This window comes from Pedobacter ghigonis (assembly GCF_903166585.1).
Taxonomy (GTDB): Bacteria; Bacteroidota; Bacteroidia; order Sphingobacteriales; family Sphingobacteriaceae; genus Pedobacter; species Pedobacter ghigonis.
The window spans coordinates 57672-115342 of record NZ_CAESCM010000009.1; the positions used below are offsets into that span (position 1 = coordinate 57672).

Below are 57671 nucleotides of genomic sequence, written 5' to 3' on the forward strand. Positions count from 1 at the left end.
ACTGACGATATTAAAGCTCGTGTTAACCAGATTAAAGCGCAAATCGAAACTACTACTTCTGATTACGATAAAGAAAAATTACAAGAGCGTTTGGCTAAATTAGCTGGCGGTGTTGCAGTACTTTACGTTGGTGCAGCAAGTGAGGTTGAAATGAAAGAGAAAAAAGACCGTGTTGATGATGCTTTACATGCAACCCGTGCGGCTGTAGAAGAAGGTATTGTTGCTGGTGGTGGTGTTGCTTTCATCCGCGCTGTAGCTTCTATCGCTGATTTAAAAGGTGCTAACGAAGATGAAAACACTGGTATCCAGATCATCCGTCGTGCAATTGAAGAGCCATTACGTCAGATTTGCGAAAACGCAGGTATCGAAGGTTCTATCGTAGTACAAAAAGTTAAAGAAGGTACTGCTGATTTTGGTTACAATGCACGTACCGGTGCTTACGAAAACTTAATTGGTGCCGGTGTTATCGACCCAACTAAAGTAAGCCGTGTAGCTTTAGAAAACGCAGCATCTATTGCCGCAATGTTATTAACCACAGAAGTTGTTTTAGCAGATGAGCCTGAAGAAGGTGGTGCTCCAATGCCTCCAATGGGCGGCGGCGGTATGGGTGGTATGATGTAATACCCATCCATAACGAAACGATTTCGTGTAAAAATATGCCCTCAAGGAGATAAAGCCTTGGGGGTTTTTTATGCCCTTTCGCCGCGCAAAACCAGATTTAACAAGGGTTATAACCTGCTCATTTAGTTAATGTTGGTGTAAAATTTTGCGGATGTAATGCAAAAATTACGTTCTTTGCACCGAATATTTATTGACGCGTCTTACGTCTGAATCCAGCCCTGGAAACAGATTAAGCAAGTTACACAGCTATAACTTCCAGAACGCAATAAAATCATTCCCTAGTGTTAGAGATTTATGAAGATTCGTTGTAAAAGGAAATGGCATTTTTTTGTCCTATTTTTTGGGGCATTGTTTTCTACGTCAGTATGTTTTTCGCAGGTTAATATCGGTGTAGTAGATGCAGGCTCCTTTACTCCGGGCAGTACAATCGGTGTTCCGTTTAACATTACTTCTGGTTGTGCCACACAGGGGAACCAGTTTCAGCTTTATCTTTCTGATCAGAACGGAAGTTTTGCCGCCGAAACCCTGATTGGTACCTATAATGGTTTTTACAGTACTTACATCAATGGGGTGTTGCCAGCAGGGCTTACGCCGGGAACAGGCTATATGGTGCGGGTAAAATCAACCAGCCCAGCCTCTGCAAGTTCGCCATCAACTGCATTTGAAGTTAAAGCAGGCCCTGCTGTGGAGGCGAAGCTAACCTCAAACTATTTAAACGCAACCAATACCGAAACTTTTGGCACCTGCATTAGTAAACCTGATAATTCTTTTTTTATTAGAAACGAATCTACTGCAAGTAGCACAGTTACTGCAGCGATAACTGACGAGGTAAATGGTGGAAGCGCTACAGTAATCAATTTTCCAACGCCAATACAGAATTTTGTTGCCCAACAGGCACATTATACGATTATTGCCAAAGCGGTAATGCCAAATGGCACCATTGGCACCAAGGCCTATTTATTAATCAACAACAAAACCATAACAGCCTTCGGAACTTCAGGAAATAATGTGGTTTGTTTACCAATGGGCTATCTTGAATTTAATGTAGATATAACTTCGTCAGCCGGGATACAAAATAATTTCCCGGGCGATATTTATACCATTAACTGGGGAGACCAAACCACAACAACATATACTTTATGCGACATCAAAAGTCTTAGCGGAAAAGTACAGCATGCTTATACCAAATCTTCGTGCGGAAGTGTTTCTACCTCAAGTGCAGGAACGATTTTTAACGCATTCGATGTTTCGATCAATGTATCAAATGATTTCTGTGGAACAGTGGGTACTCCAGTTTCTTCATCAGCCAAGGTAGTAGTAAAACCCATCAACTCATTTACTTTTAATACACCAGGCTGTACCAATACTAATATTACTTTTGTTAATACTTCTGTTTTAGGCGAAAATCCAAATACCAGTACAATAGGCTGTACGCCTAATAATGTTACCTACAACTGGTATGTTGATGGCGTAATTCAGGAAGTTAATCAACCAAAATCTTTCAATTTTGTATACAAGTTCCTCACTCATGGCGAACATACTATCCGTTTAGAATCGAGCAGTTCAGGAGCCTGTAATGCCGATCCGGTTGAAATGAAAATCTGTATTCAGGATCCACCCAAACCAGATTTTACCCTACCCGCAACAACCATTTGCGCTCCAGGCATATTAAAATCTACTGATAATTCGGTTATAGATAACATTTGCAATGCCGCCAATACCTATTCGTGGTCGGTAACACCAGCCGTAACTTACGCCAACGGCACCGACGCAACGAGTAAAGAGCCTGAATTTAATTTCACCAATCCAGGTATCTACACCATCATCCTAAGCATTTCAACTCCATCGTGTGGCGTGGTTACCACCCCGGCGCAAACCGTAGTGGTAAATGCTACACCAGTGGCCATTCTTTCGCCCGATATTACCGTTTGTAACTTATCTACCTACGATTTTAACAATACCACAACCGGCCCAACCAAAACCACACTTTCGGGTACCGCAAAAGATCTGGCCGATACCTATACCTGGACGGTTAGTGCAGCCGGCAGAGGCACTTACAGCTTTGCAGGCGGTACAACTGCCAATTCTAAATATCCATCCATTAAATTCGATAGCTACGATACTTACACCGTAACGGTTACACACAAAAACAACTGCGGAACGGTAACCGACACGCAAATCCTGACATTCAGCACAGCACCAGTCGTTAATGCAGGTCCCGATCAAAGCATTTGTTTTAACGCCCCCAGCTTCACACTGGCAGGTGTAGTAACAGGCACCACTTCAAGTCAGGCCTGGGTTGGTGGCACAGGTACATTCAGCACAAACAGAAACGATTTAAACGCAGTTTATACACCATCCGCAGCTGAAAAAGCTGCCGGAACAGTAACTTTAAAATTGCGGGCAACAACCACTTTGCCTGCTCCCTGTAACCAGATAGACGATGATATTATTTTAACCATCAAACAAAACATCAGCGTTACTAGTGCAGCAACCAAAACCATTTGTACCGGAAAAAGCGTGGCTTATACGCCAACCTCGGCTGTAACCGGTGTTACCTACACCTGGACAGCCACCGGAACCGCAAATGCAACAGGCTATAGCGCCAGTGGAACCGGCGATATTAACGATATCATAGCCAATACAGATGCCAGCAACGATGCGGTAGTAACTTACGTGATTGTACCGCACAAAGATGGCTGCGATGGCACAGCTTTCAATCTTACCGTAACCGTAACACCCAACCCACTTGCTACTGCAACGCCGCAAAACACCAGCATTTGTAATGCAACTGCTGCCGGCATAACCCTTTCGGCAAACCTGGCAGGGGTAAATTATACTTATACCAGTACTATAACCGGTGCCATAACCGGCAATACCAACAAGCCTGTTGCCACAGCAGGGAATCAGATTAACGATATTTTAACCAATTCTGGCACTAGCCCCGGAACAGTAACGTACACGGTTACACCGGTATCTGCCAATGGCTGTCCCGGTACTACCGCCACAGTAACCATAACCGTATTACCCAGCGTAACACCGGCCAACGCAGGTTTGGATGAGGCCATCTGTAACCAAACTACTTATACCCTAAAAGGAAACATTCCGGTTGTGGGAACGGGTAAATGGACAATCACATCTGCCCCTACCGCCATAACCTTTGCCGATGACACCCAAAACAACACCCAGATTTCGGGCCTGTCGGCAGGCAATACCTATGTATTGCGGTGGACCATCAGCGACGCTGGCTGTTCAAGTTCTTTTGATGAAGTACAAATAACCGTTAACCGGCTGAGTGTAGGCGGTACTACTGCAGGCGATGCAAGTGTTTGCTCGGGTGCAAATGGAGGAAACATTACGCTAAGCGGACAGGTAGGCAACATTATCCGCTGGGAACGCTCGGTTGATAACGGAACAAACTGGTCGACCGTTACCGCTACAACCAACCCTTATGTATTTAGCAACCTTACCGTTACCACCCAATACCGCGCGGTAGTACAAAGCGGAAGCTGTGCCGAAGCCCTTTCTACCATAACCACCATTACCGTAAACCCGGGTACAGTTGCGGCCAATGCAGGCTCCGATCAAAGCTTATGCAGTGGCAACAGCATTACCTTAAGTGGGAATAACCCGGCACCCAACACAGGTACCTGGACACTAACCTCAGGCCAAACCGGGGTGGTATTTACCGACGCATCCTTATTTAATACTGCTGTTACCGGTGTTGTACCTGGCCAAACTTATACTTTCAGGTGGACCATTACCGGTTTTGGCGGCTGCCCTCCTTCTACCGATGATGTAACCATTACCTATTATCCGCCAGTTAGCAATACCATTAATGCATCGGCCGCACCTGTTTGCGCAGGCCAGAACATTACCGTAACCGGCGATACACCTACCGGAGGTACAGGTACCTATGCCTACCAGTGGCAAAGCAGCCCCGATGGCAGTACCTGGGCCAATATCCCTTCGGCCATTAATAAAGATTTAACCACCACGGCTACCACTTCTACCTATTTCAGGCGGCTGGTAAACAGCACCATCTGTACTTCGTTTAGCAACACGATACAGGTTAATGTGTTACCGGGCTTAACCAACAATACCATCAGCGCCGACCAAAACATTTGCGTGGGCTCGCCGGCAGCGCCGCTTACGGGTTCTACGCCTGCGGGTGGCAGTGGTACCTATACTTACCAATGGCAATCGAGTATAAACGGAACAGCCTGGAGCGATGTACTGGGCGCTACAAGCATCAGCTTTAACCCGCCAACACCAGCTGCAACCATCTACTACCGACGTGCAGTGGCCAGCGGAGCCTGCTCGGGTAATTTGAGTAACGAGATTAAGATAACGGTAAACCCACATGCAAAAGCCGAAATAACTTACACAACCAACACTGGCTGTGCTCCTTTTAGGCTCGATGCAACCAATGTTGCGGCTACATTATATCCCGACCGCAATGCAACCTACACCTGGTTTGCCAACAACATACAAATTGGAACCGGCCCTACCTTCCCTGGTTATACCATTACCAATGGCAATGAAAGTGTAACCATCAAGCTTGTGGTAACCAGCAGCCTCGGTTGTAATGCTGACGAAAAAAGTGAAGTATTTACCACCTTACCCATCGTTACACCGTCCTTTACACAAAGCGTAACCGAGGGTTGTGGTCCGCTCAGTGATGTTACCTTTACCAATACCACTACTCCGCTTAACGGCGCAACATACTCATGGAACTTCGGCAACGGGCAATCTTCTACCCTTGCCCAGCCTGCAGCAATAACCTTTCAGGCCGATCCAACGGGGAAAGACAAAACCTATAACATTACGCTAACAACAACCTCACCCTGTGGTCCGCCGGTGATAACAACCGCAACAGTTATTGTACATGCCAAACCTGTTGCCCTGTTTTCTCCTGATAAAACAACAGGTTGTGCTGATTTACTAGTAAACTTTACCAATACCGGACCAGAGAGCACCGGAACCACCTACACCTACAATTTTGGTGATGGTAGTGCCCCTGAAACTTACACCGACAGGCAAACTGTAAGTCACACTTTTACAACATTGGTGGTAAAAGATTTTACCGTAACCATGACTGCCAAAAATGGTTGTGGTGAAGTAAATGCCACTCCGGTTATCATCAGGGTTTCGCCAAACAACATCATTCCAGAGCTGGTGGTAAACGGAAACGAGAAGAGCGGTTGTGCACCCTTTACCGTAAACTTCATCAATAATACGAGTGGCGCAAGCAGCTTCATCTACACCTTTACCAATGAAGATACCGGTGAAATCAGCACGGCTTTTTCTACTACTACCGGCGTTTTTCCACACCTTTTCACCAAACCGGGTAGGTATACGATTAAGCTTGATGCAAAAAACGACTGCTCTACAAATTCGACAAGCGAAACCGTAACCATATTGCCACAACCAACTGTTGGCTTTATGGCCGATAAAACCATTGGCTGTACCAATCTTGTGGTAAAGTTTAAAAACACCAGTGTTGGCGCAGTTGGTTATGTATGGGATTTTGGTGATGGTTCTCCAACTTCTACAGACTTTGAGCCACAACATACCTACATCGGTTCTGGCGTAAATTATACTGTTAGCCTAACTACTACCAACAGCCTGGGCTGCACCAATACTTTAGCCCTGCCCGATTTCATCCAAATTGCAGCTCCACCGGTGGCTACTTTCACGGTGAATCCGGGTAACGAACTTTCCATTCCGAATTACAGCTTTGGCTTTAAAGATACCAGCACCGATGCCGTAAGCTGGGAATGGTCTTTTGACGATGGTGCTAAATCGACCCTGCAAAACCCCAACCATACTTATGCTAACGAAGGTACTTACACCGTAACCTTAAAAGTATTGAACAAGGAAGGTTGTACTGCCAGCACGTTCCAATCGGTTAGGATTATCGGCGTGCCGGGTTATTTAAATATTCCGAACTCCTTTATGCCGGCAAGTGCGAAAAACGAAATCAAGGTTTTTAAGGCAAAAGGCCGTGGCATAAAAGAATGGACCATGTCTATCTTCAATAAATGGGGGCAGTTGTTATGGGAAACGACCAAACTAGACGATGGTGCGCCTTTAGAGGGTTGGGATGGCACCTACAAAGGCCAGGATCAGCCACAGGGCGTTTACTACTGGAAAGTAGATATCAGGTTTATTAATGGCAGCGATTGGAAAGGGATGACCTACGATTCATCTCCTCCGAAAAAGACGGGCGTAATATATTTAATCAGATAGAGGATGGGGAGAAGGATAATCATATTTTTGCTTGCGTTGGCGCTACCGCTAATTTCACTGGCGCAAGACCATATTTACTCACAGTTTTACAATGCGCCCATTTATTTAAATCCGGCACTCACCGGACAGTTTGAAGGTGATATCCGATTTAATGCGCTATACCGCAACCAGTGGACCGGCCTGGCCAGCGATTTTTCGTACATGACTGCTTCGGGCGATATTAACCTGCGCAGACTGAACAGTGGTATTGGCCTGGTTTTTAACCGCAGCAGCGAAGGCACGGCCTATCTGGTTAAAAACAATATTGCTGTAAGTTATGCCTACATCATCGGCGGCGACGATTTTACGCTTTCGTTTGGCTTGCAGGCAGGCGTTACCAACCAGAAATTAAACTGGGATAAACTGGTTTTTGGCGATCAGATCGATATTAATACAGGCTATATCCCCGGCAGTATTTCAGGTGCCGAGCGCCCCAGCGTAGATAGCCGTTTTTATTTAGATGCCAATGCCGGTGCAAATCTGGTAGTCGGTAAATTTATGATGGGGCTTGCTACCCATCACCTTAACCGCCCCGACGAATCTCTTTCTGGCTTTCAAAGCAAATTACCACTTCGCGTTTCAGGTAATCTGAGCTATAAATTAACCCTCATCCCCGATCAGTACGACCGCGACGGGAGTTATCTCATCCCCTCAATTGTTGCCTATAAACAAACCAACGTTACTTCTTTCAGTGCGGGTATGCAATACAAATACGCAGGCATTAACGCCGGTATCTGGTACCGTAATGATGGCAATAGAAACGGAAACGATGCCATTGTTTTTTCGGTCATCTTCGATATTTTTAACAGGAGAACCAACGGCGAAAAATTCAGGTTGGGCATTAGCCACGATGCAACCACATCCAAAATTAACTACACCAATACCGGCGGTACATCCGAAATTGGGGTAGGTTACGAAAAATACTTTCCAAATAGTTCGAACGGAGGCCGTGCAAATGGCTTAAGATGTTACGATTTTTATTAATTTGCCTTTGTTAATTTAAGGCCATGAACGAAATTCTGGAAAATAACCATTTCATTACGCAGAGCGAGGTAAATAAATTTTTACTCGCCACCCTGCTATGTGGTATCATAGGTGCCGAACGCGAGTATAGGAGTAAATCGGCAGGTTTAAAAACCATGATGATGATTGGTTTAGGTGCTACCCTGTTCACCATACTATCCATCAACATTGGCGCAACCAGCCAGGACCGCATTGCATCGAACATTGTAACCGGAATTGGTTTTTTAGGCGCAGGCGTGATTTTTAAAGAAGAAAACCGCGTTAAAGGTTTAACTACGGCCTGTATCATCTGGATTGTGGCTGCCATTGGCATGGCCGTTGGATCCGGTTATTACGAACAGGCGATCGGTGTTACCATCGTGGTACTGCTGGCCCTGATTATTTTTCCTTTTTTAGAAGAAATTGGCGACCGCCGCTTTACCAAACGGGTGTACCGCATTGTTAAAAAACAGCATGTTCATGGCGATTTAGAAAGCTATGAAGAAGTTTTCAGGGAAAGTAAACTGAAGCCTCAGCGCGGCAAACACCAGCTGGTAAATAACATTATTACCGGAAACTGGACGGCTACCGGCACGCCACAAAACCACCAGAAGTTTGTGGAGCGGATGCTAAAAGATGATGATATTATAGAGTTTGATTTTTAACAGATTCAAACAAATCTGAGCGTTGTTTTTGCAATGCCAGTTTTTTCTCTTCTATCACAATTGTATCCGACCACCTATCGTGCCAGGGTTCGCAAGGACTTCCCAATGCACTAAGTTCATTAAAAGGAACTGCGCGTATGATGTTACGCAGAAAGGCTTTCGGAAAATCGATTTCTGTCCCGTCTGAATTTACTGCTTTTGTTCCTGTAATTAATTTACCGATTGATTTTCCACGTGAAACAGCTTCAATAAAACACATAAACAAGCTGTAAAAAACCATTGCGATTAAGCGGAACAAGAAACCGTTAATACCATACAAAAAACCTGGATAGATTATTTCTATTACTACTCCACCAACAAATACCGCAACATAGAACACGAGTACATCAATAACATGGTTAGCAAACCTTTTCTGCGTAGAGGCACGGCAGTAATCTAAATTTAAATCTCTATTAAACGGGTCAAATTGCATATTGAGGCATTATTTTAGTGCACAACAAAGTAAAACTTTTTCAGGTAACAGCAAAAAATTAATTTAGCTAAAAATCACAAAACAATCATAGCTTTGCATAACTAACTTTCGTGATGATTAAGGAACAGATTTCAGTTTTCGATATTTTTAAAATAGGCATCGGCCCGTCCAGCTCGCATACTTTAGGTCCATGGAGGGCAGCACAGCAGTTTACCGCTTCGCTGGCACAAAACCACCCGATTGATACCGTAGAAGGTATAAAAATATTGTTGTATGGCTCGCTTGCTAAAACAGGTAAGGGACACGGAACTGATGTTGCCATTTTATTAGGCTTAACAGGTGCCGATCCGGTAACTTTTGATGTAGATGCAGTAACACCTACTTTCGAAGCCATCCAAAAAGACAAAAAACTGAACCTGGCCAATCAACTTGTTATCGATTTCGATTACACCGACGATTTGCTTTTCCTGTTCTCCGAAAGCCTGCCCTTCCACCCTAACGCCGTTACTTTTCAGGCTTTTTTAAGCAATCGAAAAGCTTTTTCAGAAACCTACTATTCTATTGGTGGCGGTTTCGTGGTAAAAGAGGGTGAAGACAACAGCAAAAAACCACAGGTAGATTTGCCTTTTCCGGTCGAGAAAGCCAAAGATCTTTTACACTGGTGCCTGTCGACCGGCTTAAAAGTAAGCGAAATTGTATTGGAAAATGAGCTGGCCTGGCGACCTGAGGCAGAAACGAAAAAAGGCATTTTACAACATTTCGCTGTTATGCGCGATTGCATTTACCGTGGCTGCCACACTACCGGTTTTTTACCCGGAGGTTTAGAAGTTGCCCGTCGTGCTTTCCCGCTCAACAAAAGACTGATCGGCCAAAACGAATATACCAATTACGATACCTGGGTGGAGGCGATTAGAAACGGCGGAAATGGTTTCAATTATATTTTAGACTGGGTAAGTTGCTTTGCTCTGGCCGTTAATGAAGAAAATGCTTCATTTGGCCGCGTGGTTACCGCACCAACTAATGGCGCTGCTGGGGTAATACCAGCAGTACTCCAATATTTCATTACCTTCTGCAATGGCTATACCGAAGACAAAATCATTCAGTTTATTTCCTGCGCTTCAGAAATAGGCAGTATTTTCAAAAAAGGTGCTACCATATCAGCCGCTATGGGTGGTTGCCAGGCCGAAATTGGCGTTTCATCAGCCATGGCTGCAGCTGCGCTCACCGAATGCCTTGGAGGCTCACAAAGACAGGTATTAATGGCTGCCGAAATCGCCATGGAACATCACCTGGGCTTAACCTGCGATCCTATTGGCGGTTTGGTTCAAATCCCCTGCATTGAAAGAAATACCATGGGAGCCATAAAAGCCATTACAGCAAGTCAGCTGGCCTTACAAAGTAATCCGGATAAGGCAAAAGTGAGCTTAGATGCTGTGGTAAATACCATGTGGGAAACAGCCCTGGATATGAATGCGAAGTACAAAGAAACTTCCGATGGAGGCCTTGCAACAAATATTCCGATCAGCTTACCCGAATGCTAACTCAACATTGTTGCATTTAAATGACTGTTTTTATCGGTTTATCACAAACTTTCTGATGCTAAATCAGCAAGTATTTTTACATTCGCTCAATTTTATTAATTATTCATAAAAAAATGATCAACTACACCAAAATCAGTGTGATTGGTCTGGCTTTGTCGTTATCTACTTTAGTAACCTATGGTCAGGACAATCTCGTTAATTCTTTAAAAAACAACCAAAGCGAAAACAGTAAAGCCTCTTTTAAATTTACTGATGTGATTAATCTGGCCAACACGCCGGTTCAAAACCAGGGTTCATCAGGAACTTGCTGGAGCTACTCTACCAACTCTTTCCTGGAGTCGGAAATGATCAAAGCAGGTAAACAACCTGTTCAGTTATCGCAGATTTTCACGGCCCGTAATGCTTATGTAGAAAAAGGAATCAACTATGTGCGTATGCATGGTGCGGTTTCATTAGGCGACGGTGGTGCATTGCACGATGTAATCAACATGTACAGAAAATATGGTGCAGTGCCACAGGAAGTGTACACAGGCTTAAACTATGGTACAAAAACCAATAAAACTGCTGAGCTTGGCGACATTGAAAAAGGTGTTTTAGAAGCTGTGGTTAAAAATTCGAATGGCGAATTAACACCGAACTGGTTAAAAGCTTATACAGGTGTAATCGATGCCTATTTAGGTGCTGTTCCGGAGAACTTTACTTACAATGGCAAAAAATATACTCCTAAAACTTTCGCAAACGAAGTAGTAGGTATCAATCCTGATAATTATGTTGAGCTATCTTCTTTCAACGATCATCCTTTCTACAGCAAATTCACTTTATTGGTTCCCGATAACTGGTCGTTTGATCAGGTTTACAACGTTAAAGTAAACGAGATTACCGACATTATCGACAACGCTTTGAAAAACGGTTATACTGTGGCCTGGGCAACTGATGTAAGCGAGAAATCTTTCAGTTATAAAAACGGTGTTGCTTTCGTTCCTCAAACACCATTTAACGATATGACGGTAAAAGAGAAAGCCGATATGTTTAATGGTCCGCAGGCAGAAATGGAAATTACACAGGAAAACCGTCAGGCTGCTTTTGATAACTACCAGACTACCGACGACCACGGCATGCACATTGTTGGCGTATCGAAAGATCAGAATGGAAAAGAGTACTATATCGTTAAAAACTCATGGGGTGTTACCAACGATTACAAAGGTTATTTATACGTAACCAAAAACTACGTAAAATATAAAACTACAGCCTTTTTATTGAACAAAGCAGGTATTCCATCTGCTATTGCAAAGAAATTAGGCTTGTAAACAAGTTTAAATGATGGGGAGCCGCAGAAGAAATTTTGCGGCTTTTTTATTGGATTTAACCGCAAAGAACGGAGAGTTTTTCGCGAAGGGCGCTAAGTGTAGAGCGTTCGGCGAATGCCCCCGACTTACCATGGTAATCGTCATTTCAAGCGCAGCCGAGCAATCCACTTTCTCTATTAAATTTTACCACAGAGGTCACAGAGCTATGCACAGAGCGCCACAGAGCAATAATTTAAACTACAGAAAGATTAAAATATTCCGTGAAAATCCGTGCCTCCTTGGCTAAATTATTTACAGTTAAACCAAACCCGAATAAGTCAACACCAACCACCATAAACCCGTGGTAACGAAACACAGCACAATCCCGACACCTACCACCAAATTAGACAGTTTAGGGTTCAGGTTATACTGATCGGCTACTACCCCGGCCGTTACCAGGGTGGGCATGGCCATTTCAAAAATGGTTATCTGCGCAATTGTACCGCTTAAACCCAGTAGCACAGCTATGACCAAAACAGCTAGAGGGGCCAGTATTAGTTTATACATTAAAGCAGCGCTGATGTGCTTCAGTTCGCCAAACCAGCCACCAAACTTAAGTTGCAAACCAATCGAAAACAAGGCCAACGGCCCCACCGTTCCCGCTAGTTTTTCGAAAAGCGGTTCGAACGGAATAATATTGATAAAATGCGGAACCGTTAATGCCAAAATGCAGCCAATAAGCGGCGGAAAAGTAAGTACCTTTCTAAGCACCAGCTGCGCACTCAGTTTTTGGTTCTGCGACGAACGGATGGCCACAACAATACCGATGGTTGATAAGAGCATAAAGGTGGCCTGATCGCAGATAATGGCGATAGCCTGATCTTTTTCAGTAAAATAGGCTGCAATTAAAGGGAAGCCCAAAAACGAAGTATTGCTTAAAGAACTGGTTAATTTTAAGCCGCCAGTTGTTGCCCTGCTTAATTTTTGGCTCCTGCTGTATACCGTTACAAATAACCAGCCGAACAGCCAGACACAAACTGGTGCCAGCACCGGAAAAAGCAGGTCTTTTGTCCAAACAATGTGCGGCAAATATTTAAATGAAGCCGCAGGCAAGGCAATGTAAATAATCCAGGCATTAATGCCTTTGTGCGCATCTTTGGGTAGGGTTTTGCTTTTCCTGAAAAGGATGCCTGCCAGTATACACAGACCGATAATAATAAAATTTGCCATGGGGTGCTGTAAATATAGCCATAAAACAAAAACGCCAATAAGATTTTATCCTATTGGCGTTTAAAAAATGATATGATAAACTACTTTAAATGCGCTCTTAAAAACCAGGCCATTTCTTCGTGGGTTTCCATAAGTCCGGTAATGAAATCGCTGGTTCCGGCATCACCATAATCATTGGCAATCGGGTTAATGTTACCTCTGATAAATTCGATTACCGTTTCATGGTCGGCCAATAAATCTTTAATGTAACCCAAACTATCGTTGTGGCGCTCGCTGTATTCAGTTAAGTGTGTTAGTGCCAAAAAGTTTTTCAGGGTTGCAGGTGCATAGTGACCAATTTTACGGATACGCTCAGCAACGCTGTCGATAAATTCATCCAGTTGGTTATATTGCTCTTCGAAAAATTTATGCTTAGCCAGGAAGTCGATACCTTCTACATTCCAGTGTGCATTACGGGTTTTGGTATACAGAACATATTCGTCGGCCAATAATTTAGCCAATTGTTCTGAAACTGCTTGTCTATGTTCTGGGGTTATTCCAATTTTTGCGTCCATTTTGATTCTGTTTTTATAAAGCTAATTTACTCTTTATCGTTGTGAAAACCGAAAATGAATATCACCATATTGTTAAATAAACAACAAAAATCAGCTGGCTTTTTTCAAGGACAGCAAGACCATTAAAAATGGGCTTTGGTGTAAACAGGTTACAAAAAAGCCACAGATTTCCAGATTAAAAAATCTGTGAATCTGTGGCTGTTAAAGCGCCGTTTTGAATGAGAGAATAGGTGTCGTGCCAAAAAACATTCCATCGTTCAAAATTCAAATCATTTCTTTAGTATAATATCCTTAAAAGGCAATTACTGTTAGCTTGTTGGTTTAGGTTTTGGTTTCTTTTTATGCCAAACCCGTTTCTTACCATTGCCTTTATGCTGAGGGCGTTTTTCTTCCACGTGAGTAATTTCCATAGTGGCAATATGCTCGGGCAAAGGTATACGGGGCACCTGCTTTTCAATCAGTTTCTCGATGTTGTCGAATTTGCGTTTATCCCTCCCGTTAACCAGGGTAATGGCGGTTCCTTTTGTAGCAGCCCTCGCTGTACGGCCAATCCGGTGTACATAGTCTGCCGGGTCGCCCGGAACATCGTAATTGATAACCAGATCTATTCCTTCTACATCGATACCACGTGATAATACGTCGGTACCAATCAGTATCGGCAATCTTCTGTTTTTAAAGGCCAGCAAGATGTCTTCACGTTCTTTCTGCCCTAAATCTGAGTGAAAGGCCTCAGCTTTAATCCCCAGTCCTTTAAAAGCTTTATACAGGGCTTTTACTTTCTCTTTGGTTGAAGCAAAAATAATACTGCTTTTATATTTTTCGTCCTTAAAAATCTCGGTTAATAAGGCTTGTTTTTGCTGATCGTGGATATTATAGGCTTGCTGATCGATCCCCTCGGCAGGTTTAGCAATCGAGATGGTAATCTGTTTAGGCTCGTGCAAAATTTTGCCGGCCATATTCCTGATTTTCGGTGCCATGGTAGCCGAAAACAAAAGCGTTTGTCTTTTTTTAGGCAGGTAACTGATAATCCGGATGATATCATCGTAAAAACCCATATCCAGCATCCTGTCGGCTTCATCCAGAATTAAATGCTGCAAGTGCTCCAGCTTCAATACACCTGACGATAAGTGCGCCATTAAGCGGCCTGGCGTAGCAATAATAATATCCACACCTTCGCGCATCGAACGTTTTTGCTGTTCGTAGGCAATACCATCGCCCCCGCCGTAAACGGCTAATGAACTGATATTGGTAAAATAAGCCAATGCTTCTACCTGCAAATCGATTTGCTGGGCAAGCTCTCGGGTTGGTGCCAAAATCAAAGTATTGTTATGCCTGTCGGCAGCCCGGCTAATTTTATCCATTACCGGTAAAAGGTAGCTGGCCGTTTTTCCTGTACCCGTTTGGGCGCATGCAATCAGATCGTGATTATCTAAAATTACCGGAATGGCTTGTTCTTGTATCGGAGTAGCGCTTTTATACCCCATGGCCATTAAGCCTTCGTATAAATCGGGGTTAAAATTAAAGTCGTTAAAATTCAATCTGTTTGTTTTTGTCTTTTAGCAAAAGTACCTCAAATTAAGGCGAATAGCAAACGCATTTCAATATCAATACAGGATTGGCCATTTTAACCTGCATACTTCAGCCCTGAAATCCTTTTCCGGCTTCCAAATCTTTGAAAACCTGCTGCCCACAGTAACAGGAGATCAAAACCACTTTGAAAGCTTCCTGCTATGCGCAGCACCAAATCAAACATACTTTGAAAGCTTCCCACCCACGGCAGGAAGCTTTCAAAGTAACACTCCTATAAGTTGTACAGCCACAAAAGCCTTTAAACAAAAAATGCCCCGATCGTAACCGGAGCATTAGTGAAATTATAATAGACAAAACTTAGTCCACCAGGATATCTTTCTCTGGTGTGTTGGTTTCGGGGTTTTTAGGTAAGGTTACCTTTAAGATTCCATCTGCATAAGCTGCAGCAATCTGCTCGTTAAGTACTTTTCCGTTTAAAGCAAAAGCCCTTTCAAAAGCTCCATTGCTGTACTCCCTGCGACTAAATTTTTCAGTTGGCCCTTCTTCGGCCGGTTGGTATGAAATGGTTAAAATATCATCTTTGGTTACCACTTTCAGGTTTTCTTTAACCAATGCGGGCGCAAAGAGATGAATAATGAAACTATTTTCTGTTTCCTCGATATTTACGGGCACGCGCCTGAAACCGCGGTTAAACATTTCGTATCCCTGTTTAAAACGACCACCAAAGTGATGGCCAAATCTGCCGCCCCTGTGGCCGCAACCGTGATGCATTTTGCCTGTATGGCAGCTATGTTCGTTGTACATGTTTTTAAAATTTAATGGTTTGTAATTATTAATTCGCAAGCCCTGTTGCCTGCATTTTAACTGGTAACACCAAACTGTGTTTTAGGTATTCCCAATAGTTGGGTAATGATATTGGCATAAGGGTAGGCAGGAGAAAATACGGCATAATCGAACTTTAGCCCCCTGATCTGTCCTACAATATCATCGATAAATTTCATCGGTTCGAGCAATGCACTAATCAGACCCGATTTAGATTCGTCGCTTTTCTTTTGCTGAAAAATATCCAGGTCTGCATTGTAAGGTTTAAAATCAGCACCTATGCCTTCAACAGGCTCCTGAAACTCATCTGAGCTGAAGAATGTAACTTCCTGCCCTTTGCTGATCAGTTCGTTGGCAAGGCCTAAAATCGGACTTGCAGAACTGTCGTATGGATTGGATAAAAAAAGTACGCGCGACATATCAGTTTATTTTACGGGGATGATGTGTTGAGGGGCTTCTGGTTTAAAATCAAAAGCACCTGCTGTATTGTTACTGTGGTGGTTAAAAGCATGGCTTTTCTGTTCAGGCTTGCAATCGTGCTCGTGATAATGCCTGTTTCTAAAGTCCAGCCGGTCGCGGTATCCGTTCTGAACGGCCAATACGTTTAAGCTGTAAAAAGTTGCTCCGGCTGCTGCTAAGGCTAAAAAGATTCTAAATGCTCTCATGGCTAAATTAATTGATGTTTATACTGTTTGCTACTCCATTACCCTGAACGTTTGGGCGGTACCACTGACCATCAATTGGGGTAATCTGTTCAAAGTGATTGGGATAGTACCCATTAAAGCGCTGAGCAAAGTGCCTGCGGCGGTTGTAGGCAAAAATCCTGAACACCATTCCGATGAGCATGGCAATTAAAATAAATTTGAATATGAATGGAACGAAGAATACGGCTGCACCCAGTACAATTCCGAATCCTATGGCTTTTAATATTTTTTTCATGGTTAATTTCCTTGTTTGATTAGGTAGACGGCAGAGAAAAGATTTTACTTTAATTTTTTTGAAAATATTTTTTGAGGGGGGCCTAACCAGAGAATATGGATGGTTTAGTTGTTAGCAGCTGATTTTTAGTTACTCAACCATGGGGTATCTAAAGTCCTTCGACAGGCTCAGGATGACAGACCTTATAGAAGAATCGTCATTGCGAGGAGGAACGACGAAGCAATCTTACAACAATCGCTACTTAGCAGGCAGGCTTCGTACCTTGCAATGACGATCTTGGAGAGGCTGACTTTTACATACTCAGCTATGGAGCACCGAAAGACCTTCGACAGGCTCAGGGTGACAGCCCCCATAGAAGAATTGTCATTTCGAGGAGGAACGACAGCCTGTCCCGCTTAATCGGGAAAGCAATCTTACAACGATCGCTAGTTGAAACTGAGTAATGCTTTTTCCCACCTATAGTAGTAAGATTGCTTCGTACCTCGCAATGACGATCTACTATAAACAAAAAAAGCCAGCTAAGCTGGCTTCCAATTCTTCTTTATCGCTGATCATGGCGGCCCCAGCCACCACAACGTCTTTTATATTCTTCTTTAAACTTTGCTCTTTCTTCCTCGTTCATGCTGTGCCATTTTGCGCGCATGTTGTATGCTTTTTCGCGGAAACCACTGCCGCCGCCACCTTTATTAAAATTACCGAACAATATCCGGCATAGCACGAGCAGCCCAATGGCCTGCCAGAAATTAAGTCGCCCGGCATGGGCTACTTCAGGTAAAATCCAGTTCCACAAGTACATTACCACGAAACCCAAAGCGGTGGCAATTAATGCTACCACGGGTAAAAAGAAAATGAATTTCTTGCCTTTACTAAACTTTCTATTTCTCATCTCCTGCAAATTTAATAATTGATAAATTCCTGATATAAATTTTGTAAACGGTTGCGTAAATGCTTTACCGCATAACCTTTTCTTGATATTAAAGTTTTGATGTTTTCGCCGGTTTCATCGGCAAGCTCCTGAAAGGTACGTTCCTCGAGCTCATTCTGAACAAATACGTATCGCTGGTTTTCGGGCAACTCATCGAGCGCTAAAAAAAGCTGATCCCAAAAGAGTTTTTTTAAACTTTCTTCTTCGGGCGAATAGGATTCGGCCAGTAATATATCCCTAAAACTGATTTCGCCATCTTCCCCTTCAAAAGTAAAATCTTCCAGCCGTTCTTCTTTCTGTTTACGGTACTTATCGGTTATTTTATTCCGGGCTACACGATACAACCAGCCACTAATCTGTTCGATGGCACCTGCCTCGGGCTGGTTACTTAACTGAAACCAAACATCCTGCAAAATATCTTCTGCATCCTCGTCGGTATTCACCCGCCCACGGATGAAACTAAAGAGGCGTTTACCGTAACTGGCAACTGTAGAAATGATATTTTGAGGTTCGTTTTTTGGCACTATTTATCTTTTGTAAACCAGTAAACGGATGAAACCCAATATTACTTTAAATTTTCTTCATTTTTTTTCAGAAAAACATAATGCTTTGAAAATGAAGCATTACGTTGGTCAGGCGGCACTAGTTGATCAGAAAATGTTTTCCTGACCTCGTGAGCCGAGGATTTTTAATTCTCAAACAAAAATCATCTCACCACCAGGCCCGCATAAAAATGCGTGTAAGCTGGTGTTTCCAAACCATATTTGGCCGTTTTGTTGGTCAGGAAATGTTTTCCTGACCTTATGAGCTGAGGATTTTTAATCCTCAAATAAAAATCATCTCACCACCAGGCCCGCATAAAAATGCGTGTAAGCTGGTGTTTCCAAACCATATTTGGCCGCTTCGTGCACAATGTAACCCGTTAAGGATTCGACTTCAGTCTCAGGTTTCTGTGCCAGATAATCCCTGTGCATGGAAGAAGTGACCTCATATTTCATCGATTTCATGGTATTAAAGGTCTTCTCTTCAATATCGTCTCCGAGGGCAATTCCTTTGGCCAAAGCCAGGCTTTTTATTTCAGCAATCAGCAGCTTAACTTCACGACTATGGTGCAAGAGTACCTCGCCAATCGTTTTATTGTAAAAAGAGGTAGCCGTGGCGGTTGGCGATATAAAAATAAATTTCTCCCAAACCGCAGTGGAGATTTTATCAGTACAGTTTACCTCAATTCCGGCATCCCGGCATATTTCGTTAAGCAATAATACCGCTGGGGTTAAAAGCGCGTCTAATCCGAAAGATATTTTCTGTATCGCACCAGAGTTTTCAATTACACCTGCACTTTTCAGTCGCGAAATGATAAAAGCACAACCTTTTAACACCGTATTTTCGGGGAAACGCCGGTTAATGATATCATAGGCATCCACACCGTTTAACAAAGGTAACAGCACAGTATGCGGGGCAATGCAAGGTTTTAAACTGTCGAGCGTTTGGTTTAAACCATAGCTTTTGGTACAAATGATAATGTAATCGGCTATGCCTGCTTCATCAAAACGATCGGTTGCCAGATTGGGGCTTGCAATAAAAGTTTCATCGCCCCTTACCACCTTTAAGCCACTGGCATTAATCGCATTTAAGTGTTCGCCCCGGGCGATAAAAACGATTTCAACAGCTTCATTTCCGGCGTATTTTTTAGCCAGCAAGCCGCCGAAATAGCCGCCAACGCCGCCAATCCCAACGATTACTATTTTCACCTTTTTAGCCATATTGTTATTTTAAAGCCCCGGTTGGATTATTACCCTTATCTACCACAATTTTACTGTTTCTGCTTAAATCGCTAACATAAATTTTCGATTGGGTAAAGGGTTTTTCCATACCACTATAAAAGATCCTGTCGTCGGCAGTTACAAAAACGTAAGGTACATTTACACCCTTGGGTGAAAGCCTTTCGATTTTCTTACTGGCCAAATCCAAAATATAAACTGCTTCTGCAGGGCCGGTTAATCCATCCAGCACATCATTATTGCCGGCATTGAAAATCAACTTTTGGCCATCTTTGGTATAAAAGAAACGATTACTGCTGGCAATCGTTAAATCTTTCCCAATTAAACCCGCAATCAATTTGGTATCAATCACCTTGCCCGAAAGATCAAAAGTGTACAAATTGGTTAAATCCTGACCAATAATTTCCTTTTCATTTTTCCAGGTTGGGGCATAAACATTAATTTTAGATGCACTGTCGAGCATCACATAGCCCGAATTATCGGCTTTAATGATGCCTATTTTCCATAGATTTTGTTTGTTAAAAATGTTAAAAGCAATGGTATTGCCATCAGCCGACCATACCGCCTGGTAATAATTGTTGTTGTTTACCACCAGCTGCCCCTGACTTTTATTCTCCATATCGGCAATCCAAATGGAGCGGTGCCCGGCAGAATCGCTTAAAGTGTAAGCCAGTTTATTCCCATCAGGCGAAATGGCCGGATCGGTAGCACCACCAAACGAAATCTGCTTCATGGTATCGATACTGGTAGCCACAATCTTTTCGCCATCCTGATAGGCCAGGGCATAGTTTTTACTACTTAACGAAACGGTATCTAAAACCGCCTTCGAACCACCATCTGCAGATTGTTGATTGCTACAACCTGTGAGTACCGTGCCGGCTATCAAAACGCAGGCCAGCTGAATGTTAAATTTCGTCATATACAATTTTACAAATTGTTTTTAAACAAAAAGATTCAGGCCCCTTGCAGCACCTGAATCTCCCCTTTTTATGATTTTAATCAGACTTAACTTTTTTTCTTATCGGCGTAGCCAAACACTTTTTGCAATAAGGTAGAGCTTCTTGAACCCAGATTATCCCTTATTTTCAGTTCTTCTTTCGCTACTTCGATAAACAATCCATCAATTGCCTTTTGCGTAACGTATTCGGTTAAGTTGGTGTTAACCGGTTTTACCAATGGCAGCCTGTTGTACTGCGTGGTTAAATCGCTGTAGTATTTGGTGGCATTTACCTTACTTAAGCTGGTGGTTACAATCGGGCTAAATTTTTGCATTAGCTGAGCTGTAGTTACCCGCTTAAAGTATTCGGTAGCGGCATCTTTATTGCCCAAAAGAATATTGGTAGCATCGGTAAGCGTCATTTGTTTAATGGCCGAAATAAAAATCGGTTTGGCTTCTGTAGCGGCATCTTCGGCGGCGCGGTTTAAGCTAACAATTACGTTATCACACAGCTTGTTCAGCCCAATGCCACGTAATGTTTTTTCTACTTTTTGCGCTTCGGGCGGCATTAAAATTTTAACGGCCAGGTTACCTAAAAAACCATCTTTAACCGAAAGCCTGTCGGCACCAGCCGAAATACCTATTTGCAATGCTTCCTTAATACCCTGTCCTATTTCGAATGTTGAGGGTGTTCCGGTGGCACTGGTGGTGGTACCTTGTTTTTCGGTTACTTTTTTAAAAATATCGCTCAGTTTAATCTGGGCAGTAGCGTTAAAGGCTGCAAAGAGCAGTAAAGCCAGTGCGGTAGAAAAAGTGTTAATTTTTTTCATTTTGTGTGTGTTTAATCCTGTTAAGCAAAACAACGGCCAATTTTTTATCGGTGATCAAAGATAAGTGTTTCGGCAAAGCAGAAATGTTAAATTTTCCATTCCCTTCCGGCCTGATCAAATAAAATAGCTTTCGTGAGGTATAATTTAAACAGATTAGCCTAAAAAATTAGTTTATGTCTTATCACTCAGAAATATTTTTTATACTTGAAAGATAATTCGATATAGCTACCTGTTTTTTGAGATTTATAAAAAATACAGCTGGAAATAACCAGCAAGATGATGCTAAACTAATTGCCGAGTATAAAAACACGGGCAATTTAGATGCATTGGGTACGCTTTACAACAAATATATGCACCTGGTTTTCGGGGTTTGCCTCAACTATTTTAAGGATGAAGAGCAAAGCAAGGATGCTGTGATGCAGATTTTCGAAGAACTGGTCATCAAACTGAAAGTGCACGAGGTACAGAATTTTAAAAGCTGGCTCCATGTGCTTACGCGCAACCATTGCTTAATGGCATTGCGCAAATCGGCCAGGCAAAATAATGTTTCTATCGACGATACTTTTGTGGAAAACAGCGAGTTTGTGCATCTGGATATAGACAACACAAAAGAAACGCAGCTTACCATTATGGAAAAGTGTATGGAAACTTTGCCCGAAGAACAGCGAAAAAGCGTAGATTTATTTTATTTACAGGAAAAATGCTATAAAGAAGTGGCCGATATTACGGGCTACGACATGCTTAAGGTAAAAAGTTATATCCAAAACGGTAAGCGGAATTTAAAGATTTGTATAGAGAAAAATAGCGGTGAATAACGATTGGTTAGATATTGATGTGCTGGAAGATTACCTGGATGGTAAGCTTGATGCCAAAGCTATGCACTTTGTAGAAAGGCAGGCTTTGGAGGATCCTTTCGTTGCAGAAGCTTTAGAAGGCTTAAAACAATCGCCCAAACGCAAACAAACACTTTCTATTTTACAAAAACAACTGTACGACCGGGTTTCGGAAAGACCGGTAAAACGCAAGCTTTGGGGCATTACCACGCAAAGGCTCAGCATTGCTGCCACAGCCACAGTAGCTTTTATTGCGGTGAGCATTTTGTTCTTTATGCGCGAAACAAACCGCAGAAATGCCGAAACGGCTGCCCGTAAATCGAATGGTGTAATTGTAAACCTCGATACGACTACTGCTGTAGCCACTGTTAGCCCTAAGCCAGATACTTTGGCCAAAGTTTCCAAAGCAACCATAATTGATAAAGCCATTGCCGATGCCAAAACCAGCGATCTGGCAATCAATAAGAAAACAATACCAGCCGATTATAACGTGCAAAGAGAGATTGCTGAAAGCAAAGCTATTGAAGAACGTGCAAGCCTAAGTAAAGCTAAAGTGAATAATTTCGCCGCACGCAGAGCTGATTCTGTTAAGGCTAAATTTGATGAACCACTTGTAATAGCAGCAGCTCCACAATCATATGGATCTGATAAAATTGTTTTTAGTGGCAACGTAGTGGATCAGCGCGACGGAAAACCGGTTAGTGGTGCCGTAGTTAAACTTGCAGGATCAAAAAACTTGACGGCAACCGATACCAAGGGATATTTTGCTTTGCCAGCTGATAGCAGTGCCAAAGACAAAGATTTATTAATTAATGCCATTGGTTTTAAAGAAATTCCGGTGGTGGGTATGCAAGATCCAAATGCAATCAGGACAGCCATGAGCGGAGGCAAAACCCTCAACGAAATTGCGCTGATTACCGGATCTAACGGCCGTAAGAAAGAAAATATACCTGCACCTAAAATTACGCTTCGTGCAGAACAGAATCTTAACGGAAAATCGGCAGAGGAAATTACCAAACCGATTCCGGTTGCTACGATTAACTATCAGCAATACCTCGAAAACAACAATAAACTGTATAACCCGAAAGGCCCTGAACAGTTTGTGATTTTAAGCTTCAAAGTAAAAACCAACGGAAGGCCTTCAAACATTACAGTTATTAAATCGCTCAATAAAAAAGCCGATGCGGAAGCGAAACGACTGATTCAGGATGGTCCGGATTGGGTGCTGCCTAAAAAAGGTACCGATGTAGTTGAACTGAGCGTTAAGTTTTAGTGCAGATTTAACCGCAAAGGGCACGAAGTGAAGGCGCAAAGCACGCAAAGTAAATTATATTATATCCGAACGCTTCAGCAAAAGCTCCTCTTAGGGTAAACGCCTATCATTAAAGGTATCACTGCTGAGCATCCTGTCCTTTATCACCGCGGCTATCATAAGCGCAACACCATTCCACTTTACGTCATTCCCGTGAAAACGGGAATCTTAAAACTTCAAGTATGGATCATTAGCCTTTATTCTGTATTCAGATTACCATCCATCCGATAGCCATCATAAGCACAACACCATTCCACTTTACGTCATTCCGTGAAAACGGGAATCTTAAAGCTTCAAATATGAATCAATAGCCGTTATTCTGCATTCAGATTGACATCCGATAACTATTGGGTCAAGCTGTAAATGACGGTAGGACTAAAGAGATTGCAAATCACTTTGTGCCCTCTGCGAAAAGACTTCGCATGCTTTGCGGTAAATTGTCAACAAAAAAGACCAAAGCTTTTGGCCCTGGTCTTTCTGAGTATATTAAAGGATTTTGTTTTTTATTTTAAGTAATAGATCACCGCGTAAATAATAGCTGCCAGTGTAGCTGAAACCGGGATGGTTAAAATCCATGCCCATATCAGGTTAATGGTTACACCCCAACGTACAGCCGATACACTTTTAACTACCCCCACACCTACAATAGAACCCGTAATGGTGTGCGTAGTTGAAACCGGGATACCAAAGTGTTCGGTAATACCTAGCGTTACCGCACCAGCACCTTCGGCAGCAACACCTTCAAGTGCTGTTACCTTGGTAATTTTCGATCCCATGGTTTTCACAATTTTCCAGCCACCACTCATCGTGCCTAATGCTATGGCAGAGTAACAGGCAATTGGCACCCATGCAGGCATAGATTCGAAGTTAGGAATCACTTTTGATGCAATTAAGGCTGTTGCAATAATACCCATTACCTTTTGAGCATCGTTACCTCCGTGGAAGAAACTTAGCGCCGCAGATGACAAAAGCTGCAGACGTTTAAACCATTTTTCGGCTGTTGCCGGCTTGGCGTAACGGCACACGTTGATAATAATGAGTGTTAAAACCACTGATATTACCATACCGATTATCGGAGCCAATACAATAAAGGAAACAATTTTAATTACATAACCCATATTTACAGCATCAAGCGGACTTGCGCCTGTAAGCAAGGCATGTGTCATACCGGCACCTGCAAAACCACCAATTAAGGTGTGCGATGAGCTGGAAGGGATACCATACCACCAGGTTAACAGGTTCCAGATAATTGCAGCTACTAAACCTGCAAGAATAACCTCTAATGTAATGTAGTTTTCAATAACAGTTTTAGCCACTGTATTGGCCACTTTGTGGTCGGTAAAATAAAAGTAAGCAGCGAAATTGAATAACGCAGCCCATAAAACCGCCTGAAAAGGCGTAAGAACTTTTGTAGAAACAACTGTTGCAATCGAGTTAGCGGCATCGTGAAAACCGTTAATGTAATCGAAAGCAATAGCCAGAATTACAACAACAACCAGTAAGGTAGTTACCATGTTTGTTTTTTATTAAGCGTTTTTAACCAAGATAGTTTCAAGCACATTCGCTACATCCTCGCACTTATCTGTTGCTTTCTCTATCGTTTGTAAAACCTCTTTTTGTTTAATTAATTCAATTGCATTGGTTTCGTATTCGAATAAACGGGCTACCGCTAATGTAAATACATAATCAGCCTGGTTTTCGCCGCTGTTAATGCGGATACAAGCATCGGCAATAACACGGATATTTTTGAAATTGCGTAATTCTTTAATCGCTTTATCAATATCGGTACACATTTCTACCAAAAGCTCGGCAATTTTAACAATTGGCTCGTTAATGGCGTTCATGTTGTACATCTGCATGCGATTAGCAGTGCCATAAATGTAATCAGCAACATCATCAACAGCTGTAGCCAGTTGGTGAATGTCTTCGCGATCAAATGGAGTGATAAAGTTCCGGCTTAACTCAAGAAAGATTGAGTGGGTAATGTCATCACCTACGTGCTCAAGGCGTTCAATTTCTTTAAAAATGGCTTTTCTCTTTTCAGCGTCAGCTGTGCTCACCATTTCTAAAAGGGCTTCAGCAATTTTTAATGCATTGCTTCCTGCCTGCTCGAAAAGTGGGTGGAACTTTCTGTCTTGAGGCGTAAAGAACTTAAAAATATTGTTCATGTTAATTCTTAATATGTTGCAAAGCTACAAGCTCAATGTTAAGTTAATGTTAATTTCCTAATTATATTAACAAAAACTACATCAAAAATCATTTTACAATTAAGAATGTCAGGATTTTACGCCGTGAAGCACCTGCAGGCATGAACTAAATTTTAGATTGGGTTCCGAACAGTTAGAAACAGCGGGTACTTATCCTCCCTTTTGCAGGGTAAATGCAAAGGTTGTTCCGATGCCGGGCGTACTCCTTACCGATATGGTTTGCTGGTGGGCTTCTAAAATATGTTTTACGATGGCTAAGCCCAAACCTGTTCCGCCTACCTCGCGCGCGCGATGCGTATCGATGCGGTAAAACCGTTCGAACAATCTTGCCAAATGCTTTTCTTCAATCCCTATCCCGTTATCGGTAACTTCAATCAGCACCTGATCGTGCAATTCGAAAATCTTAATGGCCGTTTCACCTCCATCAATCCCGTACTTAATGCTGTTTACCATCAGGTTAATCAACACCTGGCGTATCTTTTCCCTATCTGCAGAAACGGGAGTTATGGCGGTATATTTATCTTTAAAGAAAAGTTTAATGTTTTTACTCTCTGCCCTGTCTTCCAGGTTTTCCATTACCTCTTTGGCCAGCTGTACAAAATCAAATTTCTGGTAATTAATCGGCGATTCGCCTGTTTCCAGCTTGGAAATTGCATCCAGGTCGTTAATCAGGTAGCTCAAACGCTCTACGTTGTTTTCGGCCTTTTTTAAGAACAATACTGCCTGATCGGGATCGTCTACCAAACAATCCTGCAAGGTTTCGATATAGCCCTGAATGGCAAAAAGCGGTGTTTTAAATTCGTGCGATACATTGGAAAGGAACTCCCGCCTAAACTGTTCCTGTTTTTTAAGCAAATCAATCTCTTTTTTCTTTGCGCCTGCCCACTCTTTCACTTCCTGTTCTACATCGTTAATGGGATCTGAACTTACGTATTCGCCAAGGGCATCTTTTAAATCTTTGCCTAATTTAAGGTTATGGATAAGCTTATAAATGAGTTTAATTTTGGTATAGATATATTTTTCGAGCAGATAATAAAAGACCAGGAAACTGCTTAGAAACGATACGCCAAAAGAGATAGCCAGATAATACCAGCTATGCTGAAAGTAAAAATTAACCATACCGATAGAAAGACCTACGGCAAGGGCAGTAAACAAAACCAGCACACTTAATTTCATGTGGCAATTTAAAGCTTTTATGTTAAATATGTGTTAACAGCTTTGCTTAAGTTCCCTGTCTGCTAACAAGCCGGTTTGGCAAGGGCGTAAACGCAAAAAGCTTTCCCTTTTTGGGGAAAGCTTTTCACATAAAATATTGTTGTTACTATTTTTTAGTAGAATCGGCTTTAGCAGGAGCTGGTGCAGCAGGTTTAGTGCTGTTTAAGTTTCCGCCAAGTGGTGATGGTGAAGGTGTTTTATCTAAACGCTCCTGAATAGCTGAATTTCCAACAGCTGCGCTACCACCGCTTGTCTTAGCAATTGTAGTAATTGATAAGGTTAAAACAACTATTGCCGTTAATAAAACCCACGATCCTTTTTCTAAAACATCGCCGGTACGTTGTACACCAAACATGTTACTAGTGCCACCGCCTGTTGCCAAACCACCGCCTTTAGGGTTTTGTACTAATACAAATAAGCCTAAAGCAATACATACAATAATTAATAAAATGATTAAAAAGGTTACCATGGTAATATTATTTTTAAAATTTCTTTTCTATAGATTGGATAAGGTCGGCAAAGTAACCACTTTTTTCTGGATATTTCAAACTTAATTTTTTATAAGTATCTATGGCTTTGTGGTAAAGCATTTGCTCGATGTAAATTTTGGCTAAAGTTTCCGAAACAAGGTCGTAATGATCTTCTGCACTTTTCTTGGCCTTATTTTCATTATCAATCAGTTCGGGTTTAGGCGGCTTAATGGTAGGGTCTTCTTTTAAGAACCGTTCGATAATTTCGGCACCTTTCACATCTTTCACTTCGGCAGCAGGATATTCGGCCAAATGGTCTGCTACTTCAAAAGGGGTTTGAATGTGAAAAATATGCTCGACATATTGCTGCTGAAACTCGGCCTTTTCTTGCGACTGAGCAGCTTGTGGCCTGATTGTTTGCTTCGCCGGCTTAGCCTGTGCATAAGGTTGAAAAATCTGCTCGTGCTCGGCCCTGGTTTTAGCCAGCCACCATAAAAAGGTATAGGGAAGCTCGTCGTCATCGTACTTAGAAACGAAATTCTTTTCCTGGATATCGGGGATTACCGTTTCAATTTCTGGTGCCGGAGCAACTACTTCTGTACTTGTTTTTTCTTCAAAAGCGAAGAAATCAATTGCCGATGCAGCCTCTATAAAAGAATGATCTACCGCAGGCAAATCTACCAGATGGTTATCTGAACCTGGTAAATGATCGGGGGTTTCTACCCCAACAGCCTCATTCTGACTTAAGATAACTGCCTCGGCCGGCTCTCCGATTTCTTCAAAAACTTCCTGCTCATCCAACTCAACAGTATCGGCTGCTTTAACCGGTACCATATTTAAAATGTGGAATAACACATGTCCCTGACCATATAATGCGGCTTTAGGTACAAATGCGGCATTGGCCCTTGCCAAAAGCAATTGAATGGGCTGCGCATAAGGAAACTGCTCTGCCATTTCCTGCAACATGGATGCATGCTCTGGACCAACCTTTCCGGGTTGCGCAAGTAAATCTGCCAGTAGCTGTTTGTTATCCATTATTGAGGTTTGCTGCTAAGTTAAAAAAATGTAGACGGGTTTTTAAAAATTTTGTGTTTAAGGGGCTGTTTTGCCTACCACTGTGCAAAAGCACGGTTAAAAATATCTTCTACCAACTGCTTGTTAATATTTTCGATAGCGCCCGGCAATAACGATTGAATGGGTGCACCACCTATCGGAAAATCGAAATACCGGGTAAAGCTCTCTTCAAAGCTCTCCTTTTCGTGTTCCTTGATGTTATTTTTATATTTTACCGAAACGGTAATGGTAAGCCTGTTGGCTCCTGAGGTTGGTGTAGCACTGTTTTGAAGTGCCACGGGTTTAATATCGTAGCCTGTAATCCTGCCCTCGAACGAGGCATCTGATTCGCCGGTAACCAGAATTAGTTTGGTTTGGGTACGAATCCGGTTCTTTAAAGCTTCTGTAAGCTGATTACTTAAGGTGGGTACTACCAGTGGCGCATTGTTTTCGAATAAACGAATAGCCACGTTTTTTAAGCCTGTTGTAGATGCTCCGCTAAATTTGTACGAGCATGAGCTCAATACAGCAGCAACCAATATCAGCGCAAGTATTTTAATTTTCATCATGATAGATTGTTATGCTTTTTTACAGCATGCTTATAACGGCAAGGGCGGCTTAAACTTATAAATTTAATTCTTTAATCTTACGGTACAGGGTCCGTTCTGATATACCCAGTTCCTGTGCAGCAAACTTACGCTTGCCTTTGTGCTTTTTCAGTGCTTTTTTAATCAGGTCAGATTCTTTATCAATCAGCGATAACGATTCTTCTACCTCCTCGGCATCGTGCGTAAAATAATCTGTATTGCTATTGCCGTTAATATTATTGTTGCTGGTTGCTGGTTGTTGTATGGTAAAAGCGTGCTCTTGTCCGGCAGGCAATTCTACATCTCTGTAAAGCTGATTAATATATTGTGGGTTATCGGCAAGCACGGTTGCAGTGTTACCGCCATGCTGGATAATTTCAGCAACCAATTTCTTCAGCTCCACCATGTCCTTTTTCATATCGAAAAGCACCTTGTACAAAATATCCCTTTCGGTAAAATCTTCTTTTGATTGAGCATTGATGGCCATTGGCAAATTACTACCCGCCTCGTTAGGGATATAATTTAAGATCGCCTGCCCGCTAACATTGCGGTCTTTCTCCAGCACGCAAATCTGCTCTGCAATATTTTTTAACTGACGCACGTTTCCGGGCCAGCTGTAGTTGGTTAAAATTTGAATCGCATCTGGCTCGAGGTGCAAGGCCGGACTGCGGTATTTATCGCTAAAATCGGCAGCAAATTTCCTGAACAACAAGTAAATATCTTCTTTTCGCTCCTGCAAAGCCGGGATACGCAAGGGAACAGTATTTAACCTGTAATATAAATCTTCGCGGAATTTGCCGTTTTTAACGCGGTTGTACACATCCACATTGGTTGCTGCAATAATACGCACATCGGTTTTTTGCACTTTAGATGAACCTACGCGCAAGTATTCTCCGCTTTCTAAAATCCGCAGCAAACGTGCCTGGGTACCTAAGGGTAATTCGGCTACCTCATCTAAAAAAATGGTTCCGCCGTTGGCTACTTCAAAATAACCTTTACGTGCTTCGTGTGCGCCGGTAAAAGATCCTTTTTCGTGACCAAAAAGTTCCGAATCTATGGTTCCTTCGGGAATGGCACCGCAGTTTACTGCAATAAAAGCACCATGTTTGCGGGCGCTCATCTGGTGGATAATTTGCGAGAATACCTCTTTACCGCTACCGCTTTCGCCGGTTATCAATACCGACATATCAGTAGGTGCCACCTGGCTGGCAATATCTATAGCACGGTTAAGCAAAGGCGAATTGCCAATAATACCGAACCGTTGTTTAATATTTTGTGTATCCATTCTTTAGTATCAAGTGCCTATCTTTAGTATTTAGTACCTAGTATCAAGACTGGGTATTTAAGATTATGTTTGCTTTCTGCCTTGGTCTTTTAGCTTTAAACTATCCTTCCAATCAGCGTAGCAGATGTACATTTCTCGATAAATACATTTGCATACTGGCCTGGTTTTACACCTTCAATAGCCGGGAAAATGGCCATTGCACCGCTATCTCCCCTGCCGCAATAATCTTTATCCGATTTTTTTGAAGTCCCTTCTATTAAAACACGAACGGTTTTTCCAACCCATTCCTGCAAACGCATTAACGAGTGAGCCTGTTGTTTTGCCAGAATTTCGGCCAGACGACGTTTTTTAACCTCTTCGGGGATATCATCCTCGAGTTTACGTGCAGCTAATGTACCCGGACGTTCTGAATAGGTAAAATTATAGGCAAAATCGTACTGCACATAATCCATCATACTCAGGGTTTCTTCGTGCTCTTCTTCTGTTTCGGTGCAGAAACCGGCAATAATATCGGTAGAGATTGCACAACCCGGAATAATTCTGCGGATAGCGTCGATACGGTTAATATACCATTCGCGGGTATAGGTCCGGTTCATCAACTCCAGCACACGGCTATTGCCCGATTGAACTGGTAAATGGATATAGTTGCAAATGTTATCGTATTTGGCAATGGTATGTAAAACTTCGTCGGTAATATCTTTAGGGTGCGAAGTAGAGAAACGAACCCTTAACTCAGGGCTAACCAAGGCTGTTTGCTCTAAAAGCTGCGCAAAATTTACAGTTTCAGTGCCGTCTTCCGAGGTCCAGATATACGAATCTACGTTTTGGCCTAAAAGGGTAACCTCGCGGTAACCGCCCTCGAACAAGGCTTTTGCTTCTTCAATAATCGAATGGGCATCGCGGCTACGCTCGCGACCACGGGTAAAAGGTACCACACAGAACGAGCACATGTTGTTGCAACCACGTGTAATGGAAATAAATGCGGTAATGCCATTGCTGTTTAAACGTACAGGGCTAATATCGGCATAAGTTTCCTCGCGCGATAAAAGTACGTTAACTGCTTTATGGCCACTTTCTACCTGCTCAATTAAGTTTGGCAGATCGCGGTAGGCATCAGGTCCTACTACTACGTCAACCAAACGCTCTTCTTCTAAAAATTTAGATTTTAAGCGCTCGGCCATACAACCCAAAACGCCAACAATTAATTTCGGATTACGGCGTTTTTCTACACCAAACTGCGACAGACGGTTTCTAACCCTGGTTTCTGCGTTCTCGCGGATTGAGCAGGTATTGATAAAAATCACATCGGCCTGGTGGTAATCCCCTGTGGTTTCAAATCCAGTTTCCGACAAAATAGAGGCAACGATCTCGCTATCGGCAAAATTCATTGCGCAACCATAACTTTCGATATATAATTTACGGGCATCGGCTTTTACTGGCGTATCTAAAATTAACGCTTCGCCTTGCCTTGCCTCATCATGCGTCTTATCTGGTACTTGTAAATCAATCATTATTTAAAAACATTTTGGGGATTGCAAAAATACACAAATAAAATTAAAAGTGACAAATTGACATATTTTGTTTAAATGTTTACAGTACGATTATGATCCCACGCTTTTCGTGTTAATACAGCATACCTTTCTCTGGCTTTTGCCAAAGCATATCCAACTTTGGTCTTTCCGCTTAGGCTTTAAGCTTTCTCCATATCAAAAACCTTTCTCCCTTACATCTGTTACGTATCAATTAAGCCATAAAAATGACAGCTCAACATAAAAACAAAGTTTGGATCTGGATTGGCAGTATCCTGGGGGTACTCATCCTGATTTTACTATTCGGTGCCATGTTTTTGAGCGCCAGGTGGAAACCCATCCTTACCGAAAAAATAAAGGCCGGGGTGTATAATGGTTCACGCCATCTCTACCAGATCGACTTTAAAAGCATTAACCTGAACGTAATTACAGGCAGCCTCGCCCTGCGCGATGTAACGTTAACACCCAATCCGTTGGTTTTCGACAGTTTAAAAGTGGCCAAACTAGCTCCTACACATACCTTCGAGCTGAAACTAAAGAAACTACAAATTAGCCGTGTTGGAATATTAACTGCCTACTTTAAAAAACAGGTAGCTGTAAGCGAAATCATTTTGCAGCAACCTTCAATCAATATGATTTATAATAAAGTGCCTAAAAAAGCTGATACCACTAACCACGAAAAAACACTTTACGATCAGGTATCGAAGATTTTTAAATCAATCCACGTTAAAGCAATTAGGATTGTAGATGCCGATTTCGATTATATTAACAAAACGGGGACTAAAAAGGTAAAAAACTCGATTAAGCACCTCGATATTACCGTAAACGATTTTTTACTGGATTCGCTCTCAGGCAGCGATACCGCCAGGTTCTATTACACTAACGATATATCCTTTCAGCTTGCAGGTTATAAATCCATCACCAAAGATAAAATGTATTCGATGACGGTAGATACCATTACCGGCTCTGCCAAATCAAAACGTATAACAGTTAAAGGCTTTACCCTTTTACCTCTGTACCCCGAATTAACTTTTGCCCGGAAATACAAAGTGCAGAAAGACCGCTACAATTTAGCTTTCGATAAAATAGAGCTTAATGGAGTCGACTTTATAGGCTTAAATACCGATCAAACGCTGCACGCCCGCTCGTTAAAAATTGGCCCGGCTAATGTAGAAGTGTTTATGAGCCGCGAATCGCCACCCCCACCGGGTTTTGATAAAGAACAAAACTACCCGCACATGGCCTTAAAACGGTTAAACCTGTCTACCATTATCGATACGGTAAAACTGAGCAAGGTGGATGTTAAATACTCTGAATACAACCCTGCCAGCAAAAAAACAGGAGCGGTAACCTTTAAAGATTTAACAGGATCCATTTTAAACGTAACCAACGATAGTACCCGCTTGAATCAACGCCATCATGCGCTTGCCGATCTCAACTCTCGCTTAATGGGTGTGGGGAAACTGAATGTAAAAATCGATTTTAACCTCACCGATCCCAACGGAGCCTTTAGCTACAGCGGAAACCTGGGCAATTTTGACCTCAAAAACTTAAACCCTTTATCAAAAGCACTGGGTTTAGTAGAAATAGAAAGTGGCGATGTACAGCATATCGATTTTAGGGCCGATGGCAATTTAAGGTCGGCGAGCGGATCGATGAACATGTTGTATAGCAATTTAAAAATCAAACTCCTTTCGGATAATATTGATGGAGAAGGAACAAAGGAAAAAGGCTTTTTATCCTTCCTGGCCAATACCATCCTGGTGAAAAATGAAAACCCGCAAAAGGGAGAGGCAGCCCGTAAGGCCAGTATGACCAATAGCCGCATCAATTCCGCATCGTTCTTTAACCTGATGTGGAAAACAGTTTTTGTGGGCATTAAAGATATTGTAGGTGTGAGCTTAGTGCCCGAAAAGAATCCGGTAAAACAGCAAAAAGTAATTGCCAAAAAGATAAGAGAACAAAAACGGGCAGACAGGAAGGAAGCCAGGGCGGCAAAAAAAGAAAATAACTAAGCCCAAATGCCTTGCAATTATGTTTATAACTGTATATTGCTATTAAAAATTGTCCCCGTTTTTGATGCCAGATACTAAAAGACATCGTTATAGAGTTCTAAAATGGATTACGGGCACCTTGCTTGGTGTTTTTCTGGTATTGGCCGGCATTGCCTGGTTTTTGAATGTAAAATCGCGTCCCATGCTTACCAGCCGCATCAAAACACTGCTTTATACATCGACCGATAGCTTGTACACCATTAGTTTTACCAAGGTAAGCACCAATATTTTTACCGGTAATGCCACGCTTCAAAATGTAAAAATCATTCCCGATCAAAAGCGGTATAAAGAATTGATAGCGCTGAAACGTGCGCCCAATAACCTGTATACGGTTTCACTAAAAAAGCTGGTGGTTAAACGCTTCCACCCTTTAACACTTTACCGCGAAAGAAAATTGCAGCTGGAAGAGGTTTTATTTGATAAGCCCGAAGTGAGCATGGTAAACCGGCAGTTTGCCTTTAACGAAGGCAGGGCTCCTCGTCCCATTAAATCGCCTTATGCCTTTATTTCCAAAAATCTTAAAGAGTTTAGTATCAAATCCATCAGGTTTAGGGATGTAAGCTTTAAGTACGTAAACAACAACCTTAAAAAAGAGGTTCCTTTTGCTATTGACGATCTGAATATTACCCTCACCGATTTACTGGTTGATTCTACCTCGGCAGAAGACCCAACCCGTTTTTACCTGCTTAAAGATATTGTAATTAACCTGAACGATTACGCTTACCGCACCCCCGATAAGATGTACGATATTAAGCTGGAGCAACTCGATTTCAGGGCCAGTACAGGCAAATTGCGGGTTAATCATTTTGCCCTTGTGCCTTTGCACGATGAAATGGCCTTTGGAAAAGTTGCCGGATATGCCCGCGAGCGTTTTAACATCAGCATGAACGATATCCTGTTTAATGGGATCGATATGCCGCTTTACATTAGCAAACAAGAACTTTGGGCAAAAGAAATGGCTATAGCAAATGGCTTTGTTTCGGTGTTTAGTCAAAAAGGACTCAAACAAAAGCCACAGGAGAATAAAATTGGCCGGTTTCCGCACCAGTTGCTGCAACGTGTTAATATGCCCATTTTGGTGCAAAAAATACAGGTGAAAGATGTAGGCATCAACTATGCGGTTTACAATAACGAAAGTAACCAGAAAGGGCAAATTACCTTTCAGCATACTTCGGGCTTTATCAAGAACGCCACTAACATCCAAAAAATTAAGGACATCAACCCCATAATGGATGCAAACCTTACTACCTACCTCTGTGGCCAGGGCAAGCTGGATGTAAACTTTATATTCGACCTTACGGCAAAAGATGGCACCTTCTCCTACAACGGAACGCTCCATAGTTTTAATGCCCGGGTATTGAACCAGATTACCAAACCCCTGGGCCTGGTACGCATTAACCGCGGCAACGTAGATCAGCTTAAATTCAATTTCAAGGCTAACGATTTGGGCGCAAAGGGCACGGTGGCTTTCTCTTACTACGATCTTTCGGTTGCGCTCATGCGGAACGACCCTGAAAAGGATCACCTGGTTACAAGAGGCCTGCTATCCTTCTTAGCCAATGCGCTGATCATCAAATCGGAAAACCCTGGTCCCGGTGAAAAGCTTGTTCCTTTAAACGTTAATTATACCCGCCCGGCCAATACCTCATTCTTTAGCATGATCTGGCGCAGCCTTTTTACGGGTATCAAATACAGTATTGGCATTACCGAAGAAAAACAGAACGAAGTAAAGGCGCATATTGCCAAATTTAAGGCCATGAGGGAAAGTCATTTGCAGAGAAAACAGAAAAGACTGGAGCGCCGCCAAAACCGCGAGCGGATGGAAAAACGTTAATTTGTAACCTTTGCATATATTTATACTCTAAACCAAAAATTACAGCTATGATTATTGCACTCATTATTATCGGAGTTATATTCCTTTTCGGAATTTTCTTTTACAACTCACTTATCGGAAAGAAAAACCAGGTTACCAATGCCTTTTCGGCTATTGATGTAATGCTTAAAAAACGTTTCGATCTAATCCCAAACCTTGTTGAAGTAGTTAAACAATACACCACTTACGAACAGGGAACCTTAACCAAAATTGTTGAACTGAGGGCCAAAGCTACCTCTGGAAACATTACACCCGCCGAAAAAGCCCAGTTAGACAGTGAGCTGAGCAGCAGCATGAAAGGTTTAATGGTGAATATCGAAAACTACCCTGATTTAAAAGCCAATACCAATTTTATAAACCTGCAAACCACCTGGACCGAAAGTGAGGAACAGATTGCCGCAGCCAGAAGAACCTATAATGCCAGTGTTACCGATTACAATAACGCCATTATGATGTTTCCGGGAAGTTTATTTGCGGGTATGCTTAACTTCCAGCCTACACCCGTATTAGAAACTGCCGCCGAAGAACGCAAAAACATTAGCGCAAAAGACCTTTTCAATAACTAATGCAATTCGGTATTGATGGAAATGTAGCCTTGCAGCAGGTGCTGGCTACAATGGAAATTGAGCGCAAAAAAATTGCCTCAACACAAACCAAAGGTTATATTTTTATTTTGCTGGGTATAGCCATAGCGGTTATTGGCTTCATACTGGGTTTCCCTATCCCTGCGGTTATTGCTGGCTTAATCCCTTTAATTTATGGTGCGGTGCTGCATTATAAAATCAGCGACAGTTTAAGGGCCTATAAAAATGCCTATAAACAGGATGTAATTGGTGCAGCCCTTAAATTTTTAGATGAAAGCTTAGCGCTACAGCCAGGTGCCGGCATTGATGTTTCTGAATTTGTTTATACCCAGCTTTTTACCCAAAACCCGGATCGTTATAATACTGAAGACCTAGTAACCGGATCTGCTGGCAAAACCAGGTTTTACTTTGCCGAGGTGCATGCCGAATACAAAACAGTAACGCAAACTAAAAATGGTACACGCACCGAATGGCACGACATTTTTAGAGGAATTATTTTTGCCGCCGATTTTAACAAAAACTTTAATGGTGTAACCATTGTGCGTCCGAAGGGCTTCGCCAATGCATTGGGCGCCTGGTTTTCGAAAAACATCTTCTCTTTTGGTGATAGTGATGTAGTAAAGCTCGAAAACCCAGACTTCGATAAAACCTTTATAACTTATGGCTCCGATCAGGTGGAGGCACGTTATATTTTAACACCGGCCATGATGGAGCGGATTTTAAAGCTTAACCACGAAACGAAATATGATATTACTTTATCTTTTATCGAATCGAGAATGTATATCGCTTTCCCGCTGAACCGGAATTATTTCGAAGCACCGGTGTTTAAATCTTTAATTAATGCCGAAGCCCTGAACGATGATATTACAGCCATTAAATTCATGTATGATATTGTACAGGAACTTGATTTGAATACACGCATCTGGGGGAAAGCTTAACTAAACTAAGGTATTTTTTACCACAGAGGGCACTATGTATTCACAGAGGACACAGAGAGTAAATTAGGTGTCTTTGCGCGCTTTGCGGTTAAATAACATAGCACCCTCTAACTCAAATGCTTTCTCACAATATCTTCCAGTGCGGCTATATCGAAAGGTTTTGATAAATAACTATCGGCACCAGCCTCGTCGGCCAGCGAAGAAATATCGTTATTGGCCGAAAAATAAATTACCGGTATATGTTTTAAATCTGGGTGACTTTTTAAAGCTTTTGTAGCCTGTATACCTCCCAAATCAGGCAGCCAGTTGTCCATAAAAATTAAATCGGGCATGTATTCGGCCACCTGCTTTTCTATATTGTTTGCGTTTTCAGATGTTTTGATTTCATAACCTGCATCTTCCAAAATAAATGTACATAGATCAAGGATATCCCGGTTATCATCAAAAACAAATACTTTCTTTACACCTGCCATATATATTAACCTCCTAAAAAGTAAATTAATTATTCAACTTATTTATATACGCGGCCATATCATGGCCATCCAAAACCACATGCGGCTGTACCTGCAGTACCGCCTGTTGGGGCATATACGGCATTATGGCCGTATTTGGATTCTGTATAACCACCATACCCCCAAAATTGTTTACACTTTTTAGCCCTTCTACCCCATCTGCATTAGAACCTGAGAGCAAAATGCACACCAAGCCTGCTTTAAAAACCTCTGCAGCAGACTGAAAGGTAACATCGATTGAAGGCCGGGAATAATTTATTTTTTCTGAATAATCGAGCGAAATACTGTGGTCTTCCTCAATCAGCAAATGATAATCAGCAGGTGCAATAAATACTTTTCCTGCTGCCAATAACTCTTTTTCCTCAGCTTCACTTACCAACAACGAAGTGCGGTTTCTAATCAAATCGGTAAGCAACGATTCGTTGCTGGCTTTGCGGTGTACCACCAGTATAATGGGGAAATTAAGGTCTTGCCGCAATTGAGGAAAAATTTCGAGCAGTACATCTAAACTACCGGCCGAGCCACCAATAATTAATGCGCTACAGGAGGCAGTATTTACAGTTTTCTCCATATCTTCTCCTGTTTAATCCTTTTATATGCTTTGGCTTTAGGCCAAAACTCTAAACTTTCCTTGCTCCCCAGGGCCAGATACCCCAAATTTTCGATACTATTATCGAAGAGGTTAAAAACCTTATGCTGCAGATCTTTATCAAAATAAATTAACACATTACGGCACAAAATGAGCTGAAACTCATTAAAAGAATGATCGGAAACCAGGTTGTGGGTAGAAAAAATCATTTTACTGCTCAAACACTCGTCAAATTTTGCCAGCGAATAGTTTGCCGTGTAATAGGTAGAAAAATCTTTCGTGCCGCCCGATTGCAGGTAATTTTCAGAATACTGTTTGAGGTAATTTAAAGGAAACATGCCCTTTTTTGCCTTTTCTAATACCGAGGGATTGATATCTGTGGCGTAAATAAGCGATTTGTTGAGCAGATTTAGTTCCTTTAACAGGATAGCCAGCGAGTAGGCTTCCTCGCCGGTAGAGCAGCCTGCAACCCAAATGCGGATGAAAGGATAGGTACCCAAAACCGGAAGCACATCGTTGCGCAAAGCCTTATAAAACGACGGATCGCGGAACATTTCGGTAACATTAACCGTAATTTCTTCCAGAAAACGCTTAAAATACTGTTTATCAGTTCGTACAGTGTATCGAAACTCAGCAAAGCTTACAAAGCTATCGAGCGCATAGAGCCGGGTAATCCTTCTTTTTATAGAAGCATGCGAATATTCGAGAAAATCATAGCCATGAGTTTCTAAGACATCGTTCAGCAACAGCTCCACCTGCTCATTATCTATCACTTCACTTATCACTGCTAATTGGTAAATTTTTCTATCTGCATTAACAATTCATCAACATTTATAGGCTTTGAAACATAGCCCGATGCACCTGCGCTGAGACAACGTTCCTTATCGCCAACCATGGCCTGCGCAGTTACCGCCAAAACAGGTATATTTTGCATTTTGGCCGATTTTTTCATCGCAGCAATAGCCTGATAGCCGTCCATATCGGGCATCATCATATCCATTAAAACAATGGCAACATTATCGTGCTGCTCTATGATAGCAAAACCTTCATGAGCACTTATAGCTGACAAACAATTAAATCCTTTGGCCTTTAAAACAGCTTTCAGGGCAAAAATGTTTCGATTGTCATCATCAATAATGAGAATTAACTTTTGAGGCATAACAGATTAAAATGATTTATGATGATTTTCGTACAGCCAAACCCGCAATAAAGAGATTAACTGGTCCATATCTACCGGTTTGCTGATATAGTCTGAAGCACCTGCTGCAATGCACTTCTCGCGATCGCCCATCATGGCTTTTGCCGTTACGGCCAGTATTGGCAGGTTGCGGTATTTAAGATCCTGCCTGATGGCCGTTGTGGTTTCGTAACCATCCAGTTCGGGCATCATCATGTCCATTAGCACCACATCTACATCGGCGTTTTCGTTTAAGAGTTTTAGTGCTTCTTTTCCATCTGTAGCGGCCAAAACTTTCATCTGGTGTTGCTCCAGCATCTTTGTTAACGAAAAGATGTTGCGCACATCATCATCAGCAACCAAAACGGTTTTCCCTTTTAACACATCCTGCAACTCCGAGAATCTCTTCGTGATTTTAGTTTTCTCTTTGCTTTTTTCCTCTACCAGGTGCAAAAACAGCCCTGCTTCGTCTAAAATGCGCTGATACGAATGTGCGGTTTTTACCACGATAGAATCGGCATATTGTTTTATCCGGTTCTCTTCGCCTTTCGAAAGATTTTTGCCTGTGAAAATAATAATCGGCAGATTTTCCAAACCTGGTGTCTTTTTCACAACCTCTAGCGTTTCATAAGCATGTTTGTCGGGGATGCCCATATCCAGGATTACACAATTTACCTCTGGTTTGTGCAAAGCCGAAACACTTTCGTTTACCTGATTTACAATTTCTGTCTGGATGCTAAAATTGCTTAAGAAATAACTCAACGCCTTGGCGTGTTGCTCATTTTCTTCAACAATAAGCACCTTTTTCGGGTGGCGACTTAAAGCATGTTCCAGTTTGGCAAAGATTTCCTGCATGTGCTCAAAAGCAAATGGCTTATTGATGAAATCAACCGCTCCTTTTAACAAACTTTCTTTCTTTACCTGTAACGACGACATAATGTGCACCGGAATCGGTCGGGTTGAAGGATCTGATTTCAGTTCTTCCATCACCTGCCAGCCATCTTTAACCGGCAGCTGAATATCGAGCAGTATGGCCAGCGGTTTATAGGTTTTAGCCATTTCAATCCCTACATCGCCACGTACAGCTACCAATCCTTTGTAATTTCTTTTCCGGGTAAAATCTAGTAGGGTTTTGGCAAAAGGCGTATCATCCTCTACAATCAGAATCACTTTATCATCAGGCTGGATATTCGCTCTATCGTCTTCAATTTCCTGTGGGATATTGGCTACGGTTAAAGGATTTATTTTCTTTGCCGCGTGTTCTGCAACTGTGGTTGCTGGTTGGTCTAAGCTGGCAATTACGCCATCAAAGCCTTTATTTTTATCGATAGGCAAAGTTAACGTGAAAACACTGCCCTCGTTTTCCTTACTTTTCAATTCGATGTAACCACCCAATAGTTTAGCCAGCTCACGACTGATAGACAGACCTAAACCAGTACCGCCAAATTTACGGCGGGTAGAACCATCTGCCTGTTGAAAGGCCTCGAAAACCATTCCCTGTTTTTCGGGTGCAATACCCACACCAGTATCAGTAACTTTAAACACCAGGGCCGCCAGCTTATCATTTTTTTCGATCGAAAAGGTTACCGTACCTACGGTGGTAAACTTAATGGCATTCGACAGTAGATTTTTAATAATCTGCTCTAAACGCATTTTATCGGTATGGAAAAACTCAGGCACCTCTGCCGATTTCTCAATTTCGAATGTTAAGTTTTTATCTCTGGCCAAAGGGTTAAAGAGCGAACGCATGTTAAGCACAATATCGTCCACTTTGATGTTGGTACGATCGAGCTCCATTTTGCCCGCTTCTATTTTAGAGAGATCCAAAATCTCATCAATTAAGCTCAACAAGCCCTGTCCCGAGCTTTGAATCACCTCGGCATACTCCTGATGTTCGCGGTCCATGGCTTCATTTTCGGCCATTAACCTCGATAAAAGCAGAATCGAATTGAGTGGCGTTCTTAACTCATGCGACATGTTGGCTAAAAACTCAGATTTGTACCTCGTGCTTAATTCTAAAGCTTCGGCTTTTTGCTGAATTTCGACATTCCGCTCTTCAATCAGTTCGTTTTTCTCTTCCAGCAAACTGCTTCTTTCTTCCAGCTCCTGGTTGCTTTGTAATAATTCTTCCTGTTGTACCCTAAGCTCCTCTTCACTTGCCTGCAGTTTCTGCGCCTGTGCCTCGAGCTCGGCATTTAAACCCTCCAGCTCGTTGTGTTGTACCTGCAGCTCTTCGGATTGCGCCTGTGTTTCTTCCAGTAACTGCTGCAATTTCTGACGGTTCTGCGCGCCCAGCAATGCAGTACCTACATCCGTTGATACCAGGTTCAAAAAGTGAAGCTGTAAATCGGTGTATTTGCCAATGGTACCCAACTCCAAACCACCGATAGAGATTTCGTTTCTAATGATAGGCAGTACAATTAACTGTGCAGGCTTAATGTTACCTGTGGCATGGCTAATGGTTAGCTCATTCTGAGGCACATCATCAAGCAGGATTGGTTTACCAGATTTTACGGCCTGGCCAATCAAGCCTTGTCCTATTTCCAAAGTCTGGGTTAAATTTTGTCCCTGCAAGGCATATTGCCCTTTTAAATGCAGGTATCCGTCGTCTTTAAAAAGATACAAAGCACCAATCTGGCTTTTGGTATAAGTGGCCAGAAAGGCAATAATATCTTCGGCCAGGTGGAAAACATCCTTCTCGCCAACCATCTTAACGTTTAGATTAGCTACACCTGTTTGCAACCATTCATTTTCTTCGAGGATATCGAACGATTTTTTTAGAGAGGTAGACATGGCATTTAACGATTCGGAAAGTTCGCCCAAATCGTCGCGGCTCTGGCTGTCGAGCCTTACGCCATAGTTACCGGTAGAAATCTGATGTGCAATTTCTTTAATGGCAACAATACGTTTTTCCATTTCATATTTTTTCTCTTCGAGTTCATTCTGAAGCTTAACGCGTTCATCAAAATCGATAGAAACTTTTCTATAAAAAAACAGCGTAATGAGCACAGCCAGTAAAGCAGCTACCAATATTAAAACCGGCGTATAAGACGTTAGTTTATTGAGTTCGATGGTACGGGTTTCTAACAATCTTTTTTCTTCGCTAACCATTTTTGCAACAACAGCCCTTGCCTGGTCCATGTAGGTTTTGCCCTGCAACAGCACGGTAGGATCGATTTGCCCCCCCAGCGATTTAATTTCGATGGTAGAAGTTATGATATTTAGCCTGCGGGCCATGATATCTTTTAGCGCTTTAATATTTTTCTGCTGCTCCGGATTATCCTTCGTTAATACCTGCATTTTGCTTAAAGCATTCATGGCGGTATCGGTAGAGCCATAGTAGGGCTGCAAAAAGATCTTATTTCCTGTTAAAAGGTATCCCCGCTGACCGGTTTCGGCATCTTTTAGGGTGGAGATTACGCCTTCAGCACTTAAAATCACCTCATCGCTGTGTTTTACCAGATCGGTACTTTTTATGAGGTTGCTGATGCTGGTGTACGATGCCAGCGAACTGATAAACAGAATAATCAACGAAAGGCCAAGGCCTAAACGCAGGTTATTTTTAAGTGTTGTTTTCATTATTGGAATTAAAGCTAATTAGATCTGGTTCTTTATGATTTCTTCTTCGGTAATGGGGATAATAAAATAAAATTCAGAGCCCTCATCGGGAACACTGTTTACCCCTATTTTACCGCCGTGCCGGTTTATAATTTCCGAACAGATATACAAACCAATGCCCAGGCCATTAAAACGGTTGCTGTTTTCTTCAACGCGGTAAAACTTATCGAATATTTTTTCCTGCTGTTCTTTCGAAATTCCAATACCAAAATCTTTAACGGCCAGGTATAGTTTGCCGTCTTTTATATTGATGGTAACATTAACCTGGTTGGTACCAGGCGCATATTTAATGGCATTGGTAATGAAATTGATGACCACCTGCTCCAACCTGATTTCGTCGCCAAAAATCATTTCGTGGGTTTGGCCCAACTTGGTAATTTTAAAATCGGGATTGGATTGCTGCAACATCTCGATGGCATTGTTTACCATGTTATCGGCACAAAAGCTTTTCATGTTAAACTTCATCTTACCGCTTTCGATTTTAGAAATGTCGAGCAGATCAACAATCAGGTCGTTTAGTTTTTCGAGCTGTATGCTTGCTTTTTCGAGGTGATTCTGCGCCATGGTTTTATCATCGCGGTTTAAGCTTCGCTGCAAGAGCTGGATATAGCCTTTTACACTGGTTAAAGGTGTTTTTAACTCGTGACTTGCAATACTGATAAACTCATCTTTTTTATGCTCGGCCTGCTTGCGGAATTCTATTTCTTCCAAAAGCTTTTCCTGCACTTCGTTCAGCTTTCTGTTTTGCTCGTAAATTCGGTAAAAGGTTTTGATTTTAAGCAGCAGCACATTAATATCAACAGGCTTGGTAATATAATCCAGGCCTCCGCTCAAATAACCTTTGGTAATGAATTTAAGTTCGGTATTAACAGCCGAAAGGAAAATAATGGCAGTATCTTTTGCCTTGCTAAAGCCCGAAATGGCCTCAGCCACTTCAAAACCGTCCATATCAGGCATCTGTACGTCGAGAATAATCAGGACGTAGTTATTCTTTAATACTTTTTTCAGTGCTTCTTCACCAGATGATGCGGTATCAACCTCAAAATTGTGTGCCTGCAGTACTTTCTGTAACGAGATCAGGTTTTCAGGCCTGTCATCAACTATAAGGATCATTCTTTATTAAAACAAATAAGAAGCCGGGATAATTATGTTTGGTTGGGAGAAACGAACCTCCTTAACTGTAAACAAACAACAGCCTTTTTAAAAAGTTTTAATTATTTAAAAATTATTTGAATTAAAGGTATCGCCCTGTTTGATATCGCCGGTTTCGAAACCTTTTTTAAACCAGTACATGCGCTGAGCGGATGTGCCATGGGTAAAAGAATCGGGCTGCACTTCGCCGGTTGCCTGTTTCTGCAGCTTATCATCGCCTATGGCGTTGGCAGCAGTTAAAGCCTCCTCAATATCGCCGGCATCTAATTTAAAATCTTTCAGGTTTTGGGCATTGTGCGCCCACAGGCCAGCAAAGAAATCGGCCTGTAACTCTAACTTAACCGATAGGCGGTTATATTCTGTTTTACTCACCTGCCCGCGTGCCTCGTCTAATTTAGCCGAAATGCCAAGCAAGTTCTGTACATGATGACCAACCTCGTGGGCAATAACATAGGCCTGCGCAAAATCGCCGGCCGCACCGAAACGGTTTTTCAGTTCATCATAAAAAGATAAATCGATGTATACTTTATGATCGCCGGGGCAATAGAATGGGCCCACGTTCGATTGTGCATAACCACAGGCCGTTTGTACACCATCTCTGAAAAGCCTCAGTTTCGGATATTCGTATTGCTTGCCCATGGCTTTAAATTCTGCATCCCAAACCTGCTCAGTCGATTCGAGTACACCGGAAACAAATTGTGCCTGTGCATCGTTTGCCGGTACGCCCTGCTTCACTTCTTCAGTACCGGTAGTGGCCGGTAACTGGCTAACCACACCCGTCAAATCTTTCCCGAATATTAAGCCGAGCACCACAATGATAATCCCTATTCCACCGCCAAGTGCGGTTCTGCCACCGCCACCACTTCTGCCGTCTTCAACATTATTACTGCCTTTACCAAACCACTGCATAGTTTATATTTTTATTTTAATGAATAACCTTATCTATCAAAAATTGTTATATAAATGTAGAAATATTTTTTGGTGAAGTAAGGGGGAAGACTGAATGATTGGCTGAATGAATTTTGAACAAGAGAATGAATAGGCAAACTGCAACATTCCCTCATTCAAAATTCAATATTTAGGGTCTAGCTATTAAACACAGCTATGGCTTTGGCTATTCTTGCTTTGGTTTCGGCTACGCCTAACAATAGCGCGATATCGAAAACGCCAGGACCAAATTTACCGCCTACCAGCATGATACGGAAAGGCAACATCAGCTCACCCGGTTTAAATCCTTTTTCTTCTGCTAAAGCTTTAAAAGCTGTTTCTGCAGTTGCAGCATCGGTCAAAGTTAATCCTTCGGCAAAGGCATTAAAAAACTCAGCTTTTTCAGCTGTCCATTTTGGTTTTACCGAGTTTACATCGTACTCAGCCGGTGAAGCAAAGAAGTAACTGCTTTGCGCCACGAAATCTGGCAATAAAGTACAACGGTCTTTAATCAAATCGATAACTGTGTTAAAGAAAGCATCGTCGTTAACGGCAATACCTGCTTTTTCAAGTTCTGCTTTAACGCTAGCCGCTAAACGGTCAGCACTTTGTGCTTTAATCCACTCGTGGTTGTACCATTTTGCTTTCTCAAAATCGAATTTGGCACCTGCTTTACTAATTCTTTCTACTGAGAATTTTTCTTCCAGCTCTTTTAACGTAAATATTTCCTGGTCGGTACCATCGTTCCAGCCTAAAAGGGCCAGCATATTGATAAAGGCTTCGGGCATAAAACCCATTTCTTTAAAGCCTTTGGTTACATCACCAGTTTTAGGATCGCTCCAGTTCATGGCATATACCGGGAAACCCAACCGATCGCCATCGCGCTTGCTCAGCTTTCCATGTCCATCGGGTTTCAATATTAATGGTAAATGCGCCCACGCCGGCATATCGGCTTCCCAGCCTAAATATTTCCAAAGCAAAATATGCACGGGTGCCGATGGCAACCATTCTTCACCCCTGAAAGCGTGACTAATTTCCATCGCTTTATCATCGACCACAACAGCCAAATGATAAGTAGGCATGCCATCTGCTTTTAATAAAACTTTATCATCAACTAACGAAGTTTCGAAGCTCACATCGCCGCGAATTAAATCATTAAAATATACGACCTCATCAGCAGGCACCTTAATACGGATTACGTGAGGCACCTTGGCCGCCAGTAAATCTTCTACTTCGCTAAGGGTAAGTGTTAACGAGTTGCGCATCTGCATCCGTGTGGCCTGGCCGTACTGAAAATTGGGAATATCTTTACGTTTGGCATCCAGTTCCTCGGGGGTATCGAAAGCATAGTAGGCATAGCCATCGCTAATTAACTGTTCGGCAAATTTCCTGTAGCTTGGTTTACGCTCACTCTGGCGGTACGGGCCATAGCTGCCTGGCTGCTCCGGACTTTCATCGGGAGTAATGCCACACCAGTTTAAACAATTTACAATATATTCTTCAGCACCTGCAACAAAGCGGTTCTGGTCGGTATCTTCTACACGAAGCACAAAAGTTCCGTTATTCTTTTTAGCGAACAAATAATTGAACAAGGCAGTGCGCACACCACCTAAATGCAAACCTCCGGTTGGGCTTGGGGCAAATCTTACTCTAACTTTTTTATCCATGATTGACTTGTTGAGCGGTTGGCGTGGGGCGTAAAGCGCAATAAACGCCTATCGCCATACGCAAAGCGCAAGACGCTACAAAGATATGTTTTTCATCCATTTTATACTGTTTTCATGTGTGATGAAGCGATTATCCTTTCGAAACGATCAACTAAGGTTTTCGAAAAAGCATAATCGTTTTATGTTTTTTTCGTTTTGTTATTGTAATTTGGCTAGCTCAAGCATGAATCCTTATCAAAAGAAACGCCGCTGGAAGTTTTTCCTCCTAATTTTTGCCATCTTAATCGGCATTGCTTCAGTATTTTACACCGATTCTTTTGTAAAGAAGATGGAACGCGAAGAGGCAGACCAGTTTCACCTTTGGGTGAAAATTCAGGAGCGGGCCATGTTCCTTTACGACAATGATGATTACTTTGTCATTGTTGAAACCGTAAGAAAAAATACGAAAACACCTGTAATCATGGTCGATTCTGCAGGAACAATTACTTCTTTTTTTGGTTTAGACAGCACTAAAACCAATTACCCCGTTGCAGATACTAAACTCACTTACGATAGCTTATATTTTGTACGGCAGTTGAGGCAGATGAAAGCACAGCATCCGCCAGATGAAATGAGTTTTTTGGGCAAAAAATTTAAGGCTTACTACCGCGATTCGTTTATTTTAACACAGCTGAGGTATTTCCCCTATATCCAGATGGGTGTAATATTCCTTTTTCTTTTAACAGCTTATACCGCGTTTAGTTCGGCAAGGCGCGATGAGCAGGATCACGTATGGGTAGGTTTGGCCAAAGAAACCGCACACCAGCTGGGCACGCCCATTTCCTCTTTAATGGCCTGGACCGAGCTGATGAAATCTAAATTCGATGCGGAAGACGATCCGCTGATTGCGGAAATGGAAAACGACATTAAGCGCCTGGAGATTATTACCGATCGTTTCTCTAAAATCGGGTCTAAACCCATGCTCGAAGACCATACCGTTTATATTGTCATCAGCGATTTTATCCGCTATTTTAAAGTACGTACTTCCGATAAGGTTAAATTCAGCATTACCGGCGACGAGCAGGTTAGGGCCATGCTTAACGTACCCCTGTTCGATTGGGTAATCGAAAATCTGCTGAAAAATGCAGCCAATGCGATTGAGAACGAAGGCTCTATATCGATTAATATTATCGAAAACCTGGCCAAAGAACAGGTTTTTATTGATGTTAGCGATACGGGTAAAGGTATTCCGAGATCGAAGTTCGATGCTGTTTTTCAGCCGGGCTACACCACCCGTAAGCGCGGTTGGGGACTGGGCTTATCGCTTACTAAACGGATAGTGGAGAATTACCATAGTGGCGAAATCTTTGTAAAAGACTCAGAACTGGGCAAAGGCACCACTTTTAGAATAATATTAAAAAGCAGTTTAAGATATGAACCGACCACAGCCTAACGAATATCCGGTTTGGGGCGAAACCTACATCAGTAAGGTTGACCGCGATATTTTCGAAATTTTAAACGACCAGATAGAAAGTATCCCGGCCTTGTTCAGGGCCAATGCCGATAAGGCCGACTATGCCTATGCTGAAGGAAAATGGACGCTTAAAGAAATGCTGGGACACATGATCGATACCGAGCGTGTTTTTGCTTTCCGCATTACTTGCTTTGCCCGCAAAGAACAGCAACCCTTACCTGGCTTTGATGAAGACGATTATGTGCTGAACGCCCGTTTTGCCGAACGCGAACTGGAAGATCTGATTGAAGAATTTGCAGCCCTGCGTAAAGCCAATTTGTATCTTTTTAAATCGCTGAACGAAGACGACCTGAATAAAAAAGGTATTGCCTCAGGACGGGAAATTAATGTACGCTCAATCCTTTTTATCGTTGGTGGCCATGTAATTCACCACGTTGGGGTTTTAAAAGAACGTTACCATGTGGTTTAAAGATTTTACTGTTGATGAACTGAACAACCGCCCAAAAAACCATATCGGGGCGCTGCTTGATATTCAATTTACCGAAATCGGAGCCGATTTTATTAGTGGTACTATGCCTGTTGATGAGCGTACACACCAGCCGGCAGGCATATTGCACGGTGGAGCATCAGTTGTGTTGGCCGAAACACTGGGGAGTATTGCTTCTTACATGTGTATCGATCCGGAAAAATATCTGGCCGTGGGTTTAGAAGTAAACGCTAACCACCTCAGGCCGGTAAAAAGCGGCTTGGTTAAAGGAATTTGCAAGCCCCTGCATATTGGGGCCAAAACACAGGTTTGGGAAATTAAAATTTACGATGAACGCGGCAAAATGAACTGCATTAGCAGGATAACGGTTGCCATCATTGTTAAGCCGAAGTAATAAAGGCCGGACTTATTTGCTTTTTATCGTTTGGGCTATCACCAGCTTAGCAATGTTCTCAACCAGTATTGTTGGTGAGTTGCAATCACAATTGGTGAGCCCCACTACATAAATATCTTCGTCGGGTATGTAAACACCCATGCTTTTAAAGCCGAATATACTACCGCCATGCGCCCGGGCAACTAAACCCTCAATCTCTTTAATGTGCCAGCCATAACCATAATTAAACAGTTCGCCGTTATTTAATTTATAGCGCGAAAATGCCTGTTGGGCTTCTGCAACATGGAGTAGCTTGTTTTGGTTTAAGGCATTTTGCCATTTTAGCAAATCGGCTAAAGTAGACATTAAAGCTCCCGACGCAAAAGGCACACTAAAATTAATGGCTGTTTTATTTACGTAGCCACTTTCCTTTTTCTGGTAGCCATAAGCCCGCTTTTCAATCAGCTGCCTGTCGCTGGCATAGTAAGAATGTATCATGCCAAGCGGGTTAAAAATATGCTGCTGAACAAAAGCGGCATAAGACTCGCCCGAAACCAGTTCGATCAGGTAGCCCAGCAGCACATACCCCGAGTTGTTGTATCCAAAACGTTCGCCGGGAGCAAAATCAACAGGTTCATCCTTAAAGAAATCGACCATCATTTTAGGTGTCATCTCTTTTTGGGCTATACCCGCCAGGGCCTTCATTTTGGTAAAATCTTTAATGCCCGAAGTATGGGTAAGCAAATGATGGATGGTTATTTTATCACCTCCTGGGTAATCAGGAATATATTTGCCAATAGGATCGCTTACCTTTAATTTGCCTTGCTGTGCTAAAAGCAATACCGCTGCAGCTGTAAACTGCTTGGTCATAGAACCCAGCTGAAAAACGCTTTCGGTTATAAGGTTAACGCCGAGTTCGAGGTTGGCTTTGCCAAAAGCCTTTTGGTAGAGCACCTGCCCTTTTCGGGCAACCATAAATGCACCTCCGGGACCTTGCTGATCGGGCATTGCAGCTAAAATCAAACTATCGATCTGATTGTTTAGCTTTTGAGCCTGTACCTTTGCCACCATGAGCAGGTTGCAGACAAGTATAACAAGAAAGCCCCGGATGATGCTGGTTTGTTTGGTTTGCACTGTTAAAACAGACTAGAATTTATCTTTCTCAATCGCTTTCTTTTCGATGAGGAAAGAAACGATTAAACCTAAACCGCCAAAAATACCCAGGCAACCAAAATACACTGCAACAGCCTGCGAGGTTTCTTCATGCGTCATTTCGCCGCCAAACATGTTTCTTACCGTTGCAAGCGCAACAAGCAGGCCGATACCCAGGCCTACCAGCAGTAAACCAAATTTTAAACTTAAATAAGGCTTTGGTGCCGATCTGCCCACGCCTGGATTGATGCCACGCTCAATCATCGCCATTTTTTCTTTGTTTGATAGATAACGGATGCCGAATACCATGGCAAATGCGCCTAAAAAAAGTGAAATGGGGACTAATATACCTTCCATGATTATAATTTTTTAATGTAAATATTCTGTTTATTGTTTATTGAACCGTGTTCTGTGTATTATGACAACATGCTTTTAAAACAGGTTACACCCTCAGATTAAAAAATATTCAATAACCTATAATCAATCACTGGGTTATAGCCGAAAAACATTGCTATTTTTGTTGTATAGCCTTAAATTTTGATTGAACAACTCAGAGATATAGCCGTTTTTAGCGCATTAAGCGATAATTCATTGCATGAGCTTGCTAACTATATCCAGTATGTTAAACATCCAAAGGGTACCACTATTATTCATGCAGACAAGGTAGAACCCTATTTTTATGTACTTCAAAGTGGCATTGCCCGCGCCTATTGCGATGGCGAGAACCTGCAAATTACCTTTTGGTTTGGCCAAAGTGGAGATGTGCTTTTTTCTTTTAACAGCTACATTAATAACCGCCCCGGTTACGAAAACATTGAGCTGTTAGCAAATAGCGCTTTGATCAGGATTAAGCTGACCGATTTATTTTTGCTGTACGCACGGAATCTCGAAATTGCCAACTGGGGCCGGAAAATAGCCGAACAGGAATTAATCGCTACCGAAAGGAGATTAATAGACCGTGCCTTTAAAGGAGCTGCCGAACGCTATCGCGAATTTGCTGAGCAATCGGCCGAGCTAATTAAAAAGGTAGCCTTAAAACATATTGCCTCCTACCTTGGCGTAACCCAGGTTACCTTAAGCCGCATCAGGGCAACCCATAAATAGGCCCTTTTTTTTAACATTTGTAAAATGTTGCCCCAATAAGGTGTGTTACCTTTGCCGAAACACATTTATTATGAACTGGATTATCTTAATAGTAGCCGGCCTTTTTGAAGTTGGCTTTACTACCTGCTTAAAATTATCGAACAACTTCTCGAACCTGAAATGGAGCGCAGCATTCTTTATCTGCATTTCGCTCAGCTTCGCCTTATTAAATAAAGCCACGCAAACATTGCCCATGGGTACCGCTTATGCCGTTTGGACGGGTATTGGTGCTGTTGGTACCGTAATTATCGGCATTGTGTATTTTCAGGAGCCAGCTACTTTCTGGCGGATCTTCTTTATTTGTACACTGATTGGTTCGATTGCAGGATTGAAGTTTTTTGCATCTCACTAGCATCCAGGCAAACCTATGAGGTTTTAAGAAACCTCATAGGTTTACTGAATAGTCTATTAACCATCTGTGTAAAACAAAAAGATTAATGTTTCACGTGTAACCTGCGTATCTTTAATGTAGTCTTACAGCTAAAGATGGAGCAAAAACTTACAGATTTAGAGCTGATCCAAAATATATTGGCGGGAGAAACCGCGCAGTATGCTTTATTGGTGAAACGCCATCAGCGCTTTGTATTTACGCTTGCTTTAAGATTTTCGAAAAACCGGGAAGATGCCGAAGAAATAGCTCAGGATTGCTTTGTTAAAGCTTATAAAGCACTCGGAGCTTTTAAACAGACTTCTAAATTTAGTACCTGGCTGTATACCATTACCTATACTACAGCCATGACTTTTTTAAGGAAAAAGCGCTTAGATACAGACTCCATCCACAACGAAGAAACATTTTTACAGCTCGAAAACCATACATCGAACTTTAATGCCAACGACTATGAAAAACATGATAGTCACACTTTTTTAAACCAGGCCATTGGCCTATTAATGCCCGACGATGCTGCCATTATCACCCTGTTTTACAAAGGCGAGCAAAGTTTGGAAGAAATTGGCGAAACGCTGAATATGGAGCCCAACACCATCAAGGTGAAACTACACCGTGCAAGGCAAAGGCTTAAAGAAAAATTACAATATTTGTTAAAAGATGAAGTAAAGGAGTTACTATGAATGCGATAGAACAGCAGCTTTGGGAGTATATTGATGGCACTTTGGACGAAGCGGCCAATAAGGCCATTGAAGAAAAAATTGCATCCGATCCGGAAATTAAAGCACAATATGAAGATCTTTTAAAACTTAACTCAGTTTTAGGAACGCTTGATCTGGATGAACCCTCTATGTCTTTCACACGGAATGTAATGGAAAGTGTTGCAGCCGAACCTGCACCCGTTGCCTTAAAAACAAAGGTAAACTCCGGAATCATTTATGCGATAGGTGCTTTCTTTGTGCTTTCGCTTTTAGGCATTCTGGGGTATGTATTTTATCACGCCAAAGCTGGTTTTGCAAGTTTTACCCTACCCGAAAAGTTTAACATTAACCTTGATCGGTACATTACGCCAACCACACTGTACACTTTCTTATTTGTCGATTTGGTTATTGGCTTAATCTTTCTTGATCAGTTTTTGCGAAGGAAAGTGCATAAATAAGTTTGGTAATTAACCGTATCAGGCAGGTAAGGCCGCATAGGCTTAAAGAAATGATTAAATTTTGAAGATTGTATGGTGGCGAAGACTATTCTATCATGCAAACCCACTCATTCGGGCATTCCACAGAGTTTCAGTCCAGAGGATGATCCACCTTCGTTGGAATGACGGGTACTTTATAAAGTTTTCAAAATCTCCAGGCCCTCGGGCCACACACCAAAGCCCGAATCGGCATTAATGTGCCCTGCCTCGCCGATATTAATCAGTTCGCTGCCCCAATGCTGAGCAAAAAACGTAGCCCTTTCTAAAGTTACCCATTCATCGTTGGCACTGGTTACAACTATCGTTTTAAAGTTAATTTTATCCAGCGGAACATGGTCGAACCCAACGGTTGGGAAGGTGTATTTTGGTGCATCAAGATCGCTGGGAGCAACCAGTAAAGCGCCCTTAACCTGTTTTTGGTAGTGCTTTGCCCAATTGGCAATGGCAGTACAGCCCAGGCTATGCCCTATTAAAACTACGTTCGATAAATCATAACATTCAAGCGCCCCGTCGATGGTTTCGATCCAATCCTGGCTGCTGGGCGCTTCCCACTCCTGCTGGTTAATGCGTGTAAAATGATTACCGGATTTTTCGAAATGCGTTTGCCAATGGTTAGGGCCCGAATTACCCAAACCGGGAATAATAAAGTAGTGGATCATAAAATTAAAACGGAAAGCTTATTACCTGCAAAAATAAAAAAGGCTGCCATCGCAAGAGAGCAGCCCATCTGAAAATATGATAAATAAATTAAATTACTTTCACATTAACGGCATTTAAGCCTTTTTTACCGTTAGCAACTTCGTACTGTACTTTGTCGTTTTCACGGATTTCGTCGATAAGACCTGTTGAATGAACAAAAATTTCGCTATCGCCATTCGCAGGGATGATAAAGCCAAAACCTTTAGTTACATTGAAGAATTTTACTGTGCCTTCTTGCATTGTATTAAATATTAAAATTAAGAATGCAAGGTAAGTTTTAATTTTTAAAATCAAAATTAAATTTTAACATTTTTTTAACGTTAAAATTTCGTAAACACCAGATTACTAAGGCTTTTTAATTGCTTTACCAATTATTGTTAATGTAATTTCGGTATTGTGCGGAACGCCCAAAGTGGTTCCCGGCGCAATGTCAAAAAGGTTGCGAACATAGATATCGGCAATGCTTTGAGCGGTCTTTTTCTTTGTTGCTGCATCTTCCGGAAGCACGTTATAAACCGTCTTAACATGTATACCGCCCTGAAAGTCTACAACTGCAGCCACCTGGTGCGAGAAATCTTTATAGGCACGATCTATCGTAATAACATACTGTGGAAACATGTAATCGTAAGCCTCCGTACGGTTGTTGAGCCGGTCTACCGTACTGATTTTCTTCACCTTTGCAATTTTGCTCTTAGAGATAAACTGAACCGGATCGGTAGCGGCAAAAGCACTATCGCTATTTGCGTTTACCTGATTTGCACGCTTTTCAATAAAAGCAGTATCGGCTTTGGTAGGCTTCTGTAATGCTTTAGCTGTAGTTTTCAGTTTGTTTTTGATGTAGCTCTGCGCATAAAAGGTCATATTTACATCCGAACGTACATCAGAGGCGATTACCTTACCATCAACCTGAACCCGCTGAAAAACCAGACTATCTTTACTGATGTGTTTCACTTTGAAAAACTCGGCTGCGAAATTATACACATTGCCATGATCGTATTGCAGGTAAAAATTCTGCATCCTATTTTTCTGCGGGCTCCATGCCGACATGGTATCTTCTTTAACCACCTCTATGATCCACGAAGGCTTCTGCATAAAGCCCTGTGTATTGAAAGAAAGTCCATCTTTAAACCTACGTTTTACTTCTTCATAACGGATGCCTTTAACGGGCTCGAAAGTAAAATCGCGTAAGGTTGGGTCGGTGGTTTTAGAGCCAAACTTACACGACGAAAGCCACAGCATAAAAAAGAAAAAGTATAAGGTGTTTTTAAACATTGCAATAAAAAATATGCCACTAAAATAAGTAATTATCTAAAAAGGCCTTTAAGTTTTGAGTAAAATGTGCCTGAGCTGCTATAATTTAAATGAGCGCAGCGCTTATTTTTTCTTCACCAGGATTACATTGGCTACCTTCCGCTGCCCCTCATGATCCCATTTTTTATTATCGGTAGGGTAATTAATTACACCATTACTTCCCATGCCATTTACCCATAGCGTAGAAGAGCCGCCGCCGTCAAAATTGATGGCACTGGTACAACCCAGCCAGCGCATGAGTTTAGTCAATTCGAACAAACTTACACCTGCCGATTCGGTATTGCGGCCATCAATAGTAAGCATAATAATGTGGCCATTGGGTTTTATGCCTAAACAGGTACGCGGGTGACTTAAACGGTTAAAAGCAGCCGTATCCAATCCTTCGTCTACGCCATTGAATGTTAAGAGCGGGCCGTTCAATAAAACGTTTGCCGCTGTTAACCGGCTTTCCCAGGCGGGGCTTCCGTCCCATTTTACCATACTGAGTTTGCCTTTTTCGATTACCACACCGGCCTGCTGGTGCCTGGCCCTCTCGCCATTGGCGGCTAATCGGTTGGTATTAATGGTTTTCCCTTCTACGCGAACGAAATCTACCGATCCGCCGTTCTTAACATCAAAGAAATTGCCGTTTATGGCAGCTAGTGCGGTATCGCGCAAGCCAAAATCGCTGGTGGTAATCAATTGCTTTTCTTCGGCTCCGATGGCAAAGACAGCCTTCCGCCCGCTATTCTTAATTTCTAAATAAGAAATGTTTTGATTGGCTCCAAAGAGGTTTTGCCCCTTAAAATGATGCTGAAATAATTTAACCTGCCTGGCCACCCTGGTTTTCTGCCATTTGGTTTTTACAACCGTTAACGAATCGGCATTCTGCCCGAAAGCTGATAGGCCGGTTGTAAATAAAGTAAGTGCAAAGAATAGTTTTTTAAGCATAAAACCGTTTTGCGCTAAAAATAGAAAACAGATATGTGTTTAACTTAAAGCATCAAGAATTATACAAAAGCAAAAAAGGAGCAACCAACTTAATGATTGCTCCTTTTTTTTATTTTGAATGAGAGGATTTTGAATGATTGAATGCGTGTATCGCTATTCAATCATTTTAATTCACTCCAATTATCATTATTTTTTCGGATCTAAAATATCTTTAATCCTGATGCTTAAATCTTCGTAGTGTGCTTTGGTAATGGCATCACCAGCTGCAGCCCTTGCTTTTGTAGTAGCCAATAATGTTTTAAGCTCTACCCTAACCAATGGTCTGATATCTGATAAACCAACGTTAATTGGTGTTAAACCAAAACTTGCGGCATAATCAGCCGGGAAGCCCATTGGAAGCTCATTTTCTTTGGTCATCAAATCCTGTAAACGATCTACGTATGCGCGTTGCAGGTTACGCTTAAACGCATCTGCTCTGCCAGCAACAAAAACCGATGATCTTAAATCCGTAAACAGTTCTGGTAAAGTATAAGCTTTAGCAGCACCGTTTTTAGTTTCGTTATCTAACAAACGTGCAATACGCGAAGGCGATAAAAGGTTACCAAGGGTGTTGGTTTGAACACTTTTAATACGGTTTAACAACACACCGTTATCGAACTTGCTCAACTGGTCGTTGCTGATTAACCAAAGTGGTGTAGTAAATAATTGCTGATTAAAGAAAGCAACAGCTTCTTTTTGTTTTGCTTTTGGTAAGTAAGCATAAACTGGTCCTTTTTGCTCGTAAGTTTTAAAGTTTTCGCTTAAACCACCCACATTAGCAGACACATGGCCCATATAACGGTTAAACTGACCAACAATCTCTGTATAAATCTCTTTTAAATCGCTGTAATCTTTACCTTTCTGGTAAGTCCATTTTTCTACGTTTGGTAAAATGCGTTTTAAGTTGGCAATACCATAAGTACTCGCTTTCATCGCGTTATCGCCTAAATCTTCGCTTTGTAAACGTGGATCTAACGAAGTTCCCTGACGGCCGTAGAAGTATAATGGATTACCTGCATTTTTTAGCGTCCACTGATCAAGGATTTCTTTTTCCTGCTCAGCAGTTTTATTTCCCGGAATCCATGAATATCCCCATTTCACAACCCATTTATCATACTCACCAATTTGGGGGTGAAGTTTGGTTACACCATCACCTGGCTGCGCAATGTAGTTAAAACGGGCATAGTCCATAATAGATGGAGCTGTACCATGTTTATCTGTAAAGGCTTTTGAACGTAACGAATCAACCGGGTAAGCATAGCTCGAACCAAAGTTGTGTGGCAAACCTAAGGTATGGCCAATTTCGTGAGAAGAAACAAAACGGATCAGCTCGCCCATTTGCTCATCGCTGAATTTAGCTTTACGTACTTCAGGGTTAATGGCAGCAGTTTGTACAAAATACCAGTTGCGCAATAAGTTCATTACGTTGTGGTACCAGCCAATGTGCGTTTCCAAAATCTGTCCGGTACGCGGGTCGCTGATGTGCGGACCGT

General features: G+C 42.1%; 55 protein-coding genes (2 of these 55 cut by a window edge). 19 read left to right on the forward strand and 36 right to left on the reverse strand.

What is annotated here, in order from left to right:
• The 4 genes from groL to HWV58_RS13880 form a co-directional block, all read left to right on the forward strand.
• On the forward strand, nt 1-621 hold the final stretch of the coding sequence (gene groL / locus HWV58_RS13865) for a chaperonin GroEL (RefSeq protein ID WP_175634676.1). It extends 1014 nt beyond the left edge of the window; 621 of the gene's 1635 nt are visible here — the last part of the coding sequence; its start codon lies off the left edge, out of view; the stop codon is at nt 619-621.
• A gap of 348 nt (nt 622-969) precedes the next feature.
• Complete coding sequence (locus tag HWV58_RS13870) at nt 970-6873, forward strand: PKD domain-containing protein (protein WP_235972732.1); 5904 nt, start codon at nt 970-972, stop codon at nt 6871-6873.
• Between the two features lie 3 nt (nt 6874-6876).
• Nucleotides 6877-7896: a PorP/SprF family type IX secretion system membrane protein gene (locus HWV58_RS13875; RefSeq protein WP_175634678.1), complete on the forward strand. Its 1020-nt coding sequence runs from the start codon at nt 6877-6879 to the stop codon at nt 7894-7896.
• Nucleotides 7897-7919: 23 nt separating this feature from the next.
• Nucleotides 7920-8579, forward strand: coding sequence for an MgtC/SapB family protein (locus HWV58_RS13880; protein ID WP_175634679.1), 660 nt, complete (start codon nt 7920-7922; stop codon nt 8577-8579).
• Here the strand turns inward: HWV58_RS13880 and HWV58_RS13885 are convergent.
• Nucleotides 8560-9051: an RDD family protein gene (locus HWV58_RS13885; protein WP_175634680.1), complete on the reverse strand. Its 492-nt coding sequence runs from the start codon at nt 9049-9051 to the stop codon at nt 8560-8562. The two genes, HWV58_RS13880 and HWV58_RS13885, sit on opposite strands and share 20 nt — an antisense overlap.
• A 113-nt stretch (nt 9052-9164) precedes the next feature.
• On the opposite strand from HWV58_RS13885, the gene HWV58_RS13890 reads away from it, so the two are divergent.
• Both HWV58_RS13890 and HWV58_RS13895 read left to right on the forward strand, forming a co-directional pair.
• Entirely contained in the window at nt 9165-10592 is a 1428-nt protein-coding gene (locus HWV58_RS13890) for an L-serine ammonia-lyase (RefSeq protein WP_175634681.1), read from the forward strand.
• Between the two features lie 113 nt (nt 10593-10705).
• Nucleotides 10706-11899, forward strand: a complete 1194-nt coding sequence (locus tag HWV58_RS13895; RefSeq protein WP_175634682.1) for a C1 family peptidase — start codon at nt 10706-10708, stop codon at nt 11897-11899.
• 297 nt (nt 11900-12196) lie between these two features.
• On the opposite strand, the gene HWV58_RS13900 is transcribed toward HWV58_RS13895, so the two are convergent.
• The 12 genes from HWV58_RS13900 to HWV58_RS13955 form a co-directional block, all read right to left on the reverse strand.
• Nucleotides 12197-13108 carry an AEC family transporter gene (locus tag HWV58_RS13900; RefSeq protein WP_175634683.1) on the reverse strand — a complete coding sequence of 304 codons (912 nt, stop codon included), beginning with the start codon at nt 13106-13108 and terminating at the stop codon, nt 12197-12199.
• A gap of 80 nt (nt 13109-13188) precedes the next feature.
• On the reverse strand, nt 13189-13662 hold the full coding sequence (locus HWV58_RS13905; protein WP_175634684.1) for a Dps family protein: 474 nt from the start codon (nt 13660-13662) through the stop codon (nt 13189-13191).
• 308 nt (nt 13663-13970) lie between these two features.
• On the reverse strand, nt 13971-15200 hold the full coding sequence (locus HWV58_RS13910) for a DEAD/DEAH box helicase (RefSeq protein WP_175634685.1): 1230 nt from the start codon (nt 15198-15200) through the stop codon (nt 13971-13973).
• Nucleotides 15201-15549: 349 nt separating this feature from the next.
• On the reverse strand, nt 15550-15996 hold the full coding sequence (locus HWV58_RS13915) for an Hsp20/alpha crystallin family protein (RefSeq protein ID WP_175634686.1): 447 nt from the start codon (nt 15994-15996) through the stop codon (nt 15550-15552).
• Nucleotides 15997-16052: 56 nt separating this feature from the next.
• On the reverse strand, nt 16053-16433 hold the full coding sequence (locus tag HWV58_RS13920; RefSeq protein WP_175634687.1) for a glycosyltransferase: 381 nt from the start codon (nt 16431-16433) through the stop codon (nt 16053-16055).
• 6 nt (nt 16434-16439) lie between these two features.
• Nucleotides 16440-16679 carry a hypothetical protein gene (locus tag HWV58_RS13925; RefSeq protein ID WP_175634688.1) on the reverse strand — a complete coding sequence of 80 codons (240 nt, stop codon included), beginning with the start codon at nt 16677-16679 and terminating at the stop codon, nt 16440-16442.
• Nucleotides 16680-16686: 7 nt separating this feature from the next.
• Complete coding sequence (locus tag HWV58_RS13930) at nt 16687-16953, reverse strand: hypothetical protein (RefSeq protein ID WP_175634689.1); 267 nt, start codon at nt 16951-16953, stop codon at nt 16687-16689.
• Nucleotides 16954-17494: 541 nt separating this feature from the next.
• The gene (locus tag HWV58_RS13935; RefSeq protein ID WP_217707005.1) at nt 17495-17839 is read right to left on the reverse strand and encodes a hypothetical protein; all 345 of its coding nucleotides are present in this window, start codon (nt 17837-17839) and stop codon (nt 17495-17497) included.
• A gap of 11 nt (nt 17840-17850) precedes the next feature.
• The gene (locus HWV58_RS13940) at nt 17851-18402 is read right to left on the reverse strand and encodes an RNA polymerase sigma factor (RefSeq protein WP_175634690.1); all 552 of its coding nucleotides are present in this window, start codon (nt 18400-18402) and stop codon (nt 17851-17853) included.
• A gap of 312 nt (nt 18403-18714) precedes the next feature.
• Nucleotides 18715-19629: a ketopantoate reductase family protein gene (locus HWV58_RS13945; RefSeq protein WP_175634691.1), complete on the reverse strand. Its 915-nt coding sequence runs from the start codon at nt 19627-19629 to the stop codon at nt 18715-18717.
• Nucleotides 19630-19645: 16 nt separating this feature from the next.
• Nucleotides 19646-20578, reverse strand: a complete 933-nt coding sequence (locus HWV58_RS13950; protein WP_175634692.1) for a TolB-like translocation protein — start codon at nt 20576-20578, stop codon at nt 19646-19648.
• Between the two features lie 86 nt (nt 20579-20664).
• Complete coding sequence (locus tag HWV58_RS13955) at nt 20665-21426, reverse strand: DUF4197 domain-containing protein (RefSeq protein WP_175634693.1); 762 nt, start codon at nt 21424-21426, stop codon at nt 20665-20667.
• A 236-nt stretch (nt 21427-21662) separates the two neighbouring features.
• Between HWV58_RS13955 and HWV58_RS13960 the strand changes: the two genes are divergently transcribed.
• Both HWV58_RS13960 and HWV58_RS13965 read left to right on the forward strand, forming a co-directional pair.
• Nucleotides 21663-22241, forward strand: a complete 579-nt coding sequence (locus tag HWV58_RS13960) for an RNA polymerase sigma factor (RefSeq protein WP_175634694.1) — start codon at nt 21663-21665, stop codon at nt 22239-22241.
• Nucleotides 22234-23532 (forward strand): carboxypeptidase-like regulatory domain-containing protein, encoded by a 1299-nt coding sequence (locus tag HWV58_RS13965; RefSeq protein ID WP_175634695.1) that lies wholly within the window; start codon nt 22234-22236, stop codon nt 23530-23532. The genes HWV58_RS13960 and HWV58_RS13965 overlap by 8 nt, the downstream gene beginning before the upstream one ends.
• Before the next feature lie 542 nt (nt 23533-24074).
• Here the strand turns inward: HWV58_RS13965 and HWV58_RS13970 are convergent.
• The 8 genes from HWV58_RS13970 to miaB form a co-directional block, all read right to left on the reverse strand.
• Complete coding sequence (locus tag HWV58_RS13970) at nt 24075-25085, reverse strand: inorganic phosphate transporter (RefSeq protein WP_175634696.1); 1011 nt, start codon at nt 25083-25085, stop codon at nt 24075-24077.
• A gap of 12 nt (nt 25086-25097) precedes the next feature.
• Nucleotides 25098-25739, reverse strand: a complete 642-nt coding sequence (locus HWV58_RS13975; RefSeq protein WP_175634697.1) for a DUF47 domain-containing protein — start codon at nt 25737-25739, stop codon at nt 25098-25100.
• 189 nt (nt 25740-25928) lie between these two features.
• Nucleotides 25929-26954 carry a sensor histidine kinase gene (locus HWV58_RS13980; RefSeq protein ID WP_124558860.1) on the reverse strand — a complete coding sequence of 342 codons (1026 nt, stop codon included), beginning with the start codon at nt 26952-26954 and terminating at the stop codon, nt 25929-25931.
• 145 nt (nt 26955-27099) lie between these two features.
• Nucleotides 27100-27462: a preprotein translocase subunit SecG gene (secG, locus tag HWV58_RS13985; RefSeq protein WP_175634698.1), complete on the reverse strand. Its 363-nt coding sequence runs from the start codon at nt 27460-27462 to the stop codon at nt 27100-27102.
• A 13-nt stretch (nt 27463-27475) separates the two neighbouring features.
• Nucleotides 27476-28498: a hypothetical protein gene (locus HWV58_RS13990; protein ID WP_175634699.1), complete on the reverse strand. Its 1023-nt coding sequence runs from the start codon at nt 28496-28498 to the stop codon at nt 27476-27478.
• 74 nt (nt 28499-28572) lie between these two features.
• Nucleotides 28573-29085, reverse strand: coding sequence for an LptE family protein (locus tag HWV58_RS13995; RefSeq protein ID WP_317174803.1), 513 nt, complete (start codon nt 29083-29085; stop codon nt 28573-28575).
• Nucleotides 29086-29140: 55 nt separating this feature from the next.
• On the reverse strand, nt 29141-30388 hold the full coding sequence (locus tag HWV58_RS14000) for a sigma 54-interacting transcriptional regulator (RefSeq protein WP_175634700.1): 1248 nt from the start codon (nt 30386-30388) through the stop codon (nt 29141-29143).
• Nucleotides 30389-30483: 95 nt separating this feature from the next.
• Nucleotides 30484-31899, reverse strand: a complete 1416-nt coding sequence (gene miaB, locus HWV58_RS14005) for a tRNA (N6-isopentenyl adenosine(37)-C2)-methylthiotransferase MiaB (RefSeq protein ID WP_175634701.1) — start codon at nt 31897-31899, stop codon at nt 30484-30486.
• 245 nt (nt 31900-32144) lie between these two features.
• Here miaB and HWV58_RS14010 point away from each other — a divergent pair, with 245 nt between their 5' ends.
• The 4 genes from HWV58_RS14010 to HWV58_RS14025 all read left to right on the forward strand — a co-directional run bounded on the left by HWV58_RS14010 (nt 32145) and on the right by HWV58_RS14025 (nt 37366).
• On the forward strand, nt 32145-33932 hold the full coding sequence (locus HWV58_RS14010; RefSeq protein WP_175634702.1) for an AsmA family protein: 1788 nt from the start codon (nt 32145-32147) through the stop codon (nt 33930-33932).
• A gap of 64 nt (nt 33933-33996) precedes the next feature.
• On the forward strand, nt 33997-35805 hold the full coding sequence (locus tag HWV58_RS14015) for a hypothetical protein (protein WP_175634703.1): 1809 nt from the start codon (nt 33997-33999) through the stop codon (nt 35803-35805).
• Nucleotides 35806-35852: 47 nt separating this feature from the next.
• On the forward strand, nt 35853-36410 hold the full coding sequence (locus HWV58_RS14020; RefSeq protein WP_175634704.1) for a LemA family protein: 558 nt from the start codon (nt 35853-35855) through the stop codon (nt 36408-36410).
• Complete coding sequence (locus HWV58_RS14025; protein ID WP_175634705.1) at nt 36410-37366, forward strand: DUF3137 domain-containing protein; 957 nt, start codon at nt 36410-36412, stop codon at nt 37364-37366. The genes HWV58_RS14020 and HWV58_RS14025 overlap by 1 nt, the downstream gene beginning before the upstream one ends.
• Before the next feature lie 107 nt (nt 37367-37473).
• On the opposite strand, the gene HWV58_RS14030 is transcribed toward HWV58_RS14025, so the two are convergent.
• The 8 genes from HWV58_RS14030 to gltX form a co-directional block, all read right to left on the reverse strand.
• Complete coding sequence (locus HWV58_RS14030; protein WP_175634706.1) at nt 37474-37839, reverse strand: response regulator; 366 nt, start codon at nt 37837-37839, stop codon at nt 37474-37476.
• 25 nt (nt 37840-37864) lie between these two features.
• The gene (locus HWV58_RS14035; RefSeq protein WP_175634707.1) at nt 37865-38449 is read right to left on the reverse strand and encodes a chemotaxis protein CheB; all 585 of its coding nucleotides are present in this window, start codon (nt 38447-38449) and stop codon (nt 37865-37867) included.
• Nucleotides 38434-39252 carry a CheR family methyltransferase gene (locus HWV58_RS14040; RefSeq protein WP_175634708.1) on the reverse strand — a complete coding sequence of 273 codons (819 nt, stop codon included), beginning with the start codon at nt 39250-39252 and terminating at the stop codon, nt 38434-38436. Before HWV58_RS14040 ends, HWV58_RS14035 begins: the two co-directional genes overlap by 16 nt.
• Nucleotides 39253-39254: 2 nt before the next feature.
• Complete coding sequence (locus HWV58_RS14045) at nt 39255-39626, reverse strand: response regulator (protein WP_175634709.1); 372 nt, start codon at nt 39624-39626, stop codon at nt 39255-39257.
• A 6-nt stretch (nt 39627-39632) separates the two neighbouring features.
• Nucleotides 39633-43223: a response regulator gene (locus HWV58_RS14050; RefSeq protein ID WP_175634710.1), complete on the reverse strand. Its 3591-nt coding sequence runs from the start codon at nt 43221-43223 to the stop codon at nt 39633-39635.
• Between the two features lie 18 nt (nt 43224-43241).
• Nucleotides 43242-44375 carry a sensor histidine kinase gene (locus tag HWV58_RS14055; protein ID WP_175634711.1) on the reverse strand — a complete coding sequence of 378 codons (1134 nt, stop codon included), beginning with the start codon at nt 44373-44375 and terminating at the stop codon, nt 43242-43244.
• A 105-nt stretch (nt 44376-44480) separates the two neighbouring features.
• A complete protein-coding gene (gene ypfJ, locus HWV58_RS14060; RefSeq protein WP_175634712.1) occupies nt 44481-45323 on the reverse strand; it encodes a KPN_02809 family neutral zinc metallopeptidase in 843 nt (280 codons plus the stop codon).
• Between the two features lie 176 nt (nt 45324-45499).
• On the reverse strand, nt 45500-47008 hold the full coding sequence (gltX, locus tag HWV58_RS14065) for a glutamate--tRNA ligase (protein ID WP_175634713.1): 1509 nt from the start codon (nt 47006-47008) through the stop codon (nt 45500-45502).
• Nucleotides 47009-47231: 223 nt separating this feature from the next.
• On the opposite strand from gltX, the gene HWV58_RS14070 reads away from it, so the two are divergent.
• The 3 genes from HWV58_RS14070 to HWV58_RS14080 are packed head-to-tail and all read left to right on the forward strand — an operon-like array spanning nt 47232 to nt 49342.
• Nucleotides 47232-48440, forward strand: a complete 1209-nt coding sequence (locus HWV58_RS14070) for a sensor histidine kinase (protein WP_175634714.1) — start codon at nt 47232-47234, stop codon at nt 48438-48440.
• Nucleotides 48421-48930: a DinB family protein gene (locus tag HWV58_RS14075; protein WP_175634715.1), complete on the forward strand. Its 510-nt coding sequence runs from the start codon at nt 48421-48423 to the stop codon at nt 48928-48930. Before HWV58_RS14070 ends, HWV58_RS14075 begins: the two co-directional genes overlap by 20 nt.
• Complete coding sequence (locus tag HWV58_RS14080; protein WP_175634716.1) at nt 48920-49342, forward strand: hotdog fold thioesterase; 423 nt, start codon at nt 48920-48922, stop codon at nt 49340-49342. Before HWV58_RS14075 ends, HWV58_RS14080 begins: the two co-directional genes overlap by 11 nt.
• A gap of 12 nt (nt 49343-49354) precedes the next feature.
• Here HWV58_RS14080 and HWV58_RS14085 read toward each other — a convergent pair whose 3' ends face one another.
• Both HWV58_RS14085 and HWV58_RS14090 read right to left on the reverse strand, forming a co-directional pair.
• Nucleotides 49355-50455, reverse strand: a complete 1101-nt coding sequence (locus HWV58_RS14085; RefSeq protein WP_235972733.1) for a serine hydrolase domain-containing protein — start codon at nt 50453-50455, stop codon at nt 49355-49357.
• Nucleotides 50456-50467: 12 nt separating this feature from the next.
• On the reverse strand, nt 50468-50830 hold the full coding sequence (locus HWV58_RS14090) for a DUF6249 domain-containing protein (RefSeq protein WP_175634717.1): 363 nt from the start codon (nt 50828-50830) through the stop codon (nt 50468-50470).
• 180 nt (nt 50831-51010) lie between these two features.
• On the opposite strand from HWV58_RS14090, the gene HWV58_RS14095 reads away from it, so the two are divergent.
• From HWV58_RS14095 to HWV58_RS14110, 4 genes are all read left to right on the forward strand, one after another.
• On the forward strand, nt 51011-51577 hold the full coding sequence (locus HWV58_RS14095) for a Crp/Fnr family transcriptional regulator (protein ID WP_175634718.1): 567 nt from the start codon (nt 51011-51013) through the stop codon (nt 51575-51577).
• 70 nt (nt 51578-51647) lie between these two features.
• Entirely contained in the window at nt 51648-51968 is a 321-nt protein-coding gene (locus HWV58_RS14100) for a DMT family transporter (protein ID WP_175634719.1), read from the forward strand.
• A 134-nt stretch (nt 51969-52102) separates the two neighbouring features.
• Nucleotides 52103-52684, forward strand: coding sequence for an RNA polymerase sigma factor (locus HWV58_RS14105; RefSeq protein WP_175634720.1), 582 nt, complete (start codon nt 52103-52105; stop codon nt 52682-52684).
• Entirely contained in the window at nt 52681-53160 is a 480-nt protein-coding gene (locus tag HWV58_RS14110) for an anti-sigma factor family protein (protein WP_175634721.1), read from the forward strand. The genes HWV58_RS14105 and HWV58_RS14110 overlap by 4 nt, the downstream gene beginning before the upstream one ends.
• 173 nt (nt 53161-53333) lie before the next feature.
• Here HWV58_RS14110 and HWV58_RS14115 read toward each other — a convergent pair whose 3' ends face one another.
• From HWV58_RS14115 to HWV58_RS14135, 5 genes are all read right to left on the reverse strand, one after another.
• Complete coding sequence (locus HWV58_RS14115; RefSeq protein WP_175634722.1) at nt 53334-53858, reverse strand: RBBP9/YdeN family alpha/beta hydrolase; 525 nt, start codon at nt 53856-53858, stop codon at nt 53334-53336.
• 88 nt (nt 53859-53946) lie between these two features.
• The gene (locus tag HWV58_RS14120) at nt 53947-54138 is read right to left on the reverse strand and encodes a cold-shock protein (protein WP_010599196.1); all 192 of its coding nucleotides are present in this window, start codon (nt 54136-54138) and stop codon (nt 53947-53949) included.
• 105 nt (nt 54139-54243) lie between these two features.
• Nucleotides 54244-55137 carry a hypothetical protein gene (locus HWV58_RS14125; RefSeq protein ID WP_235972734.1) on the reverse strand — a complete coding sequence of 298 codons (894 nt, stop codon included), beginning with the start codon at nt 55135-55137 and terminating at the stop codon, nt 54244-54246.
• 135 nt (nt 55138-55272) lie between these two features.
• A complete protein-coding gene (locus HWV58_RS14130; protein ID WP_175634724.1) occupies nt 55273-56139 on the reverse strand; it encodes a phosphodiester glycosidase family protein in 867 nt (288 codons plus the stop codon).
• Nucleotides 56140-56325: 186 nt separating this feature from the next.
• Nucleotides 56326-57671, reverse strand: partial view of a zinc-dependent metalloprotease gene (locus HWV58_RS14135; protein WP_175634725.1) — the 3' portion only. The gene runs 1171 nt beyond the window's last position; only the last 1346 of its 2517 coding nucleotides appear in the window; its start codon lies off the right edge, out of view — the gene reads right to left on this strand; it ends in the stop codon at nt 56326-56328.

Excerpts from the sequence above, each read along its gene's own strand:
- HWV58_RS13980 (WP_124558860.1), bottom strand. The coding sequence starts at position 26,954 with ATGAAATTAAGTGTGCTGGTTTTGTTTACTGCCCTTGCCGTAGGTCTT.
- HWV58_RS13885 (WP_175634680.1), bottom strand. The coding sequence starts at position 9,051 with ATGCAATTTGACCCGTTTAATAGAGATTTAAATTTAGATTACTGCCGT.
- HWV58_RS13925 (WP_175634688.1), bottom strand. The coding sequence starts at position 16,679 with ATGAGAGCATTTAGAATCTTTTTAGCCTTAGCAGCAGCCGGAGCAACT.
- ypfJ (WP_175634712.1), bottom strand. The coding sequence starts at position 45,323 with ATGCAGTGGTTTGGTAAAGGCAGTAATAATGTTGAAGACGGCAGAAGT.
- HWV58_RS13935 (WP_217707005.1), bottom strand. The coding sequence starts at position 17,839 with ATGAGAAATAGAAAGTTTAGTAAAGGCAAGAAATTCATTTTCTTTTTA.
- HWV58_RS14115 (WP_175634722.1), bottom strand. The coding sequence starts at position 53,858 with ATGATCCACTACTTTATTATTCCCGGTTTGGGTAATTCGGGCCCTAAC.
- HWV58_RS13950 (WP_175634692.1), bottom strand. The coding sequence starts at position 20,578 with ATGACGAAATTTAACATTCAGCTGGCCTGCGTTTTGATAGCCGGCACG.
- HWV58_RS14110 (WP_175634721.1), top strand. The coding sequence starts at position 52,681 with ATGAATGCGATAGAACAGCAGCTTTGGGAGTATATTGATGGCACTTTG.
- HWV58_RS14020 (WP_175634704.1), top strand. The coding sequence starts at position 35,853 with ATGATTATTGCACTCATTATTATCGGAGTTATATTCCTTTTCGGAATT.
- HWV58_RS13875 (WP_175634678.1), top strand. The coding sequence starts at position 6,877 with ATGGGGAGAAGGATAATCATATTTTTGCTTGCGTTGGCGCTACCGCTA.
- HWV58_RS13975 (WP_175634697.1), bottom strand. The coding sequence starts at position 25,739 with ATGAACAATATTTTTAAGTTCTTTACGCCTCAAGACAGAAAGTTCCAC.
- miaB (WP_175634701.1), bottom strand. The coding sequence starts at position 31,899 with ATGATTGATTTACAAGTACCAGATAAGACGCATGATGAGGCAAGGCAA.
- HWV58_RS14030 (WP_175634706.1), bottom strand. The coding sequence starts at position 37,839 with ATGGCAGGTGTAAAGAAAGTATTTGTTTTTGATGATAACCGGGATATC.
- HWV58_RS14000 (WP_175634700.1), bottom strand. The coding sequence starts at position 30,388 with ATGGATACACAAAATATTAAACAACGGTTCGGTATTATTGGCAATTCG.
- HWV58_RS14090 (WP_175634717.1), bottom strand. The coding sequence starts at position 50,830 with ATGGAAGGTATATTAGTCCCCATTTCACTTTTTTTAGGCGCATTTGCC.
- HWV58_RS14070 (WP_175634714.1), top strand. The coding sequence starts at position 47,232 with ATGAATCCTTATCAAAAGAAACGCCGCTGGAAGTTTTTCCTCCTAATT.
- HWV58_RS13920 (WP_175634687.1), bottom strand. The coding sequence starts at position 16,433 with ATGTCGCGCGTACTTTTTTTATCCAATCCATACGACAGTTCTGCAAGT.
- HWV58_RS14075 (WP_175634715.1), top strand. The coding sequence starts at position 48,421 with ATGAACCGACCACAGCCTAACGAATATCCGGTTTGGGGCGAAACCTAC.
- HWV58_RS14120 (WP_010599196.1), bottom strand. The coding sequence starts at position 54,138 with ATGCAAGAAGGCACAGTAAAATTCTTCAATGTAACTAAAGGTTTTGGC.
- HWV58_RS14100 (WP_175634719.1), top strand. The coding sequence starts at position 51,648 with ATGAACTGGATTATCTTAATAGTAGCCGGCCTTTTTGAAGTTGGCTTT.
- HWV58_RS13895 (WP_175634682.1), top strand. The coding sequence starts at position 10,706 with ATGATCAACTACACCAAAATCAGTGTGATTGGTCTGGCTTTGTCGTTA.
- HWV58_RS14080 (WP_175634716.1), top strand. The coding sequence starts at position 48,920 with ATGTGGTTTAAAGATTTTACTGTTGATGAACTGAACAACCGCCCAAAA.
- HWV58_RS13890 (WP_175634681.1), top strand. The coding sequence starts at position 9,165 with ATGATTAAGGAACAGATTTCAGTTTTCGATATTTTTAAAATAGGCATC.
- HWV58_RS14045 (WP_175634709.1), bottom strand. The coding sequence starts at position 39,626 with ATGCCTCAAAAGTTAATTCTCATTATTGATGATGACAATCGAAACATT.
- HWV58_RS14050 (WP_175634710.1), bottom strand. The coding sequence starts at position 43,223 with ATGAAAACAACACTTAAAAATAACCTGCGTTTAGGCCTTGGCCTTTCG.
- HWV58_RS13905 (WP_175634684.1), bottom strand. The coding sequence starts at position 13,662 with ATGGACGCAAAAATTGGAATAACCCCAGAACATAGACAAGCAGTTTCA.
- HWV58_RS14010 (WP_175634702.1), top strand. The coding sequence starts at position 32,145 with ATGACAGCTCAACATAAAAACAAAGTTTGGATCTGGATTGGCAGTATC.
- HWV58_RS14025 (WP_175634705.1), top strand. The coding sequence starts at position 36,410 with ATGCAATTCGGTATTGATGGAAATGTAGCCTTGCAGCAGGTGCTGGCT.
- HWV58_RS14125 (WP_235972734.1), bottom strand. The coding sequence starts at position 55,137 with ATGCTGTGGCTTTCGTCGTGTAAGTTTGGCTCTAAAACCACCGACCCA.
- HWV58_RS13915 (WP_175634686.1), bottom strand. The coding sequence starts at position 15,996 with ATGTACAACGAACATAGCTGCCATACAGGCAAAATGCATCACGGTTGC.
- HWV58_RS13880 (WP_175634679.1), top strand. The coding sequence starts at position 7,920 with ATGAACGAAATTCTGGAAAATAACCATTTCATTACGCAGAGCGAGGTA.
- gltX (WP_175634713.1), bottom strand. The coding sequence starts at position 47,008 with ATGGATAAAAAAGTTAGAGTAAGATTTGCCCCAAGCCCAACCGGAGGT.
- secG (WP_175634698.1), bottom strand. The coding sequence starts at position 27,462 with ATGGTAACCTTTTTAATCATTTTATTAATTATTGTATGTATTGCTTTA.
- HWV58_RS13990 (WP_175634699.1), bottom strand. The coding sequence starts at position 28,498 with ATGGATAACAAACAGCTACTGGCAGATTTACTTGCGCAACCCGGAAAG.
- HWV58_RS13970 (WP_175634696.1), bottom strand. The coding sequence starts at position 25,085 with ATGGTAACTACCTTACTGGTTGTTGTTGTAATTCTGGCTATTGCTTTC.
- HWV58_RS14130 (WP_175634724.1), bottom strand. The coding sequence starts at position 56,139 with ATGCTTAAAAAACTATTCTTTGCACTTACTTTATTTACAACCGGCCTA.
- HWV58_RS14105 (WP_175634720.1), top strand. The coding sequence starts at position 52,103 with ATGGAGCAAAAACTTACAGATTTAGAGCTGATCCAAAATATATTGGCG.
- HWV58_RS13955 (WP_175634693.1), bottom strand. The coding sequence starts at position 21,426 with ATGAAAAAAATTAACACTTTTTCTACCGCACTGGCTTTACTGCTCTTT.
- HWV58_RS13995 (WP_317174803.1), bottom strand. The coding sequence starts at position 29,085 with ATGATGAAAATTAAAATACTTGCGCTGATATTGGTTGCTGCTGTATTG.
- HWV58_RS14015 (WP_175634703.1), top strand. The coding sequence starts at position 33,997 with ATGCCAGATACTAAAAGACATCGTTATAGAGTTCTAAAATGGATTACG.
- HWV58_RS14055 (WP_175634711.1), bottom strand. The coding sequence starts at position 44,375 with ATGATCCTTATAGTTGATGACAGGCCTGAAAACCTGATCTCGTTACAG.
- HWV58_RS14035 (WP_175634707.1), bottom strand. The coding sequence starts at position 38,449 with ATGGAGAAAACTGTAAATACTGCCTCCTGTAGCGCATTAATTATTGGT.
- HWV58_RS13900 (WP_175634683.1), bottom strand. The coding sequence starts at position 13,108 with ATGGCAAATTTTATTATTATCGGTCTGTGTATACTGGCAGGCATCCTT.
- HWV58_RS13930 (WP_175634689.1), bottom strand. The coding sequence starts at position 16,953 with ATGAAAAAAATATTAAAAGCCATAGGATTCGGAATTGTACTGGGTGCA.